Here is a 55,815-nt window from a genome sequence, read left to right as displayed (position 1 = left end):
GTAGTCGCGGATGTGCGTGACGGTGACGCCCAGCAGGCCCTTCTCGCGTGCCTTGCCGAGGATGCTCGCGCCCAGGTAGCCCAGGACGCTGTCGGGAAAGAGGGTGAGCACCTCCACGGGGTACATCACGCCTCCTCTTCCGGTCCGCCTCCGCCCACCTCCAGGTACTCCGGAGGCTTCACCACGAGCCGCCCACCCGGGATGTCCACGGTGGAGACGAAGTCGTCGGCGAAGGGCACGACGAGCTCCTCACGGCCCTCGGCGCGGATCACCAGGTTGGGCACCTCGCCGGTGTCCCAGAGCTCCTCCACGCGGCCGAGCACGTTGCCGGCCTCGTCCACCGCGGTGAGACCCACCAGATCGCCCTGGAAGTACTCGTCCTCCTCGGGAGGCTCGAGGTCCTCGCGGAAGACGAGCACGGTGGCGCCCACCAGGGCCTCGGCGTCCTCGCGGCGCTCCACCTCCTCGAAGACCACGAGGGTCTCCTTGGGGGTGGGCCGCACGGACTCGATGCGCAACAGCCGCTCCTGGCCCGCGCGGGTGCGCACGAGCACGCGCTCGACGTAATCGAGCGACTCGGAGGCGGGATCGAAGGGGCGCACGGCCACTTCACCCTTGAGCCCATGGGCCCGGGCCACGTAGCCCATTTCGAGATGAGGCTTGAGGGTCACTGGCCCTCGGGAGGGGCGGAAGAGGCGGCCTGGGGAAGGCGCCGATCGTCCTGGATTTCCAGGCGGACCTTCTGGCCCTGCTTCTGCCCCGCGGCGCCGAGCAGCGTCCGGAGGGCGCCCACGGTGCGCCCGTCACGGCCGATGACCTTGCCCACGTCCTCGGGGGAGACCTTCAGCTCGAAGAGCCGGGCCCCGTCCACCTCGGACGCGCGCAGGCCAACCTGATCGGGGTGATCGACCAGGGCCCGCACCAGATAGAGGATGAGTTGCTCCACGCTGTCGACTCAGCCCCGGCAGGGACTAGGAAGCGGGGGTGGCGGCGGCGGTGCGCTTGTGGCGCTTGATGAGCTCGCCAACGGTCTCGGAGGGCAGCGCGCCGCTCTTGAGCCAGTACTCCAGACGCTCCGCGTCGAACTCCACCTTGGCCGGGTTCTGGTTCGGATCGTAGGCGCCCACGGCCTCGATGAACTTGCCGTCCCGGGGGTTGCGGGAGTCGGTGGCCACCACGTGGTAGTACGGCTTCTTCTTGGCGCCCGCGCGGGCGAGACGGAGGACAACGGCCATTTCTGATGCTCCAGGTGAAAACTGAAGGTGAGACAAGAAGGTGATCAGCTTGGAGGGGGGCGCTCTTAACGCCCCCACGAGCGGATTGTCAAGGAAGCTCGGGGCTTTGCGGCGTTTCCGAGGGACTCTCCCCTCCCCGGTTGGCCAGTTGGCCACAGGCGCCGGCGATGTCCCGGCCCCGATTCTGCCGGATGAAGGCCGCCACGTGCCCGGCGCACAACAGTTCCCGGAAGCGCTCGGCGCGCTCGTCCATGGTCGTCTGGAAGCCCAGGCCGGGGTTCTCGTTGTAGGGGATGAGGTTGACCTTGGCGGGGATGCCGTCGAGCAGCTGGATGAGGCGCGCGGCGTCCTCGTCCGAGTCGTTGAAGTCGCGCAGGAGCACGTACTCGAAGGTGATGCGGCGGCCCTGGCGCAGGGGGAACTTGCGGCAGGCGTCGAGCAGCGCGGCGATGTTCCACTTGCGGTTGACGGGCATCGTCTTGGAGCGCTGCTCGTCGGTGCTCGCGTTGAGGGAGATGGCGAGCTTCACGTCCGTCTCCTGCCCGAAGCGCTCGATCATCGGCACGAGCCCCACGGTGGACACGGTGATGTGGCGGTGGCTGAAGTTGGGCCCGTCCTGGGACTGGAGGATGGAGAGCGCCGTCTTCAGGTTCTCGAAGTTGTGCAGGGGCTCGCCCATGCCCATGAAGACCAGGTTGGAGAGCGGGCGCAGGGTCTCCAGGCTCTCGTTCCTGCGCACCTCGCGGTTGACCGCGTGCACCTGGGCGACGATCTCCCCCGGGGTGAGGTTGCGCTTGAGGCCGAGCGTGCCCGTCATGCAGAAGGTGCACGCCATGGCGCAGCCCACCTGCGTGGACACGCACAGCGTCTTGCGATCCTCGGAAGGCATGTAGACGGACTCGATGTAGCGGCCGTCCCGGGTCTTCCAGCGGTACTTGATGGTGCCGTCCACCGAGCGCTGCTCGGCGTCCTTGACGAGGGGGACGATCTCCGCGCGGGCCTTGAGCTTCTCGCGCAGGGCCTTGGACAGGTCCGTCATCTCGTCGAAGGAGGTGGCGCCGCGCTGGTGGAGCCACCGGTAGAGCTGGCCGGCGCGGAAGGCGCGCTCGCCGAGCTGCTCGGTGAGGAAGCGGGTGAGCCCCTCCAGGGTCAGGCTGGAGACCTCCGTGCGCGGCGTGGCGGCCGGGGTGGGCGCGGGCACGGGCGGAGCGGCGGTGTCGACGGTGGCGCTGGCGGGCTCTGTCGGCGTCATCATGGTTCCAACGGAGAGGTGTAGGAGCCACTTCCCACAACCAGGCCGGTGGAGTCAAAGGAGGGCTCGTCCCCTTCCCCGCCCTGGATCTATCCTCGCTCGTTCCGGCCCCCGTCGCGTCGCGGGCGGCCCTGGTACGACGGAGGGACACACACCATGCGCATCGACACCCGAGCAGTCGAATACACCCACGGCGACAAGTCCTTCGAGGGCGTGCTGGCCTACGACGGCCACCGCGAGGGCAAGCGTCCCGCCGTCCTGGTCTTCCATGGGTGGGAGGGCCGCAGCGAGGCGCAGCTCGACTTCGCCAAGAAGCTCACCGATTGGGGATATGCGGGTTTCGCCTGCGATCTCTACGGCAAGGGACTGAGAGGCACGACACCCGACGAGTGTCGGGCGCTCATGACCCCCCTGGTGTCGGACCGAGCGACGCTGCGCGAGCGCATCCTGAAGACCGTCGAGACCATCCGGAACCAGCCCGAGGTGGACGCCACCCGGGTAGCCGCGATCGGGTTCTGCTTCGGAGGGCTGTGCGTGCTGGACCTGGCGCGCACGGGCGCGGACGTGCGGGGCGTGGCGAGCTTCCATGGCCTGCTCGGCCGCCCCGAGGGCCTCGCGGAGACGGAGATCAAGGCCAAGGTCATGGTCTTCCACGGGTGGGACGATCCCATGGCGCTGCCGGAGGACGTGGTGGCCCTGGGCCGCGAGCTCACCCGGTGCAAGGCGGACTGGCAGGTGCACGCGTACGGCGCCACCATGCACGCCTTCATGGCGCCGTTCGCCAATGATCCCGCCTCGGGCATCCTCTACAGCGAGAAGGCCTCGCGCCGCGCGTGGACGTCGCTCGCGCCCTTCCTCGCCGAGGTCTTCTTCTCCTGAAAGACGAAGGCCCAGTCCCCGCGAGCTGCGCGGGAGCCGGGCCTCAAAGTCCATGGGGCCTCCTACCGAGGCCCGCCGGGACTACTTCTTGCCGGAGTACTCGTAGCCGTGGATCTCGGTCTCGCGGAAGAAGTACGCGATCTCGTTCTTCGCGTTCTCCAGGCTGTCCGAGCCGTGCACCGTGTTCTGGTCGATGCTGGTGGCGAAGTCACGGCGGATGGTGCCGGGGGCCGCGTTGGCCGGGTTGGTGGCGCCCATGAGATCACGGTTGCCCGCGACGGCGTTCTCACCCTCGAGCACCATCAGGACGACGGGGCCGGAGATCATGAAGCTCACCAGGTCCTTGAAGAAGGGGCGCGCCTTGTGGACGGCGTAGAACCCCTCGGCCTGCGCCTGCGACAGGTGCTGCAGGCGGATGGCGACCGGCTTGAGACCCTTCTCCTCGAAGCGGGAGATGATCTTGCCGATGACGCCCTTCTGAAGCCCGTCGGGCTTGATGATGGACAGCGTACGCTCGATGGCCATGGTCCTGGCTCCTCGTTGTGTCGTTGGGAAGTGAGGCGGAAAACGGGGGAACTAGCGGCTCTTCTTCGGAGGACCGCGCTTGATGGCCTCCTGCAGCGTGGTGCCCAGCTCGGCGGGGCTGGCGGCCATGAGGAAGCCCGCGGCCTCCATGGCCTTGATCTTCTCGGACGCCGTGCCCTTGCCGCCGGAGATGATGGCGCCCGCGTGACCCATGCGCTTGCCCGGAGGAGCCGACTGGCCGGCGATGAAGCCCGCGATGGGCTTCTTGAACTCGCGCGCCACGTACTCGGCACCGGCCTCCTCGGCGTTGCCGCCGATCTCGCCGATCATGATGACGGCGTCGGTCTCGGGGTCGTCGTTGAAGAGCTTGAGCACGTCCACGAAGTCCGTGCCGTTGACCGGGTCACCGCCGATGCCCACCGCGGTGGACTGGCCCAGGCCCAGCTGGGTGAGCTGGTACACGGCCTCGTACGTCAGCGTGCCCGAGCGCGACACCACGCCGATGCGGCCCGGCTTGTGGATGTGGCCCGGCATGATGCCGATCTTGCACTTGGCGCCCGGGGTGATGACGCCGGGGCAGTTGGGACCGATGAGGCGCACGCCCGGCTTGCCCTGGATGTAGCGCTTGGCCTTCACCATGTCGTTGACGGGGATGCCCTCGGTGATGGTGATGATGAGGGAGATGCCCGCGTCGGCCGCCTCCATGATGGAGTCCGCGGCGAAGGGGGGCGGCACGAAGATGACCGAGGTGTTCGCCCCGGTCTGCTTCACCGCGTCGGCCACCGTGTTGAACACGGGGACCTTGCCCTCGAAGTCGGTGCCGCCCTTGCCCGGCGTCACACCGCCGACCAGCTTGGTGCCGTACTCCAGCATCTGCTTGGAGTGGAACGAGCCCGCCGAGCCGGTGATGCCCTGGCAGAGGACCTTCGTGTCGTTGTTGACGAGGATGCTCATGGCTTGACCTTTCTCTGCCTGGAACTACTTCACCGCGGCGACGGCCTTCTCGGCGGCCTGGCGGAGGTTGTCGGCGGGGGTGATGGCGAGGCCGGAGTTGCTCAACAAGTCCTTGCCCTGCTGCACGTTGGTGCCCTCGAGCCGGACCACGAGCGGGATCTTCAGCTGCACTTCCTTGGCCGCGGCGATGATGCCCTCGGCGATGATGTCGCACTTCATGATGCCGCCGAAGATGTTGACGAGCACCGCCTTGACCTGCGGGTCGGCGAGGATGAGCTTGAAGGCCGCCGTCACCTTCTCCTTGCTCGCGCCACCGCCCACGTCGAGGAAGTTGGCCGGACTGCCGCCCACCAGCTTGATGGTGTCCATGGTGGCCATGGCCAGACCCGCGCCGTTCACCATGCAGCCGATGTTGCCGTCCAGCGCGATGTAGGCCAGATCCCACTCCTTGGCCTGGGTCTCGCGCGGCTCCTCCTCCGCGAGATCACGGTAGGCGAGCAGATCCTTGTGCCGGTAGAGCGCGTTCTCCTCGAAGTCCACCTTCGCGTCGAGCGCCACCACGCCGCCATCCTTGGTGATGACCAGCGGGTTGATCTCCACGAGCGAGGCGTCCGCCTCGGTGTACACGCGGTAGAGCGCGGAGCAGAACTGCACGAACTTGTTCACCGTGGGGCCGGTGAGCCCCAGACCGAACGCCAGCTTGCGGCCCTGGAAGTCCTGGAAGCCGGCGATGGGGTCCACCGCCTCGCGGAGGATCTTCTCCGGGTGCTTCTCGGCCACTTCCTCGATCTCCACACCGCCCTCGCGCGAGGCCATGAAGGTAATGCGCGAGGTGGCGCGATCCAGCGTCACGCCGAGGTACAGCTCCTGGCCGATGGCCAGGCCCTCCTCGATGTAGACCTTGTTGACCGTCTGGCCCTCGGGCCCGGTCTGGATCGTCTTGAGCTTCATGCCGATCATCTGCTGGGCGAGCTGCTTCGCCTCGGCGGGGCTCTTGGCCAGCTTCACGCCGCCGCCCTTGCCACGGCCGCCCGCGTGAATCTGGGCCTTCACGACGACCACCGAAGTGCCCAACTCCTTCGCGGCCTTCTCGGCCTCGTCGGGAGTGGTCGCGAGGATGCCTCGCGGCGTGGGGACTCCATACTTCCGGAAGAGTTCCTTGCCCTGGTACTCGTGGATCTTCATCGAAGCTCCGGGTGACGCGGATAACGCGCGACTGGCCGCCGGGAGCCAGCCCCCCGGGACGGCTGCCTCTCTCGCGCAGAATGGCCCGCTTGGCAAGACCCGAGTGTCAAGGGCCCTGCTCTGGCGGACGGAAAAAGACCGAGGCTCCGGCCCGACGAATTCACGCCAGACGCGGAGCCTCGGCAAAACTAAAGCGGGGTGACACGCGAGCGCTAGCCCGGACCGCCCGTCGCCTTCTTGTCACCTTCCTGATTGAAGAAGATGTCCTTGATGATCTGCTTGGTCACCTCGCGGTTCATCACCGCGATGGAGGTGGTGAGCGGGATCTCCTTGGGGCACACCTTCACGCAGTTCTGTGCCTTGCCGCAGTCCTGGATGCCACCCGGGCCCATGAGCCCGCGCACGCGCTCCTCGGAGTTCATCTTGCCCGTGGGGTTCATGTTGAAGAGCCGCGCCTGGCTGATGGCGGCGGCGCCCATGAACTCGTTGTCGATCGTCACCTGCGGGCACGCCTCGAGGCAGCTGCCACACGTGATGCACGTGGACAGCTTGTACATCACCGAGTGATCCGCCGGAGACTGGCGAGGACCGGGGCCCAGGTTGTGGGTGCCGTCGATGGGGATCCACGCCTTGACGCGCTTGAGCGCGTCGAACATGCGATCACGGTTCACCGCCAGGTCGCGCGTGACGGGGAACTTCTTCATCGGCTCGAGCGTGATGATGGGCTCGCCGCCGCCGATGATGCGATCGATGAGCGCGGAGCACGCCATGCGCACCCGGCCGTTGATGTTCATGGCGCAGCTGCCGCACACCTCTTCCAGGCACGCGGCGTCCCAGATGACCGGGGCCACCTTGCGCCCGTCGGTGGTGACGGGGTTGCGCTGGATCTCCATGAGACAGGAGACGACGTTGGCTCCCTGGCGGTAGGCGATGCGGAACTCGTCGTAGTGCCCCTGCTGATCCGGACCGTCCTGGCGCCAGATGCGGAAGGTGACGTGCTTGGTCGTGTTGCTGACAGGCGCTTGCGTCGTGGTCGCGTGGTCCATGTCGTTCCCTCTCTGCTCAGGCGTACCAGCGCGGCTCGGGGTCGAGCACGGGCGTGGGGATGTCCTCGTAGCTGATCTGCGGCGTCTCGGGCGAATAGGACGCGAGCGTCGTCTTGGCCCACTTCTCGTGGCGCTTCTTCCACAGCCCCATCCAGTTGGGATCCTGCGTCGGGTCCTTCGAGGCGGGCTCGGGCAGCGAGAAGTCCGGCTTGTAGTGGGCGCCGCGGCTCTCGTCGCGCAGCAGCGCGCTCTTGGTGATGACCTCGGCCAGCTCGAACATGTTCCAGAGCTGGTTGGCGTAGGAGATGCTGCGGTTGGCCACGTTGCCCGTGTCCAGCGCGTTGATGTTCTTCCAGCGATCCTTGAACTCGCGGATCCGATCCAGCGTCTTCTGGAGCCGGTCGTTGTAGCGCACGACGGTGACGTTCTCCGTCATGATGTCGCCGAGCTCCTTGGTGAGCCCGTACGCGTTCTCCTTGCCGTCCATCTTCTTGATGGAAGCGAAGCGCTCCTCCCAGAACTTCTTCGCCTCGGCGAAGTGCTTCTGCAGATCCGCGTCGGTGGCGCTCTTGGTGTTGCTCTTGGCGAAGGACGCCATGGCCGGGCCGCTGAGCATGCCGGCGTAGATGCAGGACAGGAGCGAGTTGGCGCCCAGGCGGTTGGCACCGTGGTAGGCGTACTCGGCCTCGCCCGCGGCGTACAGGCCGGGGATGCGCGTGGTGTGGTTGACGGGGCTGCCCACCAGCGGCGTCTGCGTCTTCGAGTCCGCCTCGAAGGACACGTGCAGGCCGCCCATCGAGTAGTGCATGCCCGGGAAGATCTGCATGGGCACGTGGCGCGGATCATCACCCACGAACTTCTCGTAGATCTCCATCACGCCGCCGAGCTTCTCGGTGAGCTTCTGGGCGGGGATGTGCGTGACGTCCAGGAACACGGCGTCGCGGCCACCGATGCCCAGGCCCAGCTCGCGGCACACGGTGAAGATCTCGCGCGTGGCCACGTCGCGCGGCACGAGGTTCTTGTACTTGGGGTACTTCTCCTCGAGGAAGTAGAAGCGCTCGCTCTCGGGGATCTGCCGGGGATCGCGCACGTCGCCCTTCTTGCGCGGCACCCACACGCGACCGCCCTCGCCACGCACCGACTCGCTCATCAGGCGCAGCTTGTCCTCACCCGGGATGGAGGTGGGGTGCACCTGGATGAACTCACCGTTGGCGTAGATGGCCCCCTCCATGTACGCGCGGCCCGCGGCGGTGCCCGTGTTGATGATGGAGTTGGTGGAGCGGCCGAACACGATGCCCGGACCACCGGTGGCCAGACACACGGCCTCGGCGGGGAAGGTGCGGATCTCGTTGGTGCGCAGATCCATGGCCACGCTGCCGATGCACCGGCCCGTGCCGTCCTTCACCGTGCCGAGCCACTCCCAGTACTCGTACTTGGTGACGCGGCCCTCGGACTCCCAGCGGCGCACCTGCTCGTCCAGCGCGTAGAGCAACTGCTGGCCGGTGGTGGCACCCGCGAAGGCGGTGCGGTGGTGGAGCGTGCCGCCGAAGCGGCGGAAGTCGAGCAGACCCTCGGGCGTGCGGTTGAACGTCACCCCCATGCGATCCAGCAGGTAGATGATGCCGGGGGCCGCGTAGCACATGCCCTTCACGGAGACCTGCTCGGCGAGGAAGTCTCCGCCGCGCAGCGTGTCCTTCACGTGGATGTCCGGACTGTCACCCTCCCCCTTCGTGTTCACCGCGCCGTTGATGCCTCCCTGGGCGCAGACCGAGTGGGATCGCTTGACCGGCACGAGCGACAGGATGTCGACCTGATGCCCCGCCTCGGCCAGCTTGATGGTGGTCATCAGCCCGGCGAGTCCGCCGCCCACCACCGTGAATCGCGCTGCTGCTGCCATGCTGCGTCTCCTTGGTGTCCCCGAGAGCCCGTCGCCGGGTTCACGCGCCGGCGCCGCCTGCCCATGCGGGCGCGGGAAACCGGACCTCTCGGTGCAGTGCTACGTCAAGTTAACTGGTGGATTCAGCAAGCCGCAAAGATTACCGGATCACGGAGAATAAGCGCGCTCCATCACCGGCATCAGCCACGCTCCGCCCGGCCCCACGTGGAGCATCCCACGGGGGCGGCCAGGCGGAGCGGCGGCGCGCGGCGATTACAGCTTGACGCTCTCGACGGTCTTCTTCACCGAGTCGTAGGAGCGGGCCAGCTCGGCCTTCTCCGCCTCGTTGAGCTCCACGGTGTGGATCTTCTCCACGCCGCCCGCGCCGATCTGCACCGGCACGCCGAAGAAGACGCCGTTGATGCCGTACTCACCATTGAGCATGGCGGCGGCCGGGAGCACGCGCTTGCGGTCGAGCAGGAAGCTCTCGGCCATGGCGATGGAGCTGGCGGCGGGCGCGAAGTAGGCGCTGCCCGTCTTGTACAGGCCCACCAGCTCGGCGCCGCCCTTGCGGGTGCGGTCGATGATGGCGTCCAGCTTGTCCTTGGCGATGAGCTGGGTGAGGGGCACGCCGCCCACGGTGCTGTGGCGAACGAGCGGCACCATGTCGTCACCGTGGCCGCCGAGCACCAGCGCCTCCACGTCGCGGATGGAGGTGTTGAGCGCCTCGGCGATGAAGAACTTGAAGCGGCTGGTGTCGAGCACGCCCGCCATGCCCACGACCTTGTTCGCCGGCAGGCCGGAGATCTTCTGGAGCGCGTACACCATGGCGTCCAGCGGGTTGGCCACGTTGATGACGAAGGCGTCCGGGCAGTGCTGCTTGATGTTGCCCGCCACGTCCCGCATGATCTTCAGGTTGACGTCGAGCAGGTCCTCGCGCGTCATGCCCGGCTTGCGCGGCACGCCCGCGGTGATGATGACCACGTCCGCGCCCGCCACGTCCTTCCAGTCCGTGGTGCCGGTGACGCGACAGTCGTAGCCGTCCACCGCGGAGAGCTGGTTGATGTCCAGCGCCTTGCCCTTGACCAGGCCCTCGGCCGCGGGGATGTCGTAGAGGATGACGTCGCCGAGCTGCTTCTGCACGGCGAGCAGGGCCAGATTGCCACCAATCTGACCACCGCCGATGAGGCCGATCTTCTTCTTGGAGTGAGCCATGTGGTTTGTCTCCTCGTGACGACTACATGTTCTTGATGATGGCCTGACCGAACTCCGAGCACTTCACCTCGGTCACGCCGGTCTGCTTCTCCTGGTTCATCAGGCGGGCGAAGTCGTAGGTGACGGTCTTGCTGGCGATGGCCTTGTCCATGCCCTTGATGATGAGGTCGGCCGCCTCGTTCCAGCCCATGTGGCGCAGCATCATCTCGCCCGAGAGGATGACCGAGCCCGGGTTCACCTTGTCCAGGTCCGCGTACTTGGGCGCGGTGCCGTGGGTGGCCTCGAACACGGCGTGGCCGGTCAGGTAGTTGATGTTGCCGCCCGGCGCGATGCCGATGCCGCCCACCTGCGCGGCGAGCGCGTCGGACAGGTAGTCACCGTTGAGGTTGAGCGTGGCGATGACGTCGAACTCGTCCGGACGCGTGAGCACCTGCTGCAGGGTGATGTCCGCGATGGAGTCCTTGATGAGGATCTTCCCGGAGGCGAGCGCCGCCTTCTGCTCGGCGTTGGCGGCCTCCTCGTTCTTGGCGGCCTTGGTGGCCTCCCACTGATCCCACGTGTAGACCTTGTCACCGTACTCGCGCGCCGCGAGCTCGTAGCCCCACTTGCGGAAGGCGCCCTCGGTGAACTTCATGATGTTGCCCTTGTGCACGAAGGTGACGCTCTTGCGCTTCTCCACCAGGGCGTACTCGATGGCGGCGCGGATGAGGCGCTCGGTGCCTTCCTTCGACACGGGCTTGACGCCCAGACCCACGTCCTGGGGGAAGCGGATCTTGCCGAACTCCTTGGGGAACTCCTTCTTGAGGATCTCGAGCACCTTGGCGGCCTGGGCCGAGCCCGCCTCGAACTCGATGCCCGCGTAGATGTCCTCGGTGTTCTCCCGGAAGATGACCATGTCGACCTTCTCGGGGGTCTTCACGGGGCTGGGCACGCCCTTGAAGTAGCGCACGGGGCGCAGGCACACGTACAGGTCGAGCAGCTGGCGCAGCGCCACGTTGAGCGAGCGGATGCCACCGCCCACCGGCGTCGTCAGCGGGCCCTTGATGCCCACCAGGTACTCGCGGAACGCCGCCACCGTCTCGTCGGGCAGCCAGTTGTTGACCGTCTTGAAGGCCTTCTCGCCGGCGAGCACCTCGAACCAGGAGATCTTCTTCTTGCCGCCGTAGGCCTTCTCCACCGCCGCGTCGAAGACGTTCTGCGAGGCGCGCCAGATGTCGCGGCCGGTGCCGTCTCCCTCGATGTAGGGGACGATGGGGTTGTTCGGCACGGTCAGCTTGCCGTTCTGCAGGGTGATCTTCTCGCCGCTCGGAGGCGCCATGGACGAAGCTCCTGATGATGAGGAAATGAGGGGGACTTAAGGGCGGCGGATGCTTTGCGCCTCTGGCCCCTGGCGTCAAGGAGTTTGGCTGCCCGTCGAGCGTCCTGACTTATCGGAGCCAGTCCGCACCACGTCCCACCACCCGAAGTGCATCACCCGCTCGTCCATGAGTCGCAGCCAACCCGGTGCGTGCTGGTAGCGCACGGGCACCAGCCCCACCTCCTCCAGGGCCCGGGCCACGAACGCGAAGGACCAGAAATACAAGGTCACCGGGGGATCCGCCTCCGGCAGCCGCCAGCTCGCCTCCTCGTGGGCCTCGAGCCCCGGCCGGCGCTCCAGCACCGTGAAGAGCAGCCGTCCCCCCGGGGCCAGGGCCCTCGCCAGGTGTCCCAGGGTCCGGGGCAGGTCCTCGCAGAAGTCCAGGCACCCCACCGCCAGGGCCACCCCGAAGCGGCCCTCCTCCCCGGCGAGCGGCTCCCGGTAGCTGTGCGACCGGTAGGTCCCTCGAGGTCGGCCCCGCCGCGCCACCTCGAGCATCTCCGGCGAGAGATCCAGGCCCACCACCTCCACGTCCGGCGGCAACGCCCGCGTGAGCAGCCCCGGCCCACACCCCATGTCGAGCACCCTCGCACCCGGAGTCACCGTCTCCGCGAGGAAGCGCTCCACACGCCCCTCGTAGCGCTGGAGCGAGGGAAAGAAGGCCTCATAGGCCTCGGCGATCTCCCCATAGGCGCTCCGCACGCCCCGCTCCTGCGCGTCGGGTTCGAGGCGCTCGGGCCCCGGCTCATGATCCGTGGCCCCTTCCGTGGATGGACTGCCCGTCCGGCTGACGCTCATTCCCCGGGTTGTAGTGCATGCATCCCGCCCCCTTCCATCACCCAGCGGGGGCCCTGGACTCCTCGTCCACCGTCCAGGAGTGAATCCATGCTGACCCTCTGTGAAGGGAAAGCCCACACTCGATGGAAATCTACACCTAGAATACCCTTCAACTCCTGGTGGAACGCGATTCCGCCGGAACGAGAGGACCCTCCGGGTCGGAAAATCCTTCGAAACCATGATCCAAACCATGATCCGAAACGCCACCGACGAGCGCATCCAGTGCCTGGGGCAGAACCTGAGGATCGTCAGCTCGGGGCTCGGCTCATTCTGGCGGCTCGCCAGCCGGTTCATGCTGGAGGAGAGCATGGGGACCACGGGGCCCGACGGACTCGTCCAGTTCGATTCGGAGGCGTGGTACCCGCTCACGGGCCATCTCCGGGTGCTCGAGCGGATCCGCAAGGATTTCGGAGACGTGGCCTTGCGGCAGGTGGGGGCCTCGACCCCGAGGTTCGCCCGGGCCATGCCCGCTGGCATCGACGTCCGCGCCGCGTTCCAGAAACTGGACGTGATGTACCACCTCAACCATGCCGTGAACGGCCAGCCGATGTTCTCCGAGCACACGGGCCAGTTCCAGGACGGCATCGGCCACTACCTGGTGCGCTCCGTCCCCCACCACAAGCAGCTCCTCTGTGAGAGCACCGGCCCCTATCCGTGTGCCTTCGACGAGGGGTTGCTGCTGGCCATCGCGCGCTCCCATGAGCCCTCGGCCATGCTGACGCACCTGGAGCCCGCGACGTGCCGCAACCGGGGCGCCGACCGCTGCACCTACTCGGTGGCCTGGACGTAGGGCCCCGGGCTCAGGCGGAGTCGAGCACGCGCTGCAGCTCGTCCGGCCGGGGGGCCGCGCTCATGGCCGTCTCCAGGGTGATGGCCGTCTGCTGGTAGAGCTGGCTGAGGTGCTGCTCGAAGGTCTGCATCCCGAACGGCTCGCCTCCATGCTCGATGACGTCCTTGAGCTCGTGGGCACGATCCTCGCGGATGAACTGCTCCACCTGCGGCGTCTGCACGAGGATCTCCTGCGCCACGGTGCGCCCCTTGCCATCCGCGCGGGGCAACAGCCGCTGCGAGACGATCGCCTTGAGGCTGTCCGCCAGGCGCATGCGCACCATCGCCTGCTCCTCGGCGGGAAACACCGACACCAGGCGGTTGATGGTGCGCGGCGCGTCCATCGTGTGCATGGAGGTGAACACCAGCCGGCCCGTCTCCGAGGCCTTGAGCGCGATGTCCACCGTCTCCATGTCGCGCATGTCGCCCACGAGGATGACGTCCGGGTCCTGCCTCAGCGCGGCGCGCAGCCCGATGGCGAAGTTCTCCGTGTCCGGGCCGATCTCCCGCTGGGAGATGGAGGACTTGACGTTCTTGTGGATGAACTCGATCGGATCCTCGATGGTGAGGATGTGCAGGTTCTCCGTGCGGTTGATGTGATCGAGCATCGCCGCGAGCGTGGAGCTCTTGCCCGAGCCGGCGGCCCCCGTGACGAGCACCAGCCCCTGCTCATTGCCGGCGATCGTCTTGAGCACCTGCGGCAGCCCCAGTCCGTCGATGGTGGGGATTTCGTCCGGGATGATGCGCAGGATGCAGGCGATGGTGCCGCGCTGGCGGTAGATGTTCACGCGAAAGCGCGCCACGCCCGGCAGGCCGTAGGAGGTGTCGTACTCCTGCAGGCTGTCGAGCTGCGTCTTGGTGAGCGGGTCGGAGATGACGTGGAGCGCCACCTGACGGGTATGATCCGGGTGGAGCTTCTCCATCTTCAAGGGCCGCAGGACCCCGTTGACCCGGTAGATGGGAGGGTCACCCGGCCGGAAATGGATATCCGAGGCGCCATTCTGCACGCCCACCGTGAGCAACTTGTTGAGGGTTGACTGATCCAAGCGAGTTGATCTCTCCCGTTGGTCGCGAAGTCTAGCCACAACCCCCCGGGACCAGCCAAAATCCCGCCGAAACGAGCCCTGGGTCCCCCCACCCTCGCGCTCGCCGCCCCCCTTGCTCTTCCTGGCCCGCGAGCACGAGTCCAGGTACAAGTCCACTTGCCCCCCTGCTCAAGAGGAGATGAATCCTTGTTCCGGATTCGCGTCGATGAAGCCCAGGCGCTCGTGGAGTTGCAGCTGGAGGGCGTCATCCGCGAGGACGAGATGCGGCAGTTCATCGCCGAGTCGCTCGCGGCGACCCGGACGCTGACCGCCCAGGGCCGCTACATCCGGGTGCTGTCCGACATGCGCCTGCTCAAGGCCGCCTCCCCCGAGGCCGCCGAGATCCTCCGCCAGGGGCAGCAGACCGCCATCGAGGCGGGCATGCGGCGACTCGCCCAACTCGTCGACAGCGAACTCACCGCGCTCCAGCTCAACCGCATCGCACGCGGCAGCGGCATGTATCGCATGATGCGCCGCTTCCAGGACGAGCAGGAGGCGCGGCGCTGGCTCATGTCGGATGAAGAGCAGCACGACACGGCGTGACTCACGCCCCCCGCGCCCGCTCGCGCAGCACCGTGCGCTCCACCTTGCCCAGCGCGTTGCGCGGCAGGGCGTCGATGGCGAGGAAGCGCGCGGGGACCTTGAAGCCCGCCAGCGAGCCGCGGCACCACGTGCCGAGTTCCTCCGGCAGCGCGGCGCCCGCGCGTACCACCACGAAGGCCACCGGTACCTCGCCCCAGCGCGCGTCCGGCACGCCCACCACCGCTACCTCCCGCACCGCCGGATGATCCGCCAGGACCTTCTCCACCTCGGCCGGGTAGATGTTCTCCCCTCCCCGGAGGATCAGATCCGTGCGCCGCGACAGCACCGTGAGCCGCCCCCGCGCGTCCAGCCGTCCCACGTCCTTCGTGCGCAACCAGCCGTCTCGCAGCGCCTCGCGCGTGGCCTCGAGCCGGTTCAGGTAGCCGGCCATCACCGTGGGACCGCGCACCTCGATGTCCCCCTCCGCTCCCGCCCCGAGGGGCTCACCCGCGGGCCCCACGACACGCACCTCCAGCCCCGGCAGCGCCCGGCCCGCCGTGAGCCCATCCGCCTCGTCCGGATGCTCGGTGGCCACCTGGGAGCACGCCTCCGTCAGCCCATACGTCTGCAGGGGCCCGAGTCCGACCGCCCTCGCCCGCGCCAGCAGGGGCGCCGGCACCGGCCCTCCGCCGATCAGCGAATACCGGAACGAAGCGGGCACCGGCCTGTCCCCACGCGCCTCCAGCACCTGCTCCAATGTCGTGGCCACGAAGCTCGCGTGGGTGATGCCCTCCTCGTCGAGCGCCCGGTTGGTGTCGTCCACCGCGAAGCGCTCGCGCAGTACCAGACAGCCCCCGTCGTAGGCGGTGCGCGTGAGCATCGCGAGGCCCCCCACGTGGAAGAGCGGCAGCGTGCCCAGCCAGCGTGGCGCCGGGTGCGCGCCCAGGTTCGTCGCGGAGCAGCGCGCGGACGCCCGGAAGTTGCCCTCGGTGATCACCGCGCCCTTGGGCCGGCCCGTGGTGCCCGAGGTGAACAGGATGACCCGGGGCGACGTGTCGTCCAGGTCGACACACTCGGAAGAGGGTCCGCCCACCGCGTCCGCGAAGGACTCCAGGGGCTCGGCGTCCGGGAGGCGGGCCCGGAGGGGCTCGAGTGCCAGCAGGAGCCGGGGTGCCACGTCCTCGACGAGGGGCCGCAGTTCCGCCGGAGTGAGCCGCGCGTTGAAGGGGGCCAGCACCGCCCCCACCCGGCCGAGCGCGAAGAAGAGGTGCGCCAGTGCCACGTGGTTCGTCGACAGCACCCCCACGCGATCTCCCGGCCCCACGCCGCGAGCCCGGAGCGCGGCCACCCACCGGCCCACCTCGGTGTCCATCCGCGCGTACGTCCAGTGCTGGCCCGCGAACGTGAGCGCCAGCGCGTCCGGACGCGTCCGTGCGCCGGCCTGGATGGGACATGAGCCCTTCATGAATGCACTCCCTGGCCCGGTGTCCGCGGCAGCAGGATGCGGCCCCGACTCGGGCGGAATGGGTGGAGGTCCGGCTCGTTCTGGAACAGGTGCCCCACACCGAGCCCCGAGGCATATCGCCCCGACGGCAACGCCGCCGCCAGATGCGCGGCGCCCGCCCGGGCGATCACCCCATCGAGCGAGCTCGTCACATAGGCGTCCACGCCCCGGCGGGCCGCCTCGCGCGCCAGGGCGAGCGTGGGCAACAAGCCGCCCAGCACCATGGGCTTGAGCACGAGCAGGCGCACCGTGGGCGCGGACGTCAGCAGCATCCGGGTGGCTCCGGGCAGTGCCAGGGATTCATCCGCCGCCAGGGGACACGGCGCCCGCGCGGCCAGCCGGCACAGGGCCTCGAGCGCCTCGGCCGCCACGGGCTGCTCGCACAACTCGACGCCCTCCCCGGCCAACACCTCCAACGCACGCTCCGCTTCCGGCTCCGTCCACCCGCCATTCGCGTCGATCCGCACCCGCGCCGCTCCCGCCACCCCGCGCACCGCCGCCAGGCGGACGGCGTCCTCCTCCACCGGGCGGCCCGCCACCTTGAGCTTCAGCGTTTCATACCCCTCGGCCACCGCCCGCCGCGCCTCGTGCGCCAGCTCCTCGGGGGACGCGGCGCCCAGCAGCGCGTTGACGTGGACCTCCGCGCGCGCCCCGGACGACAGGAGCTGGCTCAGGGGAAGTCCCCGCCGTTGCGCCAGGAGATCCAGACATGCCTGCTCCAGCGCATGCCGGGCCGCGGGGTGATTCGCGGGGAAGCGCTCCTCGCCGCCTTCCGCCCAGGGCCCAGGGAAGGGCGGGCCCGCCGCGTCTCGCAGCCCCGGGAGCAGCGCGGTCAACACCCGCTCGCACGCTTCCGGCGACTCCGTGCCGAACTCCGCGAGGGGCATCGCCTCGCCCCACCCCACCCGCCCCGCGTCGTCCACCAGCCGCACCACGAAGCCCTCGCGAGCCGCGTAGACGCCCGCCGCCGTCCTCAGCGGTCGCACCATCTCCAGGCGCAACCGCTCGAGGCTCGCTTCCACGATGCGCATCACGCCTACCTCAGGTACAGCCCCACCGAGAACAACAGGCCAAACACGAGCTGGAGTCTCGCCGTCCCACCCAGGGCCAGGTTGAGCGGCGCACCCTCCTCGCGGAGCACCCGCTTGAGCAGCGGCACCGCCAGGGGAGCGCTCAACCACGCGAGCATCACCCACGCGCTCGACAGGCCCAGGCTCCACATCGTCAGGGGCGTGGCGAAGGCGAGCGCCAGGAGCGCCACGTACTCGGCCCGTCCCGCGCTCAGTCCCAGGCGCACCACCAGGGTGCGCTTGCCCGCCTTCACGTCCGTGGCCGCGTCGCGCAGGTTGTTGACCACCAGCAGGGCCGTGCCGATCGCCCCCACCGGAATGGCGGCCCACCACGCCGCCGGCGTCACCGTCAGCGACTGCACGTAGAAGGTGCCCGGCACCGCCACCAGCCCGAAGAACACGAAGACGAACACGTCGCCGAGCCCGTGGTAGGCCAGGGGAAAGGGGCCACCCGTGTACGAGTAGCCCGCCAGCACCGACGCCAACCCGATGGCCACGATGGGCCAGCCGCCCACCACCACCAGGTAGATGCCCGTGAGCACCGCCAGCCCGAAGCACACGAGCGCGCTCGCCAGCACCGTGCCCGGAGAGATGAGCCCGCTCTGCGTCACCCGCTGGGGTCCCACCCGCTCCGCCGTGTCCGCGCCCTTCTTGAAGTCGAAGTAGTCGTTCGTCAGGTTGGTGCCCACCTGGATGAACATCGAGCCCACGAGCGCCGCCAGCGCGGGCAACCACCGGCCCACGCCGAGCCCGAACGCGAGCGCCGTGCCCACCATCACCGGCACCAGCGCCGCCGTGAGCGTCTTGGGCCGGGCGGCCATCAACCACGTCTTCAAGGTGGGGCGAGGCGCCTGCACCGCGGGAGCAATCGCGTTCATGGGGTGGGCTGGGACTTCGGAGGCGAGGAGGGATCCACGGTGGCGACCGGTGCCGGGCTCGCATCGGCCCCCGTGCTCTCGAACTCGGGGGACTCGTACCAGGGCGTGCGGATGAAGGAGAGCACTTCCTGGGCGAACTCCTCGGGCACTTCCAGGTGCGGCGCGTGGGTGCACCCCTCGAACGCGCGGCGGTAGACCACCGGCAGCTCCTCCGCCATCCGCCGCGCCGTCAGGGTGAACTTCTCGTCCAGCGATCCCGTGAGCAGCAGCGTGGGCAGCCGCTGGCGTTGCAGCTCCGGCCAGTAGTCCGGCTGCACGCCCAGGCCCAGGCACTCCAGCGCCCCGGCCAGCCCCTCGGCCGTGTTCGCCAACCGCCGGGCCCGCAGGGCCGCGCGCATCTCCTCGGGCAGACGCTGCAATCCCGCGAACAGCGGCAGTGACTCCCAGTAGTCCATGAAGGCCGTGAGCCCCTTCTGCCGCAGGAAGAGCGCCAGCTCGCTGTCCTTCACCCGCCGCTCCGTGCGGTGCTGCCGACGGTGCAGCCCCGGCGAGCCGCTCTCCATGATGAGCCGCGTGAAGCGCTCGGGCCGGCGCATCACCGCCGCCAGGGCGAAGCGCGCTCCCTGCGAGTAGCCCAGCAGGTTGGTCCGCGCCACGTTCAGCTCGTCGAGCACCGCGTAGAGCGCGTCGAGCGTCTCCAGGAAGCCCTCGCGTCCGGGGCGCGTGGGCAGCGGTGTCTGTCCATGTCCCGGCAGCTCCACCACGATGGCCTTGACGTGCGGGCTCCACGAGGAACGCAGGTGATCGAACGACGTGCGGTTCCCCGTGAACCCGTGCACGAGGAGAAGGGGGTGTGCCCCCTCTCCCCACGTCTCATATGCCAGCTTCAGAGCCATGGGCCCTCTCCCAGTGCGGCGGCCATCCTCGCGAACAGCTGCCGGTGCGACTCCACGTTCCTCGCGCGATCCCTCACCTGGACCTCGATGAGGTTCAACCCGCCCTTGAGCCCCTCGGCCACAGCCGAGCGCAGCGCCGCGGGCGACTCCACCCGCCGGTAGCGCGCCTGGTAGAGCGCGGCGGCGTGCGCGAAGTCCATGCCGTGGGGCGTGCCCCACAGGGTCTCATAATGCGCGCGCGCGCCCTCGGCCTGGGCGATGGGCAGGAAGGAGAAGATGCCTCCCCCGTCGTTGTTCACCACCACCAGCGTCAGGGGCACGGCGTTGCGGCGCGCCAGCAGCAGGCCGCCCATGTCGTGCAGCAGGGCCAGGTCCCCCGTGAGCAACACCGTGGGCCGCCCCGAGGCCGCCGCCATCCCGAGCGCGCTCGAGACGATGCCGTCGATGCCATTGGCGCCCCGGTTGGCCAGCACCCGGAGCCGGCGACCCGCCGAGGGCGCGAACGCGTCCACGTCCCGGATGGGCATGCTGCTGGACACGAAGAGGTTCGCCCCGTCCGGCAACACCGCCACCACCTCATGGGCGAGCCGCATCTCCGTGAGCGTCGCGTCCTCCGAGAAGGCCGACTCCAGCGCCGCCCGGCACCACTGCTCGGCCCACAGGAAGCCGCGCGCCCAGGGTCCCAGGCCTCGCGACAACCCCTTGCCGAGCGCCTCGCACGCCGCCACCGCCGAGCCCTCCACCACGCGCGAGGCGCGGTGCGAGGGATCGAACAGCGCGCCCTCGTCACTGAAGAGCACCACCTCCGCGCCCGAGCTGTCGAGCCACGTCTGGGGCGCCTTGGGCGTGAGCCCGCCACCAAAGCGCAGCACCAGCTCCGGCCGGTGGTCGCGGGCGAAGGGCTCGTGCCGCAACATCGCGTCGTAGAGCGACAGCGTGAGGGGCCCACCTCCATAGCGGGCCTGGGACGTGGCCTCGGCCAGCACCGGATAGCCCGTGGCCTCGGCCAGCGAGGCGATGGCTTCCGCGAAGCCATCGTTCTCGTCCCGGGGGCCGCAGACGATGACGCCCCGCTCGGTGGCGGCCACGCGCGCGCGCACCGCCGCCAGCGTCAGCGGATCGGGCTGGCGCACCGGCGGGCTGATCCGCGTGAGGGGGGCGCCCGACCGCCCCACCCGGGCGAGCGAGGACAGGTGCTCCGAGCTGGAGGCACCGGGCACGGGCGCCAGGGGCTCGCGAAACGGCACGTTGAGGTGCACCGCGCCCCGGGGCGCGCGCTGGGCCACGCCCACCGCCCGGGCCACCGTGGCGCGCAGGTGCACGAGCGCCACGTCCTCCGACTCCGGCAGGCCCACGTCCACGAACAGCCGGGAGAACTCCCCGAACATGCGCGCCTGGGGCACCGTCTGGGGCGCTCCCCAGCCCTGCAACTCCAGGGGCCGGTCCGCGGTGAGCACCACCAGCGGCACCTGCGACATGGCGGCCTCGATGATCGCCGGATAGAAGTGCGCGCCCGCCGTGCCGCTCGTGGCCACCAGCACCACCGGCACGCGCGACTGCTTGGCCATGCCCAGGGCGAAGAAGCCCGCGCTGCGCTCGTCGATGACGGACCAGGTGCGCAGACCCTCGGCCATGGCGCACGCGTGCGCCAGCGGAGAGGAGCGCGAGCCCGGGCACACCACGGCGTGCCTCACCCCACCCCGCACCAGTTCCTCCACGAGGGCCCGGGCCCAGAGTTGATTCACGTGGGCGTCAAACATGTCCGCCTCCGAGCGCCCGCAGCATCGCCAGTCCCTTCATCTCCGTCTCGTGCCACTCCGCCTCGGCGCGCGAGCCCGCCACGATACCAGCCCCCACGAAAAGCCGTGCCTGGCGGGCCTTCACCCGGGCCGAGCGCAGCGCGACCACCTGGTGGGCCCGCCCGGGACCCACCCAACCCACCGGCCCCGCGTACCAGCCGCGGTCCAGCGACTCGTGCGTGGCGATGAACTCCAGGGCGAGCGCCCGGGGCGTGCCACCCACCGCGGGTGTGGGTTGCAGGGCCGCCACCAGCTCGGCCACCCCCACCCCCTCGCGCAGCGTGGCGCGGATGCCCGTGCGCAGGTGCACCACGTTCTTCAAGGGCAGCAACGCGGGCTCCCGGTCCGACTCGACCCGCTCGGCCAGGGGCTGGAGCGTCTCGAGGATGTAGCGCACCACCGCCTGGTGCTCCCGCTGATCCTTGTCGCTCGACTCCAGCTCCCCGGAGCGCGCGGGAGCGGCGGAGCCAGCGAGCGCCTCTGTCTCCAGCTGGCGGCCCTCCAGCCGGCAGAGCGTCTCCGGCGTGGCGCCCAGGAAGGCCGTGCCGTCCGGGGCCTGGAAGAGGAAGGTGGCACAGCGCGGGTTCTGCTCGCGCAGCCGCGCCAGCGTGTCCACCCGGTCGAAGTCGTGCTCGGCCTCCACCTCCACCGCCCGCGCCAGCACCACCTTGAGCAGGTTCCCCGCGCGGATGGCCTCCACCGCGCGCTCCACCCGCGCCTCGAAGTCCGGCCGGAGCGAGGACACGCGCAGCGTCTGGGGCATGCCCCGCGGATGCCGGTAGTCCGAGGGGAACACGGCGCCCATGCGCGACAGCCGCGAGCGCACCCGATCCTCGGCACCAGGCCCCTCGGGCGCGAAAACAGCCAACGCGAGCCCCTTCTCCGTGCGCCACACCAACGTCTCGGGCAGCGTCCACCGCCCGAAGCCGAACGGACTCCACCCCGCGTCCTGCCCACTCGCCGAGAAGCGCATGCCTCCGAACCAGGGCCCGGGAAGCTCCGGGGGAGGCGCCTCCAGCCAGCGCACCGAGTCCGGCGCCGACAGCTCCCTCAACACCGCCAGGGCCCGCGCCGCGCCCGTGGCCTCCCTCACGCCCGCCTCGCCCCAGCCCGCCGCCGCCTCGCGCCCGAGCGGCCGCTCCCAATACACGGACGGCTCTCCGAACGCTTCCGCTCCGGCGAGCGGATCCACCGCGGGCAGGGGGATCCACCCCGCCACCCAACGGCTCGCGTCAGTGGATCCGAGTGTCGTCATCAGCCGTCCTCATGCGTCCCGCCACCGTCCCGCGCCACCGTGCGCGCCACAACCTCTTGTTGTCCTGTCCGCGCGTTGGGCTATACAAGCAATACGGGGTTCAAAACAACGTGAACTCCACGGGCGACCCGGCGGTGCACGCGGGGTGCCTCTCCCCAGGCGAGGGCTCGCATGAGCACCGAAGTACGTCAGATGTTCTCCTCCATCGCCACGCGTTATGACGTGACGAACGAGGTGTTGTCCCTCGGCATCCATCGCCTGTGGCGGCGCAAGGCGGTGCGCCTGAGCGGCGCGAAGCCCGGAGATGCCGTGCTCGACTGCGCCACCGGCACCGGAGACCTGGCGCTGGCCTTCAAGCGCCAGGTGGGCGAGGCGGGGCGCGTGGTGGGCACTGACTTCTGCAAGGAGATGCTGGACAGCGCTCCGGCCAAGGCCGAGCGCGAGGGGCTGCGCGTGGAGTTCCAGGTCGCCGACGCCATGGCCCTGCCCTTCGCGGACGACAGCTTCGACGTGGCATCCATCGCCTTTGGCATCCGCAACGTGGATGATCCGGTGAAGTGCCTGAGCGAGATGGCCCGGGTGGTGCGCCCTGGAGGCCGGGTGGTGGTGCTGGAGTTCGGCCAGCCCACGGGCTTCTTCGGCGCCCTGTTCCGCTTCTACAGCAAGGTCGTCATGCCCCGCGTGGGCGGACTGCTCACCGGAAACCGGGCCGCCTACGAGTACCTGCCGCGCACCTCCGCCGCTTTCCCGGCGGGCGACAGATTCCTGGCCCTGATGGAGCAGTCCGGCGGCTATAAGGAAAGAGTGGCCCATCCCCTGACGTTCGGGACATCCTACGTCTATGTCGGTACCGTCCGCTGAGCAGCGGAAACACCTCATCGAAAGAATCCTCGGGTCCGTGGACCCGCGGCTGTCCGACTCGATCCGCGAGGAGTTCGCCCGGCTCGCGCCCGGCTCACCGCCTCCCGCGTCGAAGACGATCGTGATCGGCGGACACCGGTCCGCGGGCAAGACGCGGCTGCTGCCTCTCGTCAGCGCGCTGACCGGCAGGCCCGGGGTGGATCTGGACGTCGAGCTGGAAAAGCACTCGGGCCGCGCGCTGCGTGACTGGGTGGCCACGGACACCGATGGCTTCCGCCGGGCCGAGCGCGACCTGTTCCTGTCCCTGCCCGCCGGAGGGCTCGTGGCGGTGGGGGGCGGCTTCCTGTCCCACCATCCGGAGGCCCTGCGGGACTGCCACATCCTGCTGGTGCCCATCACCTTCGAGACCTACCGCGATCGCCTGCTCAAGGACACGCGCCGGCCGCGACTGCGCCCGGACATGAGCCTCGAGGAGGAGCTGAGCTCCATCTACGAGCAACGCGAGCTGCTGCACGCCCGTGTCCCCACGGTGAGGCTCGCCGCGTTCCTGCGAGCCTTCGCCGATCCGGAGAATCCCCGATGAAGTCCGCGCGCCTCGTCGTCACCCTTCCCCCGGTCCTGCGAGGCGCCGAAGCCCTGCGCTTCGCCACCGACGCCCGGAGCCAGGGCGCGGACATGTTGGAGGTGCGCACGGACCTGCACCCGGCCGACGCGGTGGACGCCGCGGCCCTCGCGCGCATCCTGGAGTTGCTCGTGTCCGAGCGCGGCGTGCCCCTGCCCCCCGCGTGGGTGACCGCCGCGCGCTGGGTGGATCGCGACGTGGTCCACGCGAGCGCGCTGGACGCTCCGGCGGGCAAGCTGCTCGCCTCGCACCATGCCGATCGCCCCCTGGAGACAGCCGAGGCGCTGCGCCTGTGGGAGGGGCCCCTGCCGGAGGGCGCCCTGGTGAAGCATGTCGAGCCGCTCGGCGAGCCCTCCGCGGCACGGATCGCCGTGCTGCTCGAGACCCAGGCGAGGCTGGGCGAGCGCTTCGGCGTGGAGCGGGTGACGGTGCTCACGATGGGACCGGTCGCGCTTCCCGTGCGCGCGGTGCTCTCCCGGCGCAACCTGCTCGAGTACGTGGCCATCGGGGGCGACTGGAAGGCGGCGCCGGGACAGCGGCTGCTCGCGGACGCGGCGCGCGAGGCCCGTGCTCCCGCCCGAGAGGGACGGCTGGGCATCCTCGGCACGTCCATCGCCCACTCGCGCTCGCCCCGCATCCACCCCCAGCCCTTCGATCGCATCGACCTGGCCGAGGACGCCCCCGTCGAGGCGCTCGTGGACGCGCTGCTGCCCCACTACCGGGGCTTCGCCATCACCAGTCCCTTCAAGCCGCGCCTCGCCCGGCACACCGGCGCGTCGATCGACGCCATCAACACGCTCGTGCGCCGCGGAGACCATTGGGAGTCCTTCAACACCGACACCGAGGGCGCCCGCACGGTGCTCGAGCGGCTCGGTGGAGGGGACCTCTTCGTGCTCGGAGATGGAGGGGTGGGTGCCGCGTTGCGCGCCGCCGCCTCCGAGCGCGACCACCTGCGCTTCCTGCGCCGCGCCTCCATCTCCGAGCCCCTGAAGGGCACGGGCATCTGGACGTGGCCGGATCGCATCACGCCCCCGGAGACCCTGCGCTTCGAGGGAGCCCGCGTCGCCGTCATCGCCTACGGCGCCCCGGCCCGTCGCATCGCCACCGAGATCACCCGCCGCGGAGGAGTTCCCCTGCTCCTCGGCGCGGCGTGGTTCATTGCCCAGGCCCGCCGGCAGCGAGCCCTCTGGGAGTCCGCCACATGAACACCTTTGGTACCTTGTTCCGCCTCACCACCTTCGGTGAGAGCCACGGCCCGGCCCTGGGCTCCATCATCGACGGCTGTCCCGCGGGCGTGCCCCTGGAGACGGCGCGCATCCAGGCCGCGCTCGATCGCCGCCGGCCCGGCCAGTCCACCATCACCACCGCCCGCTCCGAGCCGGATCAGGTGGAGCTCCTCTCCGGCGTCTTCGAGGGCAAGACGCTCGGCACGCCCATCGCGGCCATCGTGCGCAACACCAACCAGCGCTCGGGGGACTACGACAAGCTCAAGGCGGAGGATCGCCCCGGCCACGCGGATGCCGTGTGGCGCGAGCGCTTCAAGCACCGGGATCACCGCGGTGGCGGACGCACCAGCGGCCGCGAGACGCTCTGCCGGGTCATCGGCGGCACCATCGCCGAGGCGTATCTCGAGCGGCAGTTCCCCAAGGTGTCCACGGTGGCGTGGGTGTCGCAGGTGGGCGAGCTGGTGAGCGCGGTGCCGGAGCTGGGCCTCACGCGCGCCCAGGTGGACGCGCACCCCACGCGCTGCCCGGATCCGGTGGTGCGCGAGGAGATGTCGCGGCGCATCCTCGTCGCCAAGGAGGCGGGAGACAGCCTGGGTGGCAGCATCGACGTGCGCGTCGAGGGCCTGCCCGTGGGCCTGGGCGAGCCCATCTTCGGCAAGATCAAGGCGCTGCTCGCGCAGGCGCTGGGCAGCGTGGGGGCCGTCACCGGCGTCGTCTGGGGGCCGCCGGATCTGCTCGAGCGCATCGCGCAGCCGGGCCTCCAGTTCCACGCGCGCAAGGACACCTACGGCGGCATCCAGGGAGGCCTCACCAACGGCGAGCCCCTGTTCCTGCGCGTCTACTTCAAGCCCCCCGCCACGCTCGCGGACCATGCGAAGGGCGGACGCCATGATCCCTGCATCATGCCCCGCGCCGTCCCCGTCCTCGAGGCCATGGTGTCGCTCGTCCTGGCCGATCTCGCCCTGCAGTTCAACGCCTGGCCCCACTCGACATGACCACTCTTCCTCCTGGCGCCTACACTTCTCTTCCTCCTGGCGCCTACCGCCCCGCGAATGACCGCTGGGGTGCCTTCTCGCGCGTGAGCGCCACCCTGCCCGAGGGCAGCCTCGTCGTCGTGGACAAGCGCGTGGTGAAGCTGCACCCCACCCTGCTGCCCGCGATCCAGGCGCGCCGCCCCCACGCCATCCTCCAGATCATGGGGGGCGAGCGGGCCAAGTCCTTCGAGTCGCTGGAGCAGGTGCTCTCCGCGGGTCTCACGCTGCCGCGCTCGGGCACGCTCGTGGCCATTGGCGGAGGAACCATCGGCGACGTGTCCACCATGGCCGCGCACCTGCTCAAGCGCGGCGTGCGGCTGGTGCAGGTGCCCACCACGCTGCTCGCGGCGGTGGACAGCAGTCTCGGCGGCAAGGGCGCGGTGGACGTCACCGTGAACGGGCGCGTGGTGAAGAACCCCGTGGGTGTCTTCCACTACGCCGAGGAGACGTGGCTGTGTCCGGAGCTGTTCGAGAGCCTCTCGGACACGCAGCGGCGCGAGGGCGCGCTCGAGGCGTGGAAGATGGTGGCGAGCCTCGACGCCCAGCTCTTCCAGGGCTACACGCGCCGGCCGCCCTCGCTGGAGCGTCTGGTGAAGGACGCGCGGCGCCTCAAGGAAACCGTGTGCTCGCAGGATCCCTACGAGCAGCAGGGCCTGCGGCGGGTGCTCAACTTCGGCCACACCTTCGGCCACGTGCTCGAGAGCGTGTCGCACTTCAAGCTGTCGCACGGGGACGCGGTGGGCCTGGGCATGTTGTGCGCGCTCGACGTGGGGCGCGCCGTGGGCGTGACGCCCGACAAGGTGGCCGTGCGCGTGGAGACGGCGCTGGAGAACGGGCCGGGAGTGCTCGGCCGCAAGCGCGCGGCGGCGCTGCTCAAGCGCGCGGCGCTCGAGGACATCGAGGTGCTGCTGGCCGCGGACAAGAAGTCCGGCGCGGCGGGAGAGCTGCGCATGGTGTTGCTCACCGACATTGGCGTCGCCGAGGTGCGCGACGTCTCCGCGCCCGAGTGGCGCGCGCTCTGGCCCGCCTGGACGAAGGGAGTCCGCCCATGACGAGTTCATCCCAGACCCGGCTGCACGTCGACCCGAGCCGGCTCACCCCCGCCGTCCTCACGCCGCCCATCTCCAAGTCGGACGCCCAGCGGGCGCTGGTGCTCGCGCACCTCACCGGAGCCTGGCCCCTGCCGGATCTCCAACGCGAGCCCGAGCACTTCCTCCCCGCGGACGTGCGCGTGCTGCGCCGGGGCATCGAGGCCCTGCGCCTGCCACCCGGCACCGTACGGGACGTGGACTGCGCGGACGGCGGCGCCCCCTTCCGCATCCTCGTCACCCAGGCCGCGGTGACGCCCGGCGCCCACGTGCGCCTCACCGGCACGCCCCGCCTGGGCGAGCGTCCCCACGGCCCGCTCTTCGAGTCCCTGCGCGAGGCGCTCGGGGGCTCGGGGCTCGTGCTCACCGAGGGTAAGCCCTGGCCCGTGGAGATCCGCGCCCCGGAGCGCACCGGCGAGCCCGTCTTCCGCGTCCCCGGCGCTCAGAGCAGCCAGTACGCCTCCAGCCTGTTGCTCGGCTGCGCGGCGCTGTTCCTGCGCGAGCGCCGGCCCTGGCGCGTGGAGATCACCGGCACGCTCACCAGCGCGGGCTACCTGGAGCTGACCGTGTCCTGGCTGCGCCGCTTCGGCTTCACGGTGGACGAGCGGGACGGCCGCTTCGAGGTAGCGGACTACCGCGCCCCCGAGCGCACCCCGGCCATGCCGGGTGACTGGTCCTCGCTCGGCTACCTGCTGCTGCTCGCCTGGCGCACCGGCGGGAGCGTGGAGCGGGCGGACCTGGGCAGCGCGCACCCGGACCAGGCGCTGGTGCGGCTGGTGGAGCGCGCGGGACTGCGCGCCGAGCCCGGTCCCAACGCCACCCTGCGCCTGGTGGGCGAGGCCCGTGACGGTCTCGTGGCCTCGGGCAAGGAGTGCCCGGACCTCTTGCCCACCCTGGCCGCGCTCGCGTGCGTGCTGCCACGTTCCTCCACGCTCACCGACGTGGGCATCCTCCGGGTCAAGGAGAGCGATCGACTGGAGGGCATCCTCACGCTGGTGGAGGCTGTTGGCGGGAAGACGGTTCTGGAGGGCGAGACGCTCACGATCCATCCTCCCCCCACCCCGCCCCGCCACTTCGCCATGGACAGCCGGGGAGACCACCGCATGGCCATGGTGTCCGCGACGCTCTCCGCCCTCTCGGGAGCGGCCCTGACGCTCACCGGCCCCGAGTGTGTGGAGAAGAGCTTCCCCGGCTTCTGGCAACAGCTGGAACGCACGGGAGCCCGGCTCACCTGAGACCACGGGTGCCCGGAGGGAGACGCGGCCTCTCCGGGCGCCGCTCTTTTTTGTTGAAAGCTCTCCGCCGCCTGTGAAAAGTCCTCCCATGCCAAAGGATACGCTGACCATCACGGACAACCGGACCGGGAAGACGTACGAAGTCCCGATCGAGAACGGATGCATTCGGACCAACGGCCTCAGGCAGATCAAGGTCTCAGACGATGACTTCGGTCTGATGGGGTATGACCCAGCGTTCCTGAATACGGCGAACTGCAAGAGCGCCATCACCTTCATCGACGGTGACAAGGGCATCTTGGAGTACCGGGGCTACCCCATCGAGCAGCTCGCGGAGCGCTCCTCCTTCCTCGAGGTCGCCTACCTGCTGCTCAACGGCGAGCTGCCCAACGAGAAGCAGATCGAGGAGTTCAAGTACCTCGTCACGCACCACACCTACGTGCACGAGAACATCAAGACGTTCATGGACGGGTTCCGCTACGACGCGCACCCCATGTCCATGCTGTCCTCCACGGTGGCCGCGCTCTCGGGCTTCTACCCGGACGCCAAGCACACCAAGGACGAGCGCAGCCGCCGCATCCAGATGACCCGGCTCATCGCCAAGATGCCGACGCTGGCCGCCTTCTCCTACCGCCACAGCATGGGCCTGCCCTACGTCTACCCGGACAACGATCTGTCCTACGTGGGCAACTTCCTGGCGATGGTCCGCAAGATCGGCACCACCACCTACAAGGTGCACCCCACCCTGGAGAAGGCGCTCGACGTCCTCTTCATCCTCCACGCCGACCACGAGCAGAACTGCTCCACCACGTCGGTGCGCACCGTGGGCTCCTCCGAGGTGGATCCCTTCAGCGCGGTGGCCTCGGGCATCGCGGCGCTCTACGGCCCGCTGCACGGCGGCGCCAACGAGGCCGTGCTGCGCATGCTGCGCGAGATCGGCCACGTCTCCAAGGTGCCGGACTTCATCAAGCAGGTGAAGGGCGGCGAGGGCAGCTCCAAGCTCATGGGCTTCGGCCACCGCGTCTACAAGTCCTATGATCCGCGCGCCAAGGTCATCAAGCGCGTGGCGGACGAGGTCTTCGAGATCACCGGCAAGAATCCGCTGCTGGAGATCGCCGTGGAGCTCGAGCGCATCGCCCTGCAGGACGAGTACTTCGTCAAGCGCAAGCTCTACCCCAACGTGGACTTCTACTCGGGCCTCATCTACGAGGCCATGGGCTTCCCGGTGGAGATGTTCCCCGTGCTCTTCGCCATTCCGCGCACCGTGGGTTGGGTGACCCAGTGGGAGGAGATGGTGAAGGATCCCGAGCAGAAGATCGCCCGTCCGCGTCAGATCTACACGGGCTCCAAGCGCCGGGACTACGTGCCCATGAACGAGCGCAACCAGAAGTAGCCCGCGCCCCGCGCGCGTCCCACCAGAGGGTCGAGGTGAGAGTCCTTCCGGATTCTCCGCCTCGGCCCTCTCGACGTTTTCGGGGTCACGGAAAGCCATACGGCGCGTACCACGGGCGTTGACAGTTCACATCCCCATGGATATTCCGCGCCTCGAACATGACGATCGATCTCACCTGCCAGAAGTGCGAGGGCACCTTCGAGCTGGCCGCTCAGGATCTCATCGAGGGGACGGAGAAGCTGGTGTGCCCCCATTGCGGCCAGAAGTCCCCGACGAACATCCAGGAGGACTTCGTCGCGGCGCTCACCGAGATGCGGACCCAGGTGGCCGCGTTGAGCAAGCGCTTCGGCGTCTCACTCTCCCTGGAGACCGAGGATCTCGAGGACGAACTCGACGAGGACGAGGAGTCCGACGAGGACGAGGAGTCCGACGACGAGGAACTCGACTTCGACGAGGACGAAGACGAGGAGTCCGACGACGAGGACTACGACGAGGACGAGGACGAGCGCTGAGGCTCGCCTGTCCACCGCCCCCAGGCGGATGAAGGGGGCCGCACGGGGCGGTTGACTGGAGGGCGAGCAAGCACGTTCCCCAGCCCTCCCCGCCCCGTCATACATGTGCAGGTTTGAAGGGTGAAAACGCCCATTCCTGCCGCCACGTTCCTGCTGGGTCCGCTCTCCGCCGCGCTGCTCACCCTGGGCGCTCTGCTGCTGCCGGGCTTCGGCCCCGCGCCTTCACCCAAATCCACCGAGCCAGCCCCTCCGGTCTGTCAACCCAAGGAAGGAGGCAATCCTTCCGCTTGCAAGGAGCTGGTGGAGTTGGAGGTGCGGGACGTCATCCCGCTCGTCGAGGCGAAGACCCACGCCGTGGTGCTCACCACCCCGGATGGCGCCATGGTGCTGCCCATCTTCGTGGACGAGTCGGCCGCGGTGGCCATCGCCTTCCGGCTCGCCCACCTGCGCTCGCCCCAGCCCCTGTCGCAGGATCTCCTCGGCTCGATGGTGGTGGAGCTGGGTGCCAAGGTGACCGAGGTCCGCATCGATGACCTCAAGGACGACATCTACGTGGGCCGGGTCTTCCTCGAACAGGGGGCTCGAAAGATGACCCTGGACGCCCGCCCCTCGGATTCCATCGCCATGGCGCTGGATGGCCGGGCGCGCATCCGGGTGACGCGCAAGGTGCTGGACGAGGCGGGCATCAGCCGCGAGGAGATCGACTCACTGCGCGGCGGCGACGGCCCGGGCGTGGGTGGCAGCGGGGAACCGGACATGAACGACGCCCCGCCCTTCACGCCGCATGGCCTCCACCCACGCGAAAGCCTACCGTCCCCGCATCCCGGCATGAAGCCGGAGCCGGGCCGCCTGGACGAGATCAGTCTCTAGGACAGAGAAGCCGTCCCGGCTGGGGTGGCTGGAGCAAGACGACGAAAACCTGGCCCCCCCTCCTGGGACGCCAGGTTTTCTCGCAACGAGAACGACGAAAAAACAACACCACGGCCCGCGCCAACGCCGTTGCTTGCGCCCGCGCGTGCGCAACATCTATTCCCGGGGCCGCGAAACTGTCAAGGCACCCCCCGGCGCCTAGGATGGTCGTCCATGCGAAAGGCGAAGATCATCTGCACCCTGGGGCCCTCCTCGGACTCGGCGGTCGTCATCGAGGCGCTCATCCGTGCGGGCATGAACGTGGCCCGGCTCAATTTCTCCCATGGCACGCCCGAGGAGCACCTGCGCCGGGTCCAGCGCATCCGGCGGGCGTCGAGCCGGCTGGGCGTGCCCGTGGCCATCCTCCAGGACGTGCAGGGGCCGAAGATCCGCCTCGGTCGCTTCGAGGGGGGCCGCCTGGAGGTGAAGGTGGGCGAGCAGGTGGTGGTGACGACGCGCAAGGTGCTCGGACAGGGCCACCTCATCCCCACGCCCATCCGCTCGCTGCCCCGGGACGTGGAGCCGGGCCACCCCATCCTCCTGGATGATGGGCGGGTGCGCCTGCGGGTGGACGCGGTGTCGGGCCAGGACGTGACGTGTACCGTGGAGCAGGGAGGCGTACTCAAGGACCACAAGGGCCTCAACCTGCCGGGGGCGCACGTGTCGGTGCCCACGATCACCGCCAAGGACAGGGAGGACCTGGCCTTCGGACAGGAGCTGGGCGTGGACTACGTGGCGCTGTCCTTCGTGCGCACGGCGGACGACATCGAGCGGGCCCGCGCGCTCGTGGCCGGGCGGAACACGCCGCTCATCGCGAAGATTGAAAAGCCCCAGGCGGTGGACAACCTGGACGCCATCGCACGCGCGGCGGACGGCATCATGGTGGCGCGCGGGGACCTGGGCGTGGAGATGCCGCTGGAGAAGCTGCCCTCGATGCAGAAGCAGATGGTGCGCCTGGTCAACCGCCTGGGCGGGCTGACCATCGTGGCCACGGAGATGCTGGAGAGCATGATCACCAACGCGCGGCCCACGCGCGCCGAGGTCTCGGACGTGGCCAACGCCATCCTGGACGGGGCGGACGCGGTGATGCTCTCGGGCGAGACGGCGGCGGGGAAGTTCCCGGTGGAGGCGGTGTCCACCATGGCGCGCATCGTGGAGGAGATCGAAACGGGCTCGGAGCGGATCGCCCGGGACGTGCCCTTCGAGCACGCCCGGGACGACATCTCCACGGGCGTGGCGGCGGCGGCGGTGGCCGCGGCCGAGCAGATGCGCATCGGCACCATCGTGGCGTACACGGAGCGCGGCCGCACCGCGCAGCTCATCTCCGAGTTCCGGCCGAACGCCCGGGTGGTGGCGCTGACGCCCAACCCGGAGACGGTCAACCGCATGGCGCTCTACTGGGGCGTGACACCGCGGAGGGTGGGCCGCTTGCAGTCCACGGACGCGATGCTGCGGCAGGTGCGCCGGCTGTGCCGCGAGGAGGGCCTGTGCCCCAGTGGCACGCCCGTGGTCATCGTGGCGGGCGTGCCCCTCAACGAGCCGGGCAGCACCAACATGATCTCCGTGCACCGCGTCTGAAGCACCTCACCCCTGGGTGGGCCACCACTCGGGCCGCTCGAAGTCCTTACAGACACCCGAACGACCCGCGTTGTAGACGCGCTGGATTTCGCTAACATCCAGCGCCCGCTTGTACAGCGAGAACTCGTCCACCCCGATCTTCGTGTACTGGGCGATGTTACCGTTCAGGCCAGAGCCGAACTTCAGGGGGGCGGTGTTCGTCAGGGAGCCGCTGCGCACGGCGGCGTTGCCGGTCCCCACCAGGCCCCCATCCACATAGAACTGGATACCCGTGGGCGAGCTGGCGCGAGCGACCCTGACGGCGACATGGTGCCATTGGCCATCGTTGGGCACGAGGTCAGCTTGCTGCGCAGAGGACAGCCAGCTATAGGGCAGGCCGCCAGTCGCGAGAAAGAGGTTCAACCTTCGGTCTGTCAGCGCGATGCGATAGCCCGTGAAAGGGTTGTTGCCCGCCATCTTGTCCACCAGGACAAAGGACCCGGCGTAGGTGAGTGCGGTCGACAATTGCACCCACCCCTCGAAGGAGAAGCTGGTCATCCCGAAGTTCAGGCTGGGATGGTCCGCCACCTGGACATAGTCATGCACGCCATCGAGTTGCCAGGCCCCATGCACCTTCCCGGCGCTGGGCAATGCATTGTACATGTCGTACGCGATCCGGTCGTCGAGGTTCACGCCATTGCTCGACAGGCTATAGGAGTCGTCGAAGTTTTCATCGAAGCTCCACCACCCCACGCTGCTCGCGGGCTTGGTGACGCAGGACATGCACGCGAAGTCATTGGGCGAGACAGCCGACCAGTTGCCGCCCAGCACCTGGCTGCGATACGGCTCGTTGAGGCAGGTGACGCAAAACCCGCTGTTCGTTGGATACAAGGGGGTACTGGTCCCCGGGGGGGTCTGGGCGCACGGGTTGGTGCCCCAGGTGGTATATTGGCAGCCCGCGAAGTTGTTCGAGACGGCGTCTTTGATGGCCACGCCCGGATAACACAGTATGGGGTAGTCGGCCTGGGCGGCCGAGCCCACGGTCAGCAGCAGGAGCAGACCCACCTTCATCACCGCATCTTGAATGCTCACGAGATTCTCCTGGAGGGGTCTGCCAGGGAATGCACGGCCTGTACCAGCACTCGCGAGCCCCTCCCTTCCGAGGGAGGGCGGCCGCCCGCCGAGCCAGACATGTCGACACGCACGCAACACACGGGCTCGGGGACGTGGACCCACGGGCTACGCTCCCTGGCTCCACCCCCTCCACGAATCGCTCGAGGCCAGGGCAGCCTACGGCTTCGGCAGGGCGCGCACCACCTCGGCCATGACCGGGTCGAAGGTGTCCCGGGGCGTCCAGCCCAGCACGCGCTGGGCCTTCTCGGTCGAGAACGTCCCCTGGAAGCTCATGAACGCGGGGAGCTGCGTCGACGGGACCGAGGGCAGCGGGCGGGTCTTGAAGAAGTCCGTGTACCGATGCCAGGGCGTGTGCCCGTCGGTGATGTTGAACGTCTGGCCCACGGCCTCGTCGACGCGCAAGGCGCGGATCACGGCATCCACCAGGCTGAGGACGTGGACATAGCTCAGGGGGCGCCGGCCCTCGTCCACCTGCGCGAACTGTCCGGCCGCGATGTCCTTGGGCAACCGGGTTCCCCAGAAGGAGCTGGGGTGAGCGCCGAGGATGGCCGGAGGACGGAGGATGACCGTGCGCAGGCCCCGGGCCGCCACGGCCTCCACCTCGCGCTCCGCCTCGATCTTGGTGATGGAGTAGGCATCCTTGTCATCCGCCAGGGGAAGGGACTCGTCCACGATGCCCTCCCGGTCGCGCAGCGGGTAGACGGCGATGGTGGAGATGTGCACGAAGCGCTCGCAGCCGGTGGCGAGCGCGGCCTGGGCCAGCGTGCGCGTGCCCTCCACGTTCACCCGCCGGGCCTCGGAGACATCCACCGCGGCCTGCACCGCGCAGTGCACGATGGCCTGGGTGCCTCGCACGGCGGCCTCCACGGAGCGCGCGTCCGTCAGATCTCCCAGCACCGCCTCCACGCCGAACCGCTCCAGCTCCGCCCGGGCCTCGGGGCGGCGCACCAGCGCGCGAACCCGGACGCCCTGCTCGCGCAAGCCCCGGGCGACGTACGTCCCCACGAACCCGCTGGCCCCCGTCACGAGGACGATCTTCTCCTTCAGCTCCATATGAACCTCCCGTGGTGATCAGGCTGGTACCCGTTCGGGAATTCCATGCCATTTCCCCGGAAAAATTGAAATCCAGCCGTAATGCGAACGTCGTCCCCACACGGCGCCACGCCCCCCCTCGAACAACATATGAACCACACCTTGCTCAAGAGCCTCCTCCCGAGAGTCATCCCCAGGACAACTCCTCACCCACCGGGCACAAGAAGATCCAGTAGCCGGCGTCAAGCGTCTGGCCGCGCGTGAAGCCTCTCACGCGCGGGCCATCGCCGGGCCGTCCCCCCACGACGGCCAGCCCACGTCACTTCAGCGGCGCGACGTATGCGATCAGCTTGCCCAGGTTGCTGACGAAGTCCGCGGTGGAGATGCCGTTCAAACGCGGCTTCTTCTCATAGGTGGCCGGCGGATCCTGGGAGTCGTAGGGGGAGGTGTCGTAGATGTCGCCGACGTGCTTGCTGCGGTACGCGTCACCGAGGTAGGGCGCACTGGGCCCGTTGCCGCGGTACGGGTTGGTGACGAAGGAGGCCGCGACCGCCGGGTCGCTGCGCACCACGGGCGTCAGCCAATGATCCTTGGTGCCCAGGTCCTGAATCAGCGTGTCGACCGTCTCGTCCGTCACCGTGGGCGTGGTCATCACCGCGTCGGCATACAGGTCGGGAAAATCCACCTCGCGAAGCGAGAAGTACTTCGGCAGCGCCCGCGGCTGGGTGGTCTTCAGGGGCGACTTCGCCACCATCTCCGCGATCGCCACGTCGCTCATCGAGCTGAGCTGATCGTAGGTCGCCCGCAGGTTGGCGAGGTTGATGCTGCGACCCGCCGAGTAGTGCGACGGCGTGGCGCGATGGTCGTAGTCCACATAGTAGGCGCCATTCCAGATGTTGGAGCCGTAGCGGTGCACGAACAGCGGCCGGTTGGTGCCCAGCTCGATGAAGGTCGGGTGCGTGCGGCCCGTGAGCAGCGGGTTCTCGGCGATCATCTGTTCCGTCAGCCGCGTGCTCTCGAGCCAGGCAATGGCCTCGGGCACCCGCGCGAGGTACTTGCGGTCGCCGGTGAGCCGGAAGTAGTGGAACAACTGCTGGATGTTCGTCTGGGTGGTGTGGGTGGCCAGGGCCCTGGGCTCATAGCTGCGCGCGCCGGCCGGAGCCCCCGCGAGGCGGCCGTCCTGATCGGCCGACAGGTGTTGCAGCCCCCATCCGGCCTGCGGCGCCGGCTGTTGCAAGCGGCGCAGCGCCTCCATCGCGCGCGTGACGGGCTCGATGAGCCGCGTCTCGCCGAGTCCGATCACGCACATCAGCAGGAACTTGATGTTCTCGCCGGCGACATCGTCGTTGAACGTGACGTGACGCGTGTAGTCGCCGTCCGCCATGCCCTGCGACGCGCCCGACGGCAATTGCTCCGGATTGGGCCGTGGCATGGACGAGATCGCGTTGGGCGACGGCGGATAGCGCTGCGGCCAGCCACCGTCGGCGACTCCGCCCTTGTACTGCGCGTCGAGGACGAACGAGATCGCCTTGTTCAGCGGCTCGAGGAAGCGCGGATCGCGCTTCTCGAGGTACAAGCGCAGGAGGACCTGCGAGGCCACCGCGGTGCCGGCGTCGTCGAAGGTCGCATTGCCGTAGTAATGCTGGAACTCCTCGAGCCGCCAGCCGTTGATGCCGACGGTTTCGTACCAGTGCTTCAGCGACTCCTCGCCCGCGAAGTCGTAGATGTAGTTCCAACCCCCGGCCGGATGTTGCGCCTCGATCAGCGCCAGGCCGCTGCGTTCGGCCGCCCGGTAGAACGCCTCGTCCCCGGTGGCGTGATAGGCGTCGAGGAAGGAATGAGCCGCGGTCGGCGTGCCGGGAGGCTGGATCCAGCACATGGTGCGCTTGGCTTCCATCTCACCCCAGCTCTTGGACAGGTCCGCGAGATAGGCCCAGACGTAGCCACCTCGGTAGGACACCCGCTCGTCCATGTACACGGCGGCGCGCTTCATGGCATCGCGAGCGCGGCTCGCCCGGTCGTCGGTGGGTGTTGGCTCCGTGGGTGTCGGTTTGTCGTCGTCGCCGCGGCACGCCACCATGGCCAGCGGGGCAACCCCCAACAGCATGAATGTCCTGCGATTCATCATCTCGCTCCTGTGGTCCAACGGCAGCGCCGACGTGTCGGAGACGCGGCATTCACACGCGCGCTCCCGCTTCGTTCGCGACGATTGCGCGAAGGGCATTCGGTTTCAACTCGCGCGCCGACGCGGACCCTGCGCGGGATTGACGCTGCGCATCACCCGTTGCACCCGCTCTCGTAGCCGCTCAAACGTCTGGCTGCGCGTGAAGTCGCTCACGCGCACGCCACCGCCGGGCCAGCCCCCCCACGACGGCCCAGGCCACCCACCCCAGCGCGGCCAGACCGGAGAGCACCCCCACGGCATCACCGATGCGAGCATAGAGCGTGGGCACCCTCCCCACCGGCAGCTCCGCGCGCAACACGCGCTCCTCCGCCGTGAAGTGATCCATCTCGCCGTACACACGCCCGTAGCCATCCACCGCCACCGACAGGCCCTGGTTGGCCTGCCGCAACAGGCTGAACCCCTGCTCCACCGCGCGGAACACCGCCTGCCGCATGTGCGGCGCGCTGATGCCCCGCCAGTCGCTCGCGGGCAGCAGGAGCAGCTCGAGGCCCCGCGCCGTGGGGCCGGCGAAATCCGCCGGGAAGTCCCCATCGAAGCAGATGGCACCGCCCAGGTTGCCCACGCCCGAGTCCCTCAGCACCGGCACCTCCGGGCTGCCAGGGATGGAGTGAGCCGCTTCCCAGCCCGGCACCGGCCGGGCCTTCACGTAGCGCCAGGCCACGTTCCCCTCCGGCCCCACCAGGATGAGCTCGTTGCGCAACATGCGCTCCGCCGAGGGCTCGAAGCTCGCCACCGCCATGCCGAGCCACACGCCGCGCTCACGCGCCAGGGCGCTCCCTCGTGAGAGCAGGGCTGGCAGTTGCCCGGCCAGCACCACCGCGTTGCCCTCGGACCAGAGGATGAGCTTCGCCCCTCGCTCGGCCTCGCGCTCCGACAGGCGCAGCAACTCCTCGTTCACCGCCCCCGAGGCCTCGGCGAAGGCACGCCAGTCCTCGTCACCGAAGGCTCCGCCCTGGATGAGCCGGGACAGCCCCGCCTCGCGTCCCGTGGCCACCTCCCCCGCCACCGTGATGCCCGCGACCGGCACGCGCTCGCCCACGCTCCCCGCCCCCGCGAGCCGCAGCGCGCCGAAAACGAGGATGGCCCCGAGCACGCCCGCGAACACCGCGACCCCGGGCAGCACGCGGCGCCCCTCGTCCCGGTGCTCGAAGGCCCAGTTGACCACGGAGGCGAACCACGCCAGGAGGAACGTCAGGCCCCACAGTCCCGTCACCGACACGAACTGCACCAGCACGGGCGCCCCCGCCTGGCTATAGGCCAGCGACCCCCAGGTGCCGAACGGGTTGCCCACGCTGCTGAAGAGCTCCAACCCCGTCATCGCCGCCGGCAGGAAGAACGTCCCCGCGAAGGACGCCCGTGGCCCCACGATGAGCCGATCCGCCAGGAACGTCAGCGCCAGGAAGAGCGCGCCGCCAAGGGCCATTCCGAAGTTGCCCGCGACGGACCCCGGGAACACCTCCAGGTTCGCCAGCCCCGTGGCGAGGGTGTTCACGCTCAGGATGCCGACGAAGCCCACCCACGGCCGCTGCTGGCGGACGAAGAAGAGCAACAAGGCGCCCATCAACCAGCCGGGGAGCAGCGACCCACGCGAATTCAAGAGCATCGACATGCCAGCCCCGCCCACCAGGGCGAGCCATGGCAGGAACACCGGCGAGCGCCGCGAGCCTTCTTCACCGCTCATCCCACTCCTCCTTCTGCCTTCTTCGAACCCTTCGTGTGAGCCAGACGTTGGAGCGCCTCCTGGGCCTCGTCACACCAGCGCAGGTGTGCCTCCAGCCCGAGCAACCCCGCCCGAATGGACAGGTGCGAGTAGGGCTCCTCCGGGTGGCCCTCGCGCGAGCGGCGGAAGTCCTCGTCGATGAGCCGCAGCGCGGCCAGCAGTCCCTCGGCCTCGGCGCGGCTGCGCTCCACGTGCGCCAGCGAGTCCTCCGGTCCCACCCGGGCGCCGAAGAAGAGCTTGAGCAACAGCTCGTTGCGCTCCACGTGGGGCACCACCGGCCGCCGCAGCCACTCCGCGAGCACCTTCCGCCCTTCCGCCGTCACCCGGTACACCTTGCGCACCCTCCCCCCTGGCGAGTGCTCCTCCCGGTCGAGCACGACCAGCGCCTCCGCCTCCATCCGCTCCAGCGTCGGGTAGAGGTTGCCGTAGCTCTCCTGCCAGAAGTGCCCCACCGTCCGCTCGATGGCCTGACGCAGGCCGTAACCGCTCATGGGCTCCCGGCACAGCATCCCCAGGATGGCGAACTGACAGGTGTTCTCTCGCGCCAAGATGACCTCCTGGCCTCCCTATATATCAGTCTGATACAAGTGCACCACGAGAAATGACGTCCCTTGGGGCGGGCCGCCCTGGCCGCGCGTCCACCACGGCCGAGAGATCGAGGAGCGTCGGGTTAGAGTGCGCGCCACGGCGAACGGTTTGCCGTCGCGCGATGGCTCGCGCGCCTCGTCTCCCAGGAGATTGTTCCATGCGAACGTTCACCACGACATGCTCGTTGCTTGTCTCCGCCCTGTTGTTCCTCGGTTCGGCGCCCGCGGAGGCACAGACCTTCACCTTGACCCCCACCTGCCCGGCCCCCTGCGGTAGCGACTACCTCGGCCCGGTATGGACGAAGCCGAGCAACGCGATCTACGACTCGCACACCATTGATGTGAGGCTGACTGCCGCGACCCTGCTGCGCTCGACGAGCCAACATCTCGCGAAGACGTTGCTGGCGACGAACCCGAAGCTGCTGCTGAAGCTGGAGATGGGGTGCCTGCTCGGCGACTGCTCGGTGTCGGCCAACCTGTACAATGACCAGACCGGAGCCCTGCTCGCCTCCGTCACGGGCAAGGCCGTGGTGTCCAATCCAACCGCGACGCGCAATATCTGGTACTCGGTGACGAAATTCGCCAACGAGACCGTGGCGCCGTCCGTCACCTTCCAGGTGCTCGGACAGACGTACTTCGCGGGCTGACCGGGAGCTTGATCCAGCTTGCTCGAGTCAGGCGCCTCGCTCAGTTTCGATTCAGGATCCGGGGGGAGGGCTCGCCCTTCCACCACAGTTCCAGGGCGTCCGGCTTCACGCCGACCCGCAGGAGGTCGACGCCATCCACCGCGAACAAGCCGCCATTCGTCAGCGGCTCGAGGCGACGCGGCTCCGGCCAGAGAGGATGCCCCGGGCGCGCGATCCACAGACCGTCCTTCTCCGCGGTGACGACGTACTTGCCATACGCCCCGGGCGCGGCCTTGGCGGTCGCCGCCGAGACCGTGACCGGATGGAGTCGGGCCTCGATCTCGGGCAGCGCCCAGTCGTAGTCCGCCTGGATTTCAGGCGCGGGATGCGCCGCGGCCAGGGCTTTCAGGGCCAGGGCGTGTGCCTGATCGAGCGCCTGTGCTGGCGGCGTCGCGACGTCCGGGACAACGCCGGTCCCCTCCCAGTTGGCCTTGCTGATCGGATGGACCGGACGTCCGGTCGAGACACTCAGCATGAAGCCCGGCGCGATGGGCACGAATTCATTGGTGTTGGCCGCACCCGCCGTGGACGCCCCCACCAGCTTGCCCAGCTTGAACTGCTGCACGTCGTAGGCGAAGGATTCCGCCGCCGAGGCGGCGCCTTGGTCGACCAGCACATAGAGCGGCTTGCCAATCATCCGGCCCGCGGGGAGGTTGTCGAGTGCGCGCGTCTGGATGGGCTCGCGTCCGGCGTGAAGGAAGGTGATCTCCAGCGTTCCCGCCTTCAGGAAGTGGCTGACCAGGTACTGCACCGCCTCGGAAGAGCCCCCGCCATTGCCGCGCAGGTCGATGATCACCGCGTCGCCGGCCTTGAGGAAGCGCATCGCGCCGTCATAGGCCTGGCCCGTCTCATCGCTGACCCATTCGAATGCGGTAATCTTCAGGTAGCGGATATTGCCTGGCAGGATGCGCATCTCGGCCAGGCCATGGTGATCACGGCGCGCGGTCGCCGCGTCGAAGCCCGCCAGGGCCTCGCCCGCTCCGCCCGCCGACGAGGCGATGGCGGCGGCATGGCGCTGCGGGTCGTATTGCATGTAGGCGTGGCTGTCATGGCTCGCCTCCCGGAGATCGCTGGTGATCAGACTGGCGAGCTCGTTGGGATTGCCGACATTGTAGCGTCCCGCCGCCCTGGCCTTGTCCAGCCTGGCCAGGATGACCGGCGTCTTCTCCGGGAAGACGTACGACGTCCTGTAGGCGGCCTTGACGGCGTTCAGCACCGCGTCGCGCTGCACGGGCGACAGGATCCGCGCGGCCTCCGCCTCCGTCATGGGTGTGCGCACCTGGGCCTCGGCTGCGACGCCGACCCCCATCAAGGCAAACGCCATCGCGGCGGCTGAAAGAACTTTCAAACGCATGACGACTCCGACAATGAAAAAAGAGGTGCTCTAAGGCTCGGGTTTCGCGGCCTGCGCCTGGGCGGCCTGCCTCATCCGCTCCCCAAAGGGTTTACGGGTGAGGGCTTCGATTGCTTCGGCGGCGATCTTCGAAAGCGGCGCCGACAACTCCGAGTCGAGTTGAGCCGCGGCGGCGTTGGTGGCCGCCCACTGTTTTCGCAAGGCCGGGATCATCGCCTCGGCCTTCGCCGACAGCGCGACAATCCGCTCTCTCGCATCGGCGCCAGGTCTCAACTCGACCAGCCCGTCCTTGGCCATCTGCGACACCGTCTGGCTCACCGCCGAATGGGTGATGCCAATCTCGTGCGACAGAGCCCGGATCGAGGCCGGCCCCAGCTCCATCAGGGCGCGCAAGACCGGCGTATTGCGCGGCCGCCATGCCAGACCGGCGGCCGCGTAGGCGGCTTCCACATCACGGTCGAGGAGCTCGACCAGGTGGCGCATGAGCGTGCCCAGGGTGGGCGAGGCGGTAGCCATGAGGGGGGATGTATAAGCACTGTTACATTCTGTCAATGGTCTCGCCAGTCCAGAGCAGGCTCAGCTCTCGAAGGCTCCCTGACCGGCTCGTCGCCATCCCGCTGCCGGCGCCCATGTCAGCTGTGTGCCTGCCTCATGGGTATTGCCAATTATTTTACCTCAGATATATTTTCCCAGGCTAACGAATCGTGGCTGAACTGGAAACCCACAGGAGACGGTCCATGTCGCACGAGCAGACGAAGTCCGAGACGAAGTCCTGTCCCTTCAACCCGAATGCCCCCGGCTTCGACGTCAATCCGTACCCCATGTTCAAGGAGCTGCGGACCCAGACGCCCATCTCCTACTGGGACCAGGGCCATGGCTGGATCGTCACCCGCTACGAGGATGTCATCGCCGCGCTGCGTGACAACAAACGCTTCTCGACCAACTCCGCCGATTGGGAGTTCGCCAGCACCATGGGGACCGCGGCGCTGATTCCCGAGAGGGACGAACTCAACAGGGCGAACCTCTTCTCGCTGCCCGACGCGGACCATACCCGGGTGCGCAGGCTCGTCAGCCCGGCGTTCACCCCCCGCGCCGTCGAGTGGCTGCGGCCGGACATCCAGGCGATCGTGGATGAGCTGCTCGACGCCGCGGAGGCCAAGGGCACGATCAACGTGGTGAGCGACATCGCGGACCCCATTCCCGCGCGCGTCATGAGCTCGATGCTGAAGATTCCCAAGGGGCGTGAGGTGCTCTTCCAGCGCTTCACCGAGGCGTCGATCAAGAGCCTCCTCCCCAGCCTGATTCCTCCCGAGGAGTTGGTGACGGTGCGCGAGGCCATCCGCGAGGGCATCGTGCTGATACGCGAGACGATCGAGGAGCGGCGCCGCAACCCCAGGGAGAACGACATCCTCACCACCCTCATCCAGACCGAGGAGCAGGGCGACAAGCTGAGCACCCCGGAGCTGCTGTCGCTCGTGGCCTCGCTCATCGTGGGTGGCTTCGAGACCACGGTGCACCTCATCGGCTTCACCCTGTCCAACATCCTGCGGCGGCCCGAGCTGTTCGCCCAGCTCAAGGCCGAGCCCGAGCTCGTCAAGAACGTCCTCGAGGAGGTGCTGCGCCACGACAACTTCGGCAAGCTGGGCCTCACCCGCTACGCGCGCGAGGACCTGGAGCTCGGCGGCGTGAAGATCAAGAAGGGGCAGAGGCTGTTCCTCATGACCAACAGCGCGATGCATGACGAGGCCGCGTTCCCCCATCCCGAGACATTCGACGTGCGCCGCAACAACACCACGACCATCGCGTTCGGCAACGGGATGCACTTCTGCCTCGGCGTCCACCTGGCGCGGCTCGAGGGGCGGATCGCCGTGGACACCCTGCTCAAGCGCTTCCCCGACATGAAGCTCGTCAAGCCGCCCACGTTCGGTTCCCATCCGGTCCTTCGCAAGATGGAGACGCTCGAGGTGCAGTTGCGCGCCCGCTCCTGAGCGGGCGGCATTCGAGATGCGAATCCAGGCGGGGGACTCTTGCACGAAAATCTGCTCGCCCCCCGCCCCACTGGCTTCTAGCCTGGAAACATGAAGCTCTTCGAAACGTTGCTGCAGGAGTCCTCGCTTCACGACCACGCCGGCTCGGCCTCCAACCGGGCCGCGCTCAAGGCGAAGCTGACACCCTCCGACACCGTGAAGCAGGTGGCCGAGGACTTGAAGGTCTCCGAGGGAGAGGACCTGCGCTTCGACGGCGGCCTCGTGGTGAAGGGCAACCTGGTCATCGAGGACCAGGGGCGTCTGCTCGTGGCCGGCGATCTGGTGGTGGAAGGCAACATCATCCACGAGGGCTTCGACTACTCCCTGCTCTTCGTCGGCGGCTCACTCGCGGCGGACAACCTCCTCTTCCACGGCGAGCTCGTCGTCCTCGGAGGCTTCACGCTCAAGGGCGTCGCGTGGACCTACTACAGTGACTATTCCACCTACGCCGACACGCTGTCCGCCAGACTCGTCGTGGCGGATGACCGCGAGGACGCCATCGGGAAGGTGAGCGCGGACCACCACCTCGTCGGCCACTCCAGCCAAATCGGTCCCAAGCTGCGCGAGCTGCTCGAGAAGGGGCTCGTGGATGAAGAGGGCAAGTGGTCCTACACCACGCTCGCGAACAAGCTGCTGAAGAAGGAAGCACTGCTGCCGTGACGTGATGCCATGCCCGCACGGGCCTCGAGCATGGACGAGATGTGGAACCGGCCGCTAGGGTCCGCGCCATGTCCGCCACCCGCTATGGCTTCATCGACACGACAGGGGAACTGGTCATCCCCAGCCCCCATGGAACGCCCTTCGCCTTCAACGAGGGGCTGGCCCGCATGCCCGCGGGGGATGGCTGGGCCTTCGTCGACGTGAAGGGACAGCAGGCGCTGAAGGTGAGGCGCGCCTTCTCGGGCTTCAGCGACGGGCTGGCGCTGACGGACACGGGCTTCATCGATACGCAGGGCACGCTCGTGTTGCCAGTGGCGTTCAAGGCCAACTTCACCAGGTACGTCATCGCGGGAGCCTCGTACGCGAACGTGGGCCGCTTCGGCTCGGGGCTCGCACCGGTGATGCGCTCCGGGGCAAAGGCCACGGACGGCTACATCAATCCCCAGGGCGAGGTGGTGCTGGATGGCTTCGGAGGCGGACTGGCCCGCCCCTTCCTGAAGGGCAAGGCGCTGGTCGCGCTCAAGAAGCCCCCCAAGGGCGAGTACTGGCGCCTCATCGACCCGAAGGGAGCGTGCCTCGCCACCTATCCCTTCGAGACGATGAGCACCTCGTTCTCGGAGGGCCTCGCGCTGGTGCAGAAGGGAAAGACGTTCGGCTTCGTGGACGAGGCCGGCACGTGGGTGCTGGAGCCCACGATCTCCTGCTGGGAGGGCGAGCTGTCCGAGTGCTGGTTCAACGAGGGACTCGCCCGGGTGAAGGTGAAGGGGCGCTATGGTTTCATCGACAAGAAGGGGGCCCTGGTCATCGAGCCCCGCTTCGAGGCGGTGAATGGGGCGTTCTCCGAGGACCTGGCCGCCGTGAAGGAAGGCGGCCTGTTCGGCTACGTTCGCCCGGACGGAAGCTGGGCGGTGACGCCCCGCTTCGCCGTGGCCCAGCCCTTCTCCCACGGGCGTGCCGTCGTGTTGCTCGCCGAGTGAGCGCGTCCAGCTATCCAGCCTTGTCCATCCGGCCCCACGACCCTTCCTCCAGACACTCTCGGAGCACCCAGCGCATGTGCTCGTCGAAGTCGAAGGTGCAGCCAGAGAGATCGGGTGTCTCATCCAGGAGCCACGTCGCGAGGTCGAAATCGTCGTGGTAGGCCTGCATGATGAGCGCCCCTTTGGCCCGGCACAGCTCCGTATCGAAGCTGTAGAAGTCGCTCACGTACGAGTCCGCGATGTATTGGAATGGAACGAGCCGCCTCCTCACCTCCAACTCGCGGCGGGCGGCTTCCTTCTCTTCTTCCCCGTCGCCGAACGAGTCCTCCTCCACGAACTCCTTGTTCCATTCGTGGCGCTCCAACACCTCCGCGGGGCTCAGCATTCGGGCCCGCTCCATGCCACGCCAATTCGTCGCACAGAACAAACCGTGCTGAGTGATGAATTGAAGGTACGCTTCTGGAAGCACCTTGCCCAGCGTGCTCTCCAGCCGCCTTAGCTCCTTTGCATCAACTGGCGTCACTCGCACCGCTCTGACGGGAAGCTCCTTCTCGCGCTCGAGACGATCCTTCAGGGCTGCAATGGCTTCGATGGCACTCAGCACGTTTACGGCTCCTCGGTTCACGGGGGATTGTACGTGGCGCGTGGGTCAGGCGGTCGTCCAAATCCACTCAGTCTCCGGACTCCTGGGCCCGTGCGCGCACCTCCGCGGCGAACAACTCCGCCGCGGGTGTGCGTGGCGCGCCCTTGCGCCACAGCAACGCCGCGAGCTCGGAGCGCGGCGCCGGAGACAGGCGCTTCACCACGAGCCGCTCGGCCTCGGCGAGTCGCGGCTCGGGCAGCACGGTGACGGCGAGGCCCGCGCGCACCATCGCGAGCACCGTGGCCACCGCGTTCGACTCGAGCGCGATGTGCGGGGCGAGCCGCATGGCGTCGAAGTAGGCGTCCACGCGCCCGCGCACGCGCGAGCCTCGCGAGAGCAACGCGAAGGGCTCGTCCACGAGCTGCTTCACCCCCACGGACTCCGCTCCCGCCAGTGCGTGCCCCCGCGCGACGACGAGCGCGAGCCTGCTGTCGAAGACGGGCTCCGCGTCCAGGTCTGGTGAGCGCGCGGGCGCGTACGCCAACCCCACGTCCAGCTTGCCATCGGCCAGGCGCCGCTCCACCCGCCGCACGAGTGCTTCCTCGGCGCTCAGCGCCAGGCGCGGATGCCTGCGCAGCACGGCCGCCAGCGCCGGCACCACGACACCGCGCATGCTCGGCGGGTAGCCCACCCGCAGCGCTCCCGTGGCCAGTCCCCGCAGCGCGCTCACCGCCACCCTGCCCGCGTCCACGTCCTCCAGCGCGCGCGAGGCGTACGTGCGGAAGAGTTCTCCCGCCTGCGTCAGCCGCACCCCCGTGCGCGCGCGCTCGAACAGCGGCGAGCCCAGCTCCTCCTCGAGCTGGCGGATCTGCTGCGACAGCGTGGGCTGCGAGACGTGGAGGTGCCTGGCGGCACGTCCGAAGTGGAGGGCATCGGCGACGGCGGAGAAGTAGCGGAGGTGGCGCAGCTCCATTCCCCCATCATAGGCAATACCTATCGACTCCATGGGAACAAACGAATGGAAGAATCGTGGGCCTTCTTTACATTTCTCCTCGTCGCGAAGGAGAAACCCCATGAAGGCATCGGATCTGTTCGTCAAAGCGCTCGAAGCGGAGGGCGTGCGTTGTGTCTTTGGACTCCCGGGTGAGGAGAACCTGGATCTGCTCGAGTCGATGCGCGCCTCGGGCCTGCGCCTCGTCGTCACCCGCCACGAGCAGGCCGCGGGCTTCATGGCCGCCACGTGGGGCCGGCTCACCGGGCGCGCGGGCGTGTGCCTCGCGACGCTCGGGCCCGGCGCGACCAACCTCGTCACCGCCGCCGCCTACGCCCAGCTCGGCGGCATGCCCATGGTCATGGTCACCGGGCAGAAGCCCATCCGGGCCAGCAAGCAGGGCCACTTCCAGATCGTCGACGTCGTGGGAATGATGCGGCCGCTCACCAAGTCCACCCGCACGCTCATCTCCGCCGAGCACGTCTCCTCGGCGGTGCGCGAGGCGTTCCGCCGCGCGGAAGAGGAGCGCCCCGGCGCCACGCACCTGGAGCTGCCCGAGGACGTGGCCCGTGACTCCTCCGAGGCCACTCCCCTCGCCCCCTTCACCCTCCGCCGGCCCGTGGCCGACGAGGCCTCCATTGCCCAGGCCGTCGAGACCATCTCGTCCGCCCGCCGCCCGCTGCTCATGATCGGCGCGGGCGCCAACCGCAAGCTCACCTCGGAGATGCTCCGCGTCTTCGTGGACCGCGTGGGCATGCCCTTCTTCAGCACCCAGATGGGCAAGGGCGTGGTGGACGAGACGCATCCGCTCTGGATGGGCACGGCGGCGCTGTCCGACGGGGACTTCGTCCACCGCGCCATCGAGGCCTCGGACTGCATCGTCAACGTGGGCCATGACGTCATCGAGAAGCCGCCCTTCGTCATGCGCGACAACCGCCGCACGGTCGTCCACCTGAACTTCTCGTCGGCCGAGGTGGATCCCGTGTACTTCCCCCAGGTGCAGGTGACCGGCGACATCGCCAACGCGGTGTGGCGCATCGCCGAGGGCGTCGGCGGCCCGCGCGCGCACTGGGACTTCTCGTCCTTCGAGCGCGCCCGCATGGGACTCGACGCGCAGCTCGCGCGCGGCATCGACGACGACCGCTTCCCCATCTACCCCGCGCGGCTCGTGGCCGAGGTGCGGCGTGCCATGCCGGACGACGGCATCGTCTGCCTGGACAACGGCATGTACAAGCTCTGGTTCGCCCGCTACTACCGCTGCCGCCGGCCCAACACGTTGCTGCTCGACAACGCGCTCGCCACGATGGGAGCCGGGCTCCCCTCCGCCATTGCCGCCAGGCTGGTGTATCCACGGCGCAAGGTGGTCGCGATCTGCGGTGATGGTGGGTTCATGATGAACTCGCAGGAGCTGGAGACGGCGGTGCGCCTGCGGATGGACCTGACGGTGGTCGTGGTGCGCGACGACGGCTACGGGATGATCCGCTGGAAGCAGGGCGAGATGGGGCTGCCGGACTTCGGCATGGAGCTGGGCAACCCGGACTTCGTCCGCTACGCGGAGGCATATGGCGCGCGGGGACACCGCCCGACGAGCGCCTCGGAGTTCGGCACCACGCTCGCGCGCTGCCTGGAGTCGGGCGGCGTGCACGTCATCGACCTGCCCATCGACTACTCGGACAACTCGCGCGCGCTCGGAGCCGGTGCCGAGGAAGCCGCCGCACGCTGAGCCCCGGACACGAGACAGAAAGAGAGGAACGCCATGCTGGCTGAACGCTATCCGTATTACCTGGCCAACCGCCCGAGACAGCCCAACGCGGAGCTGGCCGTGACCGACAAGTATTCGGGCGAGGTCGTGACCCACGTGGCGCTCGCGGACGCGGGCACCGTGGAGGAGGCCATCGCCGCGGCGGTACGTGCCACCGGCCCGATGCGGCGCCTGGCGCCCTACGCGCGGCAGGAGGTGCTCGAGCACTGCGTGCGCCGCTTCCGCGAGCGGGCCGAGGAGTTCGCGCTCGCGCTCTGCATCGAGGCGGGCAAGCCCCTGCGCGACGCGCGAGGCGAGGTCACCCGGCTCATCGACACGTTCAAGGCGGCGGCCGAGGAGGCCGTGCGCAACGAGGGCGAGATGCTGAACCTGGAGGTCTCGCCGCGCGCGGCCGGCTACCGGGGCTTTACCCAGCGCGTGCCCGTGGGCCCGTGCTCGTTCATCACGCCGTTCAACTTCCCGCTCAACCTGGTGGCGCACAAGGTGGCGCCCGCCATCGCCGCCGGCTGCCCCTTCGTGCTCAAGCCGTCGGACCGCACCCCCGTGAGCGCGATGCTCATGGCCGAGGTGCTCGCCGAGACGGCACTCCCCGAGGGCGCCTTCTCCGTCCTCCCCACCCGCCTCGCGGACGTGGGACCCTTCATCGAGGACGAGCGGCTGAAGCTGCTCTCGTTCACCGGCTCGGAGAAGGTCGGCTGGGAACTCAAGGCGCGCGCCGGCCGCAAGAAGGTGGTGTTGGAGCTGGGCGGCAACGCCGCGTGCGTGGTGGACCACGACCAGGGCGAGCGCCTGGACTTCGTCGCGGACCGCGTGGCCCATGGCGCCTTCTTCCAGGCGGGACAGAGCTGCATCTCGGTGCAGCGCGTGCTCGTGCACGAGTCGCTGTACGGCGCGCTGCGCGAGCGGCTCGTCACGAGGGCGCGGGCACTGCGCTCGGGCAACCCCAGGGACGAAGCCACCACGCTCGGCCCCATGATCGACGAGCCCGCGGCGCGGCGGCTGGAGGGGTGGATCGAGCGCGCGGTGGCGCGAGGAGCGCGCGTGCTGGCCGGAGGAGGACGGCGTGGCGCGTTGCTCGAGGCCACCGTACTGGAGGGCGTGCCGGCCGACGAGCCGCTGTCCGCGGAAGAGGCGTTCGGGCCGGTGGTACTGCTCCAGCCCTTCCGCGCGTTCGACGAGGCACTGCGCGCGGTGAACGACGGGCGCTATGGATTGCAGGCGGGTCTCTTCACGAACGACCTGTCCAAGGCGATGCGGGCCTGGGACGAGCTGGAGGTGGGAGGCGTCGTCGTGGGGGACGTGCCGAGCTTCCGCGTCGACACGATGCCCTATGGCGGCGTGAAGGGCTCGGGGCTTGGGCGCGAGGGCGTGAAGTACGCCATCGAGGACATGACCGAGCCGCGACTGCTCGTCCTGCGTCAGGGATGAAGACAGCTGACGTTTGAAAGTTGAAAAAAGTTGAAATGGGAGTCCTCGAAATCGAGAGTCTTTCCTCTCGATTTTCGATAAAACAAAACACACTCCCCACTTATAACGCGACGTGGCATTGTCATGAATGACATGACTGCGCACCCAACTTTCAAACACCTGCTGGCACTCGGCCGCGTCAAATTCCTGCTGTATAGCCCGATTCTCTACACGGTGGGAGCCATCATCCCCACCGTATCGGGCGGCGCCATTGATGCCTCCCGCTTCATTCATGGGGTGATCTTCACGTGGATCACCCACCTGATGACGCATTACTCCAACGAGTATTTCGACCTGGAGCCAGACCGGGCCAACACGTCTCCCTCTCCATGGACAGGCGGTAGCCGGATCCTCGTGAAAGGGATCATGGAGCCGCGGCACTCCCTGTACATCGCGTATGCCTTGACGGTGGTGTCCATCGCTCTCGCCCTGCTCATGCCGACCCCCAGCGCCCGCCTCCTCGGCCTGGCCGCCATCTTCTTCTCCTGGCAGTACAGTGCACCGCCGCTCAAGCTGGAGGCCGTGGGCCTGGGCGAGTTCACCGTCACCCTGGTGCTCAACACCCTGGTTCCGCTGCTCGGCTATTGCCTCCAGAGCGGCGGACTGCGGCCCCACACGCTGCTGCTGGTCCTCATCCCGCTCGGCATCATCGAGTACATCCGGATGATGGTCATGAACATGGCCGACTGGGAGAGCGACGCGAAGACGTGGAAGAAGACCCTGGTGGTGCGCATCGGAATCGAGAACGCCGTGAAGATCCATGGCATTGGAATGGTCGCGGCGTACCTCTCGCTGATTCCGCTCTACCTGGCGGGCGTACCGGGCATCGTCCTGCTCGCCCTGAGCACCACGGCGTACATGGGGTTGGGTTATGCGTGGCGGCTTCAGCGGGGAGCCTGGAAGAAGAAGGAGACGATGTGGATCATCCCCTACGTGGCCTCCACCCATAATGGATTGGGAGGCTCGGCCGCGCTGATCGGGATGATCATTCTCAAGCCTGGCTTCTCGTTCTTCGCCATCGAGCTCTTCCCGCTGTATCTCTATCTGGGAGGCTTCCTCCTGCTGCGCGCACTGGCTCGCCGCAATCGGAATCAGGCCAGTCCCCCGCCCATGGGTGTGACGACTTGAGCCGGAGTGCCCTCGGCATCCCGAGGGCCTCCTGCTTCAGCACCTACCCACCGTAAGAGAGGCCGTGCCCGACCGGGTAGAGCACCCCGGAGGCCGTTCCCACCTCGGGAATGGCCACGGGCAGCCGGCCCGAGGGGTTCACCTCTCCCAACAGCACCCGCGCCAGCGCCTTCATGGAGACGGGCTGGTAGCCATAGGTAGCCACGTAGGTGGACACCTCCGGCAGGTGGGCGATGTCATACGGCTCGCGCACCGAGACGACCACCACCGGCTTGTTCGCCCCCTGGAGCGCGCGGACCAGCGCCTGCTGCTGCTTCGACGTCCAGACGCGGTTGACCAGCACCACGGTGACGTCCGCGCGCGCGGCCGAGGCCACCGCCTCGTCGATCTTCGCCTGCGTCGGCGAGGTGCCCGTCTCCACGGTCTCCACGGACCGGCCCCGCCGGGCCAGCTCCTGCGCCAGCGTGGCCGTCGCCGTGACGCCCCACCCCGTCACCAGCACCTTGCCCGCCTCGGGCTTCAACGGCAGCACGCCCGCCTCGTTCTTCACCAGGGTGATACCGCGCTCGGTGATGGCGGCGGCGGCGGTCAGGTGCTCGGCGGCGCCCACCCGCTGGAGCCCGGCGAGCTCCACCAGGGGCTGGGCGAGCACCCCCCGCTTCTGCTTGAGCGTCAGGATGCGTCCCACCGCCTCATCGAGCCGCTCCTGGCTCACCTCCCCACTGTTCACCGCGTCGCGCACGGCGTTGTAGGCCACTTCGATGCGCTGCGGCATGAGGAGCAGGTCCACGCCGGCCTTGAGCGCCTCCACGGGGACGCGCGCGTCGCTCTGGTCACCGTAGGGCTTCGCGCCCTGCATGGAGAGCGAGTCGCTGACCACCACGCCCTTGAAGCCGAGCTGGCCCCGCAGCAGGTCCGTCATGATGCCGTGGCTGAGCGTCGCCGGCAGGCCCGAGCTTTCCAGCGCGGGCACCACGATGTGGGCGGACATGATGGCATCCACCTCGGCGTCGATGGCGGCCACGAACGGCGGCAGGTCCACCGCGTCGAACTGCTCCCGGCTGTGATTGATGATGGGCAGCCCGTAGTGGCTGTCCACGTCCGTGTCGCCATGGCCGGGGAAGTGCTTCACGGTGGACGCGGTGCCCTCTCCCTGTTGGGCGCCCACCTGCACCTGCGTGAAAGCCGCGACCCGCGCGGGATCCAGTCCGAAGGAGCGCACGCCGATGACGGGGTTGAGTGGGTTGCTGTTGACGTCCGCGACCGTGCCGAAGTTCTGGTTGATGCCCAGGGCGCGCAGCTCCCGCCCGGTGATGGCCGCCGCCTGGCGCGCGGTCTCCACGTCCTGCGTGGCGCCCAGGGCCATGTTGCCGGGAAACTGGGTGGCCGGCTCGCCCACCCGCACCACCACGCCATGCTCCTGATCCGTGGCGATGAGCAGGGGAATGGCCCGCTCCTGGCGCATCGCCACCTCCTGCAACCCATTGGACAGCCGGGCGATCTGCTCCGGGGCTTGCAGGTTGTTGGCCCAGGTGAAGTAGATGATGCCACCCAGGTGGTAGCGCTCGACGAGCTGCTCCGCCGTGTCCAGCCCGTGGTCCTTGCGGTTGCTCTCCACCATCTTCGGATCCGCATCCGTGACGCTCTTCCCATAGGCGTGGGTCATGAAGAGCTGACCCACCTTCTCCTCGAGCGTCATCACCTTCAACTGGCAAGGCACCCAGTCCGGCGAGGAGACTTCGGGTGGAGCACTACAGTCCGGTGTGGCGGGCGGCGCCGGAGGAGGCTCCTCCTCGCAACCAGCGCTTCCGAACATCAGTCCGCACAGCGCGATGGACGTGAACCACCTTCCACCAACCTTGATCATGGGAGTTCCATCTTCCAGGGGGTAAGTCGGGTTTCGCGGACCATACCCGGGAACACGGGCCCTGCCTCAACGGGGGTGGAGTGCGGAAACGATTCAGGCCCGGGACGCGAGGAAGCGCGGGCCCAGGGCCAGACACAGGGCGCCCACGGATTCTCGCGCCGTCCCATCGCCGCCCCGGAGGGCAAGCGGCCCGAGGGCCTGGAAGCGGGCCGGTGATACAGTCGCCGCCGCTCATGGAACACACGGCCCATCTGTGGCTCTTCTTCGTACTGGTGTTTGGGATTGTCGCGTTGCCGGGTCTCGACATGGCGTTCGTGCTCGCCAGTTCCCTGGGAGGTGGGCGGAGCGCGGGGATGTCCGCGGTGGCGGGGATCGTCTCGGGTGGAGCCTGTCACGTGGTGATCGCCGCGACGGGAGCCGCCGTGCTGCTGCAGGTCATCCCGGCCGCGTTCAACCTCCTGCTGTGGCTCGGTGCCCTGTACGTGGCGTGGATCGGCTTCTCCCTGTTCCGCAGCGGAGCGGCCTTCACCGCCTCCCCGCTCGAGGGGGGGCGCGAGACCTCGGCCGCGTTCCGCCAGGGCATGGTGACGAACCTGCTCAACCCCAAGGCCTATCTCTTCATGCTCGCCGTGTTCCCCCAGTTCCTGCGGCCGGAGTACGGGCCGACCTGGATCCAGGCACTGGTGCTCGGGGCGATCATCACGGTCACCCAGGCCGCCGTGTACGGCGCGATCGTGCTGGTGGGAGACAGGGCGCGTGGCTGGCTCGAGTCCAACCCCCGCGCCAGCGCCGCGATCGGCCGGGGCCTCGGCGCGCTGATGGTGCTCGTCGCGGTGCTGACGATCTTCAAGGAATGGCGGAGCGCTTGACTTCGTGGGGGCGTTCGTGGTCCTCGCGCGCATCGGACGCGACCAGGATCTGGTGGCCGGGAAGAGCGCCCATCGCCCGGACTCCGGGTGATTTACCTATTTTCCAACATTTTCTAGATTAAACAGTTCTTCTGCTTGTTGGGATTCGTGCTAATGAGCGCCGCGCGGCGAGCCATCGCCCGCGTTGCCTCATCACGGCCTCTCACCCCCCGTCCCCCCCCTCTTCCCGACGGGGCGTGGCGAGGCCCTCCGAGCCAAGGAGCAGAGTCATGACGCGTCATCGTTTCGTGAACGAGGGAGCCGGCGTGTTCGCCGCGCTCGTGTTGGCGGGATGTGGTTCCACGCCGTCGGAGACGAGGAGTGAGGTCCGTCCGGGCGCGGCGGAGCCCTCCGCCGCCGTGAGCGCGCCCCTGGCCGTGAGCAAGACTTTCACCAAGAAGGTCTACGTCCACCTGATGCCCTGGTTCGAGAGCAATACCACCTCGGGCAACGGCTCCTGGGGAGTCCACTGGACCATGGCCAACAAGAATCCCAACGTGGTGGATGGCACGGGCAAGCGGCAGATCGCCTCGCACTACTACCCGTTGATCGGACCTTACGGCTCGGGCGACAAGGATGTGATCGAGTACCAGCTGCTGCTCATGAAGTACGCGGGCGTGGATGGCGTGCTCATCGACTGGCCCGGCACGCTCAACTGCGTGGACTACCCCAAGAACAAGCAGAACGCCGAGGCCTTCATCAACAAGACGGCCGCGGCGGGTCTGGAGTTCGCCATCGTCTACGAGGACAACAACCTCACGCTGGCGCCCGGCTACGGCTGCTCCGTTCCCGACAAGTACGCCGCGGCCCGCAACGACATGATCTACATGCGGGACAACTACTTCTCCCGCGGCAACTACATCAAGATCAACAACGCGCCCCTGCTCCTGGACTTCGGTCCGCAGACGTTCAAGTCGCCGGGCGACTGGAGCAACATCTTCTCGCCGCTGTCGACCAAGCCGACCTTCCTGACGCTCTGGTACCAGAACGGCGACGCCGGAGCCAACGCCCAGGGCGAGTACCCGTGGATCTACTCGGATTTCACGACCGGGTTGCAGAACTTCTATAACAACCGTCCGCTGGGCGTGAAGTTCGGCGTGGCCTACCCCGGCTTCAACACCTTCTACACGGCGGGTGGATGGGGCGGCCCGACCTGGACCCTGCCCTACAATGGGACGGGCACGTTTGGCCAGACCATGGACATGGCCAAGAACAGTGGCGTGAACTGGATCCAGCTCGCCACCTGGAACGACTACGGCGAAGGCTCGATGATCGAGCCGACGCGCGAGTTCGGCTACGGCTTCCTGACCACCCTGCAACAGAAGCTCGGCGTGCCCTACGGGCAGAGCCAGCTGGAGCTCATCGCCAAACTCCATGAGCAGCGCAAGCAGTACGCGGGCGATGCGTCCAAGCAGAACCAGCTCAACGAGGCCTTCAACTACTTCGTGGCCCTGCAGCCGGACAAGGCCGCGACCATCCTCGGCGGGGGCACCACGAATCCGCCCCCCACGAATCCCACGGTCATCAACAGCGGCTTCGAGTCCGGCATGACGGGCTGGAACACCTGGTCACCCAATGGCACCGCCGGGGCCGCGTTCACCGAGACCTACAACGGCGGCTACAACAGCGCCTACCACCTGACCCACTACAGCCCGGGGGCCTTCGAGACGTGGACGTACCAGCAGCTCAACGGCCTGACCAACGGCAACTACCGGGTGCGCGCCTGGGTCCGCAAGGGCGGTGACTTCGGCTTCTCCCGCCTCCAGGCCAAGACGTGCGCGTCCTGCACCCCCGCCGCCACGGAGCTCGGTACGTACGGCGCCTGGACCCAACTGGAGACGCCCACCATCGCCGTGACCGCGGGCTACCTGGAGTTCGGCCTCCACACCCTGGCCACCAGCGGCAGCAGCTACGTCCACCTGGACGACGTGCAGCTCATCCGCCAGTAGCCCTCGGGCCATTGCGCGCCCACCCGCCCGGCAGGCGGGTGGGCATCCGCGTGGAGGCCGCGCCGTCTCCACCGCGTCGTCACATGCACAACGTGTCCGCACACCGTTCCTCTGCACGGAGGCAGACATGAAGAACGAAGACACGCTCACCACCGAGGTCGAGCTC

53 protein-coding genes (2 of these 53 only partly in view) are annotated in these 55,815 nt (G+C 68.6%); 23 read left to right on the top strand and 30 right to left on the bottom strand.

Annotation, left to right across the window (positions count from 1 at the left end; all coding sequences use genetic code 11):
- The 5 genes from trmD to rlmN all read right to left on the bottom strand — a co-directional run.
- Positions 1–126: the beginning of a tRNA (guanosine(37)-N1)-methyltransferase TrmD gene (gene trmD, locus CYFUS_RS23135; RefSeq protein WP_095987206.1), read on the bottom strand. It extends 609 nt beyond the left edge of the window; only the first 126 of its 735 coding nucleotides appear in the window; the start codon lies at positions 124–126; its stop codon lies beyond the left edge, outside the window.
- A complete protein-coding gene (gene rimM, locus CYFUS_RS23130; RefSeq protein ID WP_095992173.1) occupies positions 126–647 on the bottom strand; it encodes a ribosome maturation factor RimM in 522 nt (173 codons plus the stop codon). The genes trmD and rimM overlap by 1 nt, the downstream gene beginning before the upstream one ends.
- 20 nt (positions 648–667) lie before the next feature.
- On the bottom strand, positions 668–946 hold the full coding sequence (locus CYFUS_RS23125) for a KH domain-containing protein (protein WP_095987205.1): 279 nt from the start codon (positions 944–946) through the stop codon (positions 668–670).
- Positions 947–971: 25 nt separating this feature from the next.
- The gene (gene rpsP / locus CYFUS_RS23120) at positions 972–1,235 is read right to left on the bottom strand and encodes a 30S ribosomal protein S16 (protein ID WP_095987204.1); all 264 of its coding nucleotides are present in this window, start codon (positions 1,233–1,235) and stop codon (positions 972–974) included.
- Between the two features lie 88 nt (positions 1,236–1,323).
- Positions 1,324–2,487, bottom strand: coding sequence for a 23S rRNA (adenine(2503)-C(2))-methyltransferase RlmN (gene rlmN, locus CYFUS_RS23115; protein ID WP_095987203.1), 1,164 nt, complete (start codon positions 2,485–2,487; stop codon positions 1,324–1,326).
- 156 nt (positions 2,488–2,643) lie between these two features.
- Here rlmN and CYFUS_RS23110 point away from each other — a divergent pair, with 156 nt between their 5' ends.
- The gene (locus CYFUS_RS23110; protein WP_095987202.1) at positions 2,644–3,366 is read left to right on the top strand and encodes a dienelactone hydrolase family protein; all 723 of its coding nucleotides are present in this window, start codon (positions 2,644–2,646) and stop codon (positions 3,364–3,366) included.
- An 81-nt stretch (positions 3,367–3,447) separates the two neighbouring features.
- On the opposite strand, the gene ndk is transcribed toward CYFUS_RS23110, so the two are convergent.
- The 8 genes from ndk to CYFUS_RS23070 all read right to left on the bottom strand — a co-directional run bounded on the left by ndk (position 3,448) and on the right by CYFUS_RS23070 (position 12,322).
- Entirely contained in the window at positions 3,448–3,891 is a 444-nt protein-coding gene (gene ndk / locus CYFUS_RS23105; RefSeq protein ID WP_002625306.1) for a nucleoside-diphosphate kinase, read from the bottom strand.
- 51 nt (positions 3,892–3,942) lie between these two features.
- On the bottom strand, positions 3,943–4,845 hold the full coding sequence (gene sucD / locus CYFUS_RS23100) for a succinate--CoA ligase subunit alpha (protein WP_071903178.1): 903 nt from the start codon (positions 4,843–4,845) through the stop codon (positions 3,943–3,945).
- A 24-nt stretch (positions 4,846–4,869) separates the two neighbouring features.
- Positions 4,870–6,030: an ADP-forming succinate--CoA ligase subunit beta gene (gene sucC / locus CYFUS_RS23095; protein ID WP_095987201.1), complete on the bottom strand. Its 1,161-nt coding sequence runs from the start codon at positions 6,028–6,030 to the stop codon at positions 4,870–4,872.
- 212 nt (positions 6,031–6,242) lie between these two features.
- Positions 6,243–7,076 carry a succinate dehydrogenase iron-sulfur subunit gene (gene sdhB, locus CYFUS_RS23090; RefSeq protein ID WP_095987200.1) on the bottom strand — a complete coding sequence of 278 codons (834 nt, stop codon included), beginning with the start codon at positions 7,074–7,076 and terminating at the stop codon, positions 6,243–6,245.
- 16 nt (positions 7,077–7,092) lie between these two features.
- Positions 7,093–8,973 carry a succinate dehydrogenase flavoprotein subunit gene (gene sdhA / locus CYFUS_RS23085; protein WP_095987199.1) on the bottom strand — a complete coding sequence of 627 codons (1,881 nt, stop codon included), beginning with the start codon at positions 8,971–8,973 and terminating at the stop codon, positions 7,093–7,095.
- Positions 8,974–9,225: 252 nt separating this feature from the next.
- Entirely contained in the window at positions 9,226–10,167 is a 942-nt protein-coding gene (mdh, locus tag CYFUS_RS23080) for a malate dehydrogenase (protein WP_095987198.1), read from the bottom strand.
- A 22-nt stretch (positions 10,168–10,189) separates the two neighbouring features.
- The gene (icd, locus tag CYFUS_RS23075) at positions 10,190–11,485 is read right to left on the bottom strand and encodes an NADP-dependent isocitrate dehydrogenase (RefSeq protein ID WP_095987197.1); all 1,296 of its coding nucleotides are present in this window, start codon (positions 11,483–11,485) and stop codon (positions 10,190–10,192) included.
- 75 nt (positions 11,486–11,560) lie between these two features.
- Positions 11,561–12,322: a class I SAM-dependent DNA methyltransferase gene (locus CYFUS_RS23070; RefSeq protein ID WP_332468418.1), complete on the bottom strand. Its 762-nt coding sequence runs from the start codon at positions 12,320–12,322 to the stop codon at positions 11,561–11,563.
- A 229-nt stretch (positions 12,323–12,551) separates the two neighbouring features.
- Between CYFUS_RS23070 and CYFUS_RS23065 the strand changes: the two genes are divergently transcribed.
- On the top strand, positions 12,552–13,151 hold the full coding sequence (locus CYFUS_RS23065) for a hypothetical protein (RefSeq protein ID WP_157758603.1): 600 nt from the start codon (positions 12,552–12,554) through the stop codon (positions 13,149–13,151).
- Positions 13,152–13,161: 10 nt separating this feature from the next.
- On the opposite strand, the gene CYFUS_RS23060 is transcribed toward CYFUS_RS23065, so the two are convergent.
- Positions 13,162–14,235 carry a type IV pilus twitching motility protein PilT gene (locus CYFUS_RS23060; protein WP_095987195.1) on the bottom strand — a complete coding sequence of 358 codons (1,074 nt, stop codon included), beginning with the start codon at positions 14,233–14,235 and terminating at the stop codon, positions 13,162–13,164.
- A gap of 186 nt (positions 14,236–14,421) precedes the next feature.
- Between CYFUS_RS23060 and CYFUS_RS23055 the strand changes: the two genes are divergently transcribed.
- A complete protein-coding gene (locus CYFUS_RS23055) occupies positions 14,422–14,817 on the top strand; it encodes an STAS/SEC14 domain-containing protein (protein ID WP_095987194.1) in 396 nt (131 codons plus the stop codon).
- Between the two features lies 1 nt (position 14,818).
- Here the strand turns inward: CYFUS_RS23055 and menE are convergent, their stop codons facing one another.
- From menE to CYFUS_RS23025, 6 genes are read right to left on the bottom strand one after another with little or no spacing between them, the layout of a single operon-like run.
- On the bottom strand, positions 14,819–16,261 hold the full coding sequence (menE, locus tag CYFUS_RS23050) for an o-succinylbenzoate--CoA ligase (protein WP_095987193.1): 1,443 nt from the start codon (positions 16,259–16,261) through the stop codon (positions 14,819–14,821).
- Complete coding sequence (gene menC, locus CYFUS_RS23045; protein ID WP_095992171.1) at positions 16,258–17,331, bottom strand: o-succinylbenzoate synthase; 1,074 nt, start codon at positions 17,329–17,331, stop codon at positions 16,258–16,260. Before menC ends, menE begins: the two co-directional genes overlap by 4 nt.
- Positions 17,332–17,336: 5 nt before the next feature.
- Positions 17,337–18,248 carry a 1,4-dihydroxy-2-naphthoate polyprenyltransferase gene (locus tag CYFUS_RS23040; protein ID WP_095987192.1) on the bottom strand — a complete coding sequence of 304 codons (912 nt, stop codon included), beginning with the start codon at positions 18,246–18,248 and terminating at the stop codon, positions 17,337–17,339.
- The gene (gene menH / locus CYFUS_RS23035) at positions 18,245–19,144 is read right to left on the bottom strand and encodes a 2-succinyl-6-hydroxy-2,4-cyclohexadiene-1-carboxylate synthase (RefSeq protein WP_095987191.1); all 900 of its coding nucleotides are present in this window, start codon (positions 19,142–19,144) and stop codon (positions 18,245–18,247) included. Before menH ends, CYFUS_RS23040 begins: the two co-directional genes overlap by 4 nt.
- Entirely contained in the window at positions 19,135–20,904 is a 1,770-nt protein-coding gene (menD, locus tag CYFUS_RS23030) for a 2-succinyl-5-enolpyruvyl-6-hydroxy-3-cyclohexene-1-carboxylic-acid synthase (protein ID WP_095987190.1), read from the bottom strand. The genes menH and menD overlap by 10 nt, the downstream gene beginning before the upstream one ends.
- On the bottom strand, positions 20,897–22,198 hold the full coding sequence (locus CYFUS_RS23025; protein WP_095987189.1) for an isochorismate synthase: 1,302 nt from the start codon (positions 22,196–22,198) through the stop codon (positions 20,897–20,899). Before CYFUS_RS23025 ends, menD begins: the two co-directional genes overlap by 8 nt.
- A 171-nt stretch (positions 22,199–22,369) precedes the next feature.
- Here CYFUS_RS23025 and ubiE point away from each other — a divergent pair, with 171 nt between their 5' ends.
- The 10 genes from ubiE to pyk all read left to right on the top strand — a co-directional run bounded on the left by ubiE (position 22,370) and on the right by pyk (position 32,653).
- Positions 22,370–23,059 (top strand): bifunctional demethylmenaquinone methyltransferase/2-methoxy-6-polyprenyl-1,4-benzoquinol methylase UbiE, encoded by a 690-nt coding sequence (gene ubiE, locus CYFUS_RS23020; RefSeq protein WP_095987188.1) that lies wholly within the window; start codon positions 22,370–22,372, stop codon positions 23,057–23,059.
- Between the two features lie 37 nt (positions 23,060–23,096).
- Positions 23,097–23,642, top strand: coding sequence for a shikimate kinase (locus CYFUS_RS23015; protein WP_232537722.1), 546 nt, complete (start codon positions 23,097–23,099; stop codon positions 23,640–23,642).
- Positions 23,639–24,886: a shikimate dehydrogenase gene (locus CYFUS_RS23010; protein ID WP_095987186.1), complete on the top strand. Its 1,248-nt coding sequence runs from the start codon at positions 23,639–23,641 to the stop codon at positions 24,884–24,886. The genes CYFUS_RS23015 and CYFUS_RS23010 overlap by 4 nt, the downstream gene beginning before the upstream one ends.
- A complete protein-coding gene (aroC, locus tag CYFUS_RS23005) occupies positions 24,883–25,902 on the top strand; it encodes a chorismate synthase (protein ID WP_095987185.1) in 1,020 nt (339 codons plus the stop codon). The genes CYFUS_RS23010 and aroC overlap by 4 nt, the downstream gene beginning before the upstream one ends.
- Positions 25,899–26,993, top strand: a complete 1,095-nt coding sequence (locus CYFUS_RS23000) for a 3-dehydroquinate synthase (RefSeq protein WP_095987184.1) — start codon at positions 25,899–25,901, stop codon at positions 26,991–26,993. Before aroC ends, CYFUS_RS23000 begins: the two co-directional genes overlap by 4 nt.
- Positions 26,990–28,264 carry a 3-phosphoshikimate 1-carboxyvinyltransferase gene (locus tag CYFUS_RS22995; RefSeq protein WP_198316709.1) on the top strand — a complete coding sequence of 425 codons (1,275 nt, stop codon included), beginning with the start codon at positions 26,990–26,992 and terminating at the stop codon, positions 28,262–28,264. The genes CYFUS_RS23000 and CYFUS_RS22995 overlap by 4 nt, the downstream gene beginning before the upstream one ends.
- A gap of 88 nt (positions 28,265–28,352) precedes the next feature.
- The gene (locus CYFUS_RS22990; protein ID WP_095987183.1) at positions 28,353–29,654 is read left to right on the top strand and encodes a citrate synthase; all 1,302 of its coding nucleotides are present in this window, start codon (positions 28,353–28,355) and stop codon (positions 29,652–29,654) included.
- Positions 29,655–29,812: 158 nt separating this feature from the next.
- Complete coding sequence (locus CYFUS_RS22985; protein WP_095987182.1) at positions 29,813–30,166, top strand: hypothetical protein; 354 nt, start codon at positions 29,813–29,815, stop codon at positions 30,164–30,166.
- A gap of 120 nt (positions 30,167–30,286) precedes the next feature.
- Complete coding sequence (locus CYFUS_RS22980) at positions 30,287–31,036, top strand: bifunctional nuclease family protein (protein ID WP_095987181.1); 750 nt, start codon at positions 30,287–30,289, stop codon at positions 31,034–31,036.
- 213 nt (positions 31,037–31,249) lie between these two features.
- Positions 31,250–32,653, top strand: coding sequence for a pyruvate kinase (gene pyk / locus CYFUS_RS22975; RefSeq protein ID WP_095987180.1), 1,404 nt, complete (start codon positions 31,250–31,252; stop codon positions 32,651–32,653).
- Between the two features lie 6 nt (positions 32,654–32,659).
- Here pyk and CYFUS_RS22970 read toward each other — a convergent pair whose 3' ends face one another.
- The 5 genes from CYFUS_RS22970 to CYFUS_RS22950 form a co-directional block, all read right to left on the bottom strand.
- Positions 32,660–33,724 carry a LamG domain-containing protein gene (locus tag CYFUS_RS22970; RefSeq protein ID WP_095987179.1) on the bottom strand — a complete coding sequence of 355 codons (1,065 nt, stop codon included), beginning with the start codon at positions 33,722–33,724 and terminating at the stop codon, positions 32,660–32,662.
- 198 nt (positions 33,725–33,922) lie between these two features.
- Complete coding sequence (locus CYFUS_RS22965; protein ID WP_095987178.1) at positions 33,923–34,819, bottom strand: NAD-dependent epimerase/dehydratase family protein; 897 nt, start codon at positions 34,817–34,819, stop codon at positions 33,923–33,925.
- A 298-nt stretch (positions 34,820–35,117) separates the two neighbouring features.
- Positions 35,118–36,926, bottom strand: coding sequence for a pectate lyase (locus CYFUS_RS22960; protein ID WP_232537721.1), 1,809 nt, complete (start codon positions 36,924–36,926; stop codon positions 35,118–35,120).
- A gap of 178 nt (positions 36,927–37,104) precedes the next feature.
- A complete protein-coding gene (locus tag CYFUS_RS22955) occupies positions 37,105–38,664 on the bottom strand; it encodes an apolipoprotein N-acyltransferase (protein WP_095987177.1) in 1,560 nt (519 codons plus the stop codon).
- Positions 38,661–39,251 carry a PadR family transcriptional regulator gene (locus CYFUS_RS22950; RefSeq protein ID WP_095987176.1) on the bottom strand — a complete coding sequence of 197 codons (591 nt, stop codon included), beginning with the start codon at positions 39,249–39,251 and terminating at the stop codon, positions 38,661–38,663. The genes CYFUS_RS22955 and CYFUS_RS22950 overlap by 4 nt, the downstream gene beginning before the upstream one ends.
- A 197-nt stretch (positions 39,252–39,448) precedes the next feature.
- Here CYFUS_RS22950 and CYFUS_RS22945 point away from each other — a divergent pair, with 197 nt between their 5' ends.
- Positions 39,449–39,937 carry a hypothetical protein gene (locus tag CYFUS_RS22945; RefSeq protein ID WP_095987175.1) on the top strand — a complete coding sequence of 163 codons (489 nt, stop codon included), beginning with the start codon at positions 39,449–39,451 and terminating at the stop codon, positions 39,935–39,937.
- A gap of 40 nt (positions 39,938–39,977) precedes the next feature.
- Here the strand turns inward: CYFUS_RS22945 and CYFUS_RS22940 are convergent, their stop codons facing one another.
- Together CYFUS_RS22940 and CYFUS_RS22935 are read right to left on the bottom strand one after the other, a co-directional pair.
- Complete coding sequence (locus tag CYFUS_RS22940; protein ID WP_095987174.1) at positions 39,978–41,330, bottom strand: S41 family peptidase; 1,353 nt, start codon at positions 41,328–41,330, stop codon at positions 39,978–39,980.
- A gap of 30 nt (positions 41,331–41,360) precedes the next feature.
- Positions 41,361–41,813: a MarR family winged helix-turn-helix transcriptional regulator gene (locus CYFUS_RS22935; RefSeq protein WP_232537720.1), complete on the bottom strand. Its 453-nt coding sequence runs from the start codon at positions 41,811–41,813 to the stop codon at positions 41,361–41,363.
- A gap of 254 nt (positions 41,814–42,067) precedes the next feature.
- Between CYFUS_RS22935 and CYFUS_RS22930 the strand changes: the two genes are divergently transcribed.
- The 3 genes from CYFUS_RS22930 to CYFUS_RS22920 all read left to right on the top strand — a co-directional run bounded on the left by CYFUS_RS22930 (position 42,068) and on the right by CYFUS_RS22920 (position 44,994).
- On the top strand, positions 42,068–43,318 hold the full coding sequence (locus tag CYFUS_RS22930; RefSeq protein ID WP_095987172.1) for a cytochrome P450: 1,251 nt from the start codon (positions 42,068–42,070) through the stop codon (positions 43,316–43,318).
- A gap of 90 nt (positions 43,319–43,408) precedes the next feature.
- Entirely contained in the window at positions 43,409–44,017 is a 609-nt protein-coding gene (locus CYFUS_RS22925) for a hypothetical protein (protein WP_095987171.1), read from the top strand.
- Positions 44,018–44,085: 68 nt separating this feature from the next.
- On the top strand, positions 44,086–44,994 hold the full coding sequence (locus CYFUS_RS22920; RefSeq protein WP_095987170.1) for a WG repeat-containing protein: 909 nt from the start codon (positions 44,086–44,088) through the stop codon (positions 44,992–44,994).
- 10 nt (positions 44,995–45,004) lie between these two features.
- On the opposite strand, the gene CYFUS_RS22915 is transcribed toward CYFUS_RS22920, so the two are convergent.
- Both CYFUS_RS22915 and CYFUS_RS22910 read right to left on the bottom strand, forming a co-directional pair.
- Positions 45,005–45,598, bottom strand: coding sequence for an SMI1/KNR4 family protein (locus CYFUS_RS22915; protein ID WP_095987169.1), 594 nt, complete (start codon positions 45,596–45,598; stop codon positions 45,005–45,007).
- A 67-nt stretch (positions 45,599–45,665) separates the two neighbouring features.
- Positions 45,666–46,550: a LysR substrate-binding domain-containing protein gene (locus CYFUS_RS22910; RefSeq protein ID WP_095987168.1), complete on the bottom strand. Its 885-nt coding sequence runs from the start codon at positions 46,548–46,550 to the stop codon at positions 45,666–45,668.
- A 100-nt stretch (positions 46,551–46,650) separates the two neighbouring features.
- Here CYFUS_RS22910 and CYFUS_RS22905 point away from each other — a divergent pair, with 100 nt between their 5' ends.
- The 3 genes from CYFUS_RS22905 (at position 46,651) to CYFUS_RS22895 (ending at position 50,925) form a co-directional block, all read left to right on the top strand.
- Entirely contained in the window at positions 46,651–48,291 is a 1,641-nt protein-coding gene (locus tag CYFUS_RS22905) for an acetolactate synthase large subunit (protein WP_095987167.1), read from the top strand.
- 33 nt (positions 48,292–48,324) lie between these two features.
- A complete protein-coding gene (locus CYFUS_RS22900) occupies positions 48,325–49,758 on the top strand; it encodes an aldehyde dehydrogenase family protein (RefSeq protein ID WP_095987166.1) in 1,434 nt (477 codons plus the stop codon).
- Between the two features lie 123 nt (positions 49,759–49,881).
- The gene (locus CYFUS_RS22895) at positions 49,882–50,925 is read left to right on the top strand and encodes a prenyltransferase (RefSeq protein WP_232537719.1); all 1,044 of its coding nucleotides are present in this window, start codon (positions 49,882–49,884) and stop codon (positions 50,923–50,925) included.
- A 43-nt stretch (positions 50,926–50,968) separates the two neighbouring features.
- Here the strand turns inward: CYFUS_RS22895 and CYFUS_RS22890 are convergent, their stop codons facing one another.
- Positions 50,969–52,792, bottom strand: a complete 1,824-nt coding sequence (locus tag CYFUS_RS22890; protein ID WP_095987164.1) for a glycoside hydrolase family 3 protein — start codon at positions 52,790–52,792, stop codon at positions 50,969–50,971.
- Positions 52,793–53,025: 233 nt separating this feature from the next.
- Between CYFUS_RS22890 and CYFUS_RS22885 the strand changes: the two genes are divergently transcribed.
- The 3 genes from CYFUS_RS22885 to CYFUS_RS22875 all read left to right on the top strand — a co-directional run.
- Entirely contained in the window at positions 53,026–53,661 is a 636-nt protein-coding gene (locus CYFUS_RS22885) for a LysE family translocator (protein ID WP_095987163.1), read from the top strand.
- Positions 53,662–53,930: 269 nt separating this feature from the next.
- Positions 53,931–55,649: a glycoside hydrolase family 71/99-like protein gene (locus CYFUS_RS22880; RefSeq protein ID WP_095987162.1), complete on the top strand. Its 1,719-nt coding sequence runs from the start codon at positions 53,931–53,933 to the stop codon at positions 55,647–55,649.
- 127 nt (positions 55,650–55,776) lie between these two features.
- Positions 55,777–55,815, top strand: partial view of a hypothetical protein gene (locus CYFUS_RS22875; protein ID WP_095987161.1) — the 5' portion only. 276 nt of this gene lie beyond the right edge of the window; 39 of the gene's 315 nt are visible here — the first part of the coding sequence; the start codon lies at positions 55,777–55,779; its stop codon lies off the right edge, out of view.

It is taken from the genome of Cystobacter fuscus (assembly GCF_002305875.1).
GTDB classification, from domain to species: Bacteria; Myxococcota; Myxococcia; order Myxococcales; family Myxococcaceae; genus Cystobacter; species Cystobacter fuscus_A.
This window is presented reverse-complemented; position numbering and strand designations above follow the sequence as displayed.

What these genes read in the sequence shown, in the direction of transcription:
- rimM (WP_095992173.1), bottom strand. Translation starts at nt 647, where the DNA reads ATGGGCTACGTGGCCCGGGCCCATGGGCTCAAGGGTGAAGTGGCCGTG.
- rpsP (WP_095987204.1), bottom strand. Translation starts at nt 1,235, where the DNA reads ATGGCCGTTGTCCTCCGTCTCGCCCGCGCGGGCGCCAAGAAGAAGCCG.
- rlmN (WP_095987203.1), bottom strand. Translation starts at nt 2,487, where the DNA reads ATGACGCCGACAGAGCCCGCCAGCGCCACCGTCGACACCGCCGCTCCG.
- CYFUS_RS23110 (WP_095987202.1), top strand. Translation starts at nt 2,644, where the DNA reads ATGCGCATCGACACCCGAGCAGTCGAATACACCCACGGCGACAAGTCC.
- ndk (WP_002625306.1), bottom strand. Translation starts at nt 3,891, where the DNA reads ATGGCCATCGAGCGTACGCTGTCCATCATCAAGCCCGACGGGCTTCAG.
- sucD (WP_071903178.1), bottom strand. Translation starts at nt 4,845, where the DNA reads ATGAGCATCCTCGTCAACAACGACACGAAGGTCCTCTGCCAGGGCATC.
- sucC (WP_095987201.1), bottom strand. Translation starts at nt 6,030, where the DNA reads ATGAAGATCCACGAGTACCAGGGCAAGGAACTCTTCCGGAAGTATGGA.
- sdhB (WP_095987200.1), bottom strand. Translation starts at nt 7,076, where the DNA reads ATGGACCACGCGACCACGACGCAAGCGCCTGTCAGCAACACGACCAAG.
- sdhA (WP_095987199.1), bottom strand. Translation starts at nt 8,973, where the DNA reads ATGGCAGCAGCAGCGCGATTCACGGTGGTGGGCGGCGGACTCGCCGGG.
- mdh (WP_095987198.1), bottom strand. Translation starts at nt 10,167, where the DNA reads ATGGCTCACTCCAAGAAGAAGATCGGCCTCATCGGCGGTGGTCAGATT.
- icd (WP_095987197.1), bottom strand. Translation starts at nt 11,485, where the DNA reads ATGGCGCCTCCGAGCGGCGAGAAGATCACCCTGCAGAACGGCAAGCTG.
- CYFUS_RS23070 (WP_332468418.1), bottom strand. Translation starts at nt 12,322, where the DNA reads ATGAGCGTCAGCCGGACGGGCAGTCCATCCACGGAAGGGGCCACGGAT.
- CYFUS_RS23065 (WP_157758603.1), top strand. Translation starts at nt 12,552, where the DNA reads ATGATCCGAAACGCCACCGACGAGCGCATCCAGTGCCTGGGGCAGAAC.
- menE (WP_095987193.1), bottom strand. Translation starts at nt 16,261, where the DNA reads ATGAAGGGCTCATGTCCCATCCAGGCCGGCGCACGGACGCGTCCGGAC.
- menC (WP_095992171.1), bottom strand. Translation starts at nt 17,331, where the DNA reads ATGCGCATCGTGGAAGCGAGCCTCGAGCGGTTGCGCCTGGAGATGGTG.
- CYFUS_RS23040 (WP_095987192.1), bottom strand. Translation starts at nt 18,248, where the DNA reads ATGAACGCGATTGCTCCCGCGGTGCAGGCGCCTCGCCCCACCTTGAAG.
- menH (WP_095987191.1), bottom strand. Translation starts at nt 19,144, where the DNA reads ATGGCTCTGAAGCTGGCATATGAGACGTGGGGAGAGGGGGCACACCCC.
- menD (WP_095987190.1), bottom strand. Translation starts at nt 20,904, where the DNA reads ATGTTTGACGCCCACGTGAATCAACTCTGGGCCCGGGCCCTCGTGGAG.
- CYFUS_RS23025 (WP_095987189.1), bottom strand. Translation starts at nt 22,198, where the DNA reads ATGACGACACTCGGATCCACTGACGCGAGCCGTTGGGTGGCGGGGTGG.
- ubiE (WP_095987188.1), top strand. Translation starts at nt 22,370, where the DNA reads ATGAGCACCGAAGTACGTCAGATGTTCTCCTCCATCGCCACGCGTTAT.
- CYFUS_RS23010 (WP_095987186.1), top strand. Translation starts at nt 23,639, where the DNA reads ATGAAGTCCGCGCGCCTCGTCGTCACCCTTCCCCCGGTCCTGCGAGGC.
- aroC (WP_095987185.1), top strand. Translation starts at nt 24,883, where the DNA reads ATGAACACCTTTGGTACCTTGTTCCGCCTCACCACCTTCGGTGAGAGC.
- CYFUS_RS23000 (WP_095987184.1), top strand. Translation starts at nt 25,899, where the DNA reads ATGACCACTCTTCCTCCTGGCGCCTACACTTCTCTTCCTCCTGGCGCC.
- CYFUS_RS22995 (WP_198316709.1), top strand. Translation starts at nt 26,990, where the DNA reads ATGACGAGTTCATCCCAGACCCGGCTGCACGTCGACCCGAGCCGGCTC.
- CYFUS_RS22990 (WP_095987183.1), top strand. Translation starts at nt 28,353, where the DNA reads ATGCCAAAGGATACGCTGACCATCACGGACAACCGGACCGGGAAGACG.
- CYFUS_RS22985 (WP_095987182.1), top strand. Translation starts at nt 29,813, where the DNA reads ATGACGATCGATCTCACCTGCCAGAAGTGCGAGGGCACCTTCGAGCTG.
- pyk (WP_095987180.1), top strand. Translation starts at nt 31,250, where the DNA reads ATGCGAAAGGCGAAGATCATCTGCACCCTGGGGCCCTCCTCGGACTCG.
- CYFUS_RS22965 (WP_095987178.1), bottom strand. Translation starts at nt 34,819, where the DNA reads ATGGAGCTGAAGGAGAAGATCGTCCTCGTGACGGGGGCCAGCGGGTTC.
- CYFUS_RS22960 (WP_232537721.1), bottom strand. Translation starts at nt 36,926, where the DNA reads ATGATGAATCGCAGGACATTCATGCTGTTGGGGGTTGCCCCGCTGGCC.
- CYFUS_RS22955 (WP_095987177.1), bottom strand. Translation starts at nt 38,664, where the DNA reads ATGAGCGGTGAAGAAGGCTCGCGGCGCTCGCCGGTGTTCCTGCCATGG.
- CYFUS_RS22945 (WP_095987175.1), top strand. Translation starts at nt 39,449, where the DNA reads ATGCGAACGTTCACCACGACATGCTCGTTGCTTGTCTCCGCCCTGTTG.
- CYFUS_RS22940 (WP_095987174.1), bottom strand. Translation starts at nt 41,330, where the DNA reads ATGCGTTTGAAAGTTCTTTCAGCCGCCGCGATGGCGTTTGCCTTGATG.
- CYFUS_RS22935 (WP_232537720.1), bottom strand. Translation starts at nt 41,813, where the DNA reads ATGCGCCACCTGGTCGAGCTCCTCGACCGTGATGTGGAAGCCGCCTAC.
- CYFUS_RS22930 (WP_095987172.1), top strand. Translation starts at nt 42,068, where the DNA reads ATGTCGCACGAGCAGACGAAGTCCGAGACGAAGTCCTGTCCCTTCAAC.
- CYFUS_RS22925 (WP_095987171.1), top strand. Translation starts at nt 43,409, where the DNA reads ATGAAGCTCTTCGAAACGTTGCTGCAGGAGTCCTCGCTTCACGACCAC.
- CYFUS_RS22920 (WP_095987170.1), top strand. Translation starts at nt 44,086, where the DNA reads ATGTCCGCCACCCGCTATGGCTTCATCGACACGACAGGGGAACTGGTC.
- CYFUS_RS22910 (WP_095987168.1), bottom strand. Translation starts at nt 46,550, where the DNA reads ATGGAGCTGCGCCACCTCCGCTACTTCTCCGCCGTCGCCGATGCCCTC.
- CYFUS_RS22905 (WP_095987167.1), top strand. Translation starts at nt 46,651, where the DNA reads ATGAAGGCATCGGATCTGTTCGTCAAAGCGCTCGAAGCGGAGGGCGTG.
- CYFUS_RS22900 (WP_095987166.1), top strand. Translation starts at nt 48,325, where the DNA reads ATGCTGGCTGAACGCTATCCGTATTACCTGGCCAACCGCCCGAGACAG.
- CYFUS_RS22895 (WP_232537719.1), top strand. Translation starts at nt 49,882, where the DNA reads ATGAATGACATGACTGCGCACCCAACTTTCAAACACCTGCTGGCACTC.
- CYFUS_RS22890 (WP_095987164.1), bottom strand. Translation starts at nt 52,792, where the DNA reads ATGATCAAGGTTGGTGGAAGGTGGTTCACGTCCATCGCGCTGTGCGGA.
- CYFUS_RS22885 (WP_095987163.1), top strand. Translation starts at nt 53,026, where the DNA reads ATGGAACACACGGCCCATCTGTGGCTCTTCTTCGTACTGGTGTTTGGG.
- CYFUS_RS22880 (WP_095987162.1), top strand. Translation starts at nt 53,931, where the DNA reads ATGACGCGTCATCGTTTCGTGAACGAGGGAGCCGGCGTGTTCGCCGCG.